Raw genomic sequence first — 57,113 nt, forward strand, 5'->3', positions numbered from 1 at the left:
GGGGTGTCGAGCATCGTCGCCGCCGCCACCAGGTAGGAGACGACCGACGGCTCGTCGGGGAGGTCGGCCGAGGTGGTCAGGGTCGCCTCGCGGGCCCCGGCCAGCCGCTTCTGGTACTGGCGGAACGCGCGCAGCACCCCCTCGGCGAGCGCACCCGCCTCGTCGCCCGGGTCCTCCTCCAGCCCCTCGAGCTCGGCCACCAGATAGGGGCCGCTCGCGTCCACGGACAGGAGCCTGACCCGCTTCGTACCGGTGGCGAGCACCTCGAAGCTGCCGTCCTCGCGTTCGCGGATGGTCGCCGCGTCCGCGACGCAGCCCACCCGGTGGAACGCCTGGATCGGGTCCTTGCCGAAGCCCGCCGAAGGACCGCGCTCGGACATCACCGTCGGGTCGTCGGGCATGCCGGTGGCGGTCCTGGCGGTCTCCCTGCCGTCGCGGATCGCGACGACGGCGAACCGGCGGGCCCCGTCGTCGTCGGACGCCCCGGCGCCGAGCGCGCCTGCGGAGCCGTCGTCGGGTCCCCCGGATCCGGGAGCCGACTTCAGCAGATCGCGCATCATGGCGCGATAACGCTCCTCGAAGACGTTCAGCGGCAGGACGAGGCCGGGGAACAGCACCGAGTTCAGCGGAAAGAGCGGAAGGCGAACGGTGGTCACAATGCTCAAGCGTAATGGCCGTTCGACCTGCTGCGGCCGGGAGACCACTTGCGGGCCCCCAGCGCCCCGGTGCGGCCCGTCGTGAGCGGCGGCCGGGAGTCCCCCAGGGAGCGGGCCCTCTCCCGCACCTCGTGGAAGCGGCCGAGCGGGTCCTCGGTCAGCGACGCCCACGGAAAGGACGTCGCGTACGGCCCGATCAGCTGGAACTGCTCCAGGGCCTGGGTCCAGCGCTCCCTGCTGACCAGCACGTATGCGAGGAGGTTGCGCACCTCGGCCGCCCACGGGTCGCCGCCGGCGTACTCCGCCGAGAGCGCGATCGCCAGATCGGCCGCTTTGTCGATCCGGGCGAGGAGGTCGTGGGTGGCGGCGGTGGGGGAGGCCGCGGCGGCGCCGAAGTCGTCGGAGAGCAGGAGGAACGCGGCCCGCACCGGCAGTGCCTGGATGAGGGAACCGGGCAGCGCGTCGTCGGCCGCCTGCTCGGCGAAGTCGAAGCACTCGCGGTACGTCGAGCCCTGTGCGGCCAGATACCGCAGGGCCGCCACATGGCAGCCGTAGTGGTGCGAGGAGCGGCGGATCGCCTGGCCCCACAGGGCCTCGAACGTGTCGTGCGCGGCCATGCTGCCGCGCGCGTGGTCCAGCGCGATGCGCCAGGGCACCGGATCGCAGGGCGCGCCCGCCGCCGCCGCGTCGATCAGCGCGCCCGCCGGCCGCAGCCGGTCGGCCGGTGCCGGGGACTCCAGAGCCCTGCGCACCTCCAGCTCCGCCTTGACCAGCAGCGCGTCCGGGTCGTGCGGGGCGGCGAGCAGCCAGTCGGTGAGCCAGTCCTGGCGGTGACGCGCGAACGCGGCCAGCCGCAGCGTGTAGCGGTCGCGGTCCTCCCACTCGGCCCGCTCACGGGTCGTCGCGAGGAGCTCGGCGGCCGGGGCGTAGCCGCCCTGGGCGGCGGCGACGAGGGCGGGTGCGACCTGTGGGTCGGGGGCGTCGAGCAGCAGATCGTCGTCCGTCGCGGGCCCGGCGGCGGTGCGCGGCGCGGGGCGGCGGACCAGACGGGCGGAGCTCAGCAGCGCGCGAAGGAATGACATGGTTCAACCATTGAAAACCGCAGGTGAGCGGGGTGCCAGGGGTGGGCTGTGAAGCTTTGGTGGCGGCCGGAAGGTTGTACTGACCACGGTCAAGGGACGGTAAAGAAAGCAGGCGGAGGCGGAGGGTGTGTGGTGCCCCTGAAACGGCCCGGTGAACGAGGGTGCGGGCAAGGCCGCCTCAGCCACGGCGGAGCAGCCGGGAGGCACCGGCGGCGACCGTGGTGGCCAGGACCCAGCCGACCAGGATCAGGCCCGCGGACGCCCACTGCCAGCCGCCCTCCAGCCGCCAGTGGCCGTCCTGGCCGAGGTCGATGACGGGGATGAGCAGGTCGAGGGCGAACAGCGGGGCACTCCACTGCGGGTGCTCCGTGGCCTTGATGGGGGCGGGGTCGTAGCGGGCGAAGGCGAAGGTGCCCGCCGCCCACAGGACCGCCATCCACAGGGCCGCGCGTCCCGGCCGGTAACCGTAGGCGACCACCCAGTCCTGGAGGTAGCCCCACAGCTTTCCGGCCAGCGGGAGGGTCTCCCTGCGGCGGCGCTGCTTGGCGAGGAGCACCTCGCGGGCCTCGGAGTCCTCGCCGCCCGCCCGCTTCACCGCGGCGAGCCGCTCATAGGGTTCCGGCGCGTACTCGGGGGTCGCCGCCGTCACCCACTCCAGTCGGCGGGCCAGCGGGAAGTGGCCGAGCGGCACCAGGTTCTCGTACACGAAGCCACCCATCGACAGCATGCCGGGGCCCGGCCAGCTGGTGGACTTGTCGACCAGGGTGATGATCCGCGCCCCGGACAGCACCACCCTGCCCCGCTCGGGCCGCTCCGGCAGGAAGCGCAGCTCCGGGGTCTGGATGCGGCGCAGCGACAGTTCCTGGTCGTTCTCCAGCGTGAAGCGGGCGTCCTGCAGGTCGACGGCGTCACCGAACCGCCCGTCGTCCAGCCGCAGCCCGCCCTCGCACTCGAAGCGCTGGGCGCGCTGGCCGCGCACCGGGGTGTGACCGAGGCCGCGGCCGATGCCGTACGGCGGGGTGGTGTTGCCGTACGTGGACGAGGACAGGCCCGCAGGTGTGAGATAGAGCGTTCGTTCCACCGTGAGCTGCGGGGCGTTCAGGGCCCGCTTGCCGTACGGGTTGCGCAGATGGCTGCCGCGCAGGCTCAGCGAGACGCCGATCTTCGCGCCGCGCAGGCTGATCTCCCCATACGACTCGATCAGCTCGGCCTGCAGGTCCTGGCCGACGGACAGGCCGTCGGCCGCGATGGAGCGGTTGTTGCGGTCGCGGTGCACGACGACCTGGTTGATCAGCAGATCGGTGCCGATCTGGGCGTCGGTCAGCCGCATCCCGTTCTCGATCCGGCAGCGGGGGAGGTGCAGATCACCCTCGGTGTGCAGCCGGGCCGCCTCCAGCCTCGGCACCGCGCAGCCGACCAGGCGCAGAGTGGTGAACCGGCACTCGGGGAGCAGGATCTCACTGTCGAAGCGGCACCCGGTCAGCTCGACGTAAGGGCCCACCGTCCCCCCGGACAGGTCGAGCACCCCGGTGACCTGGACCCCGCGCAGTTTGAGCGCCGCGACCCGCCCGGGCAGCGCCTCGGGCCCGCTGAGCAGCAGCAGCGCCACCACCCTCGCGCGCACGGTGCGCTCCACCACCCAGGGGCGGTCCACCATCGGGTCGTCGGCCAGCGGGTTGTGCACCCGCAGGTCGTAGGTGTTGCCCTTGCGGAACGCGTGCCACATCCCCAGCTCCGCCGCGGTGAGCCAGTCCGGCGCCTGCGGGTCCCGTCGCGCGTCGGACACGGTGACCTCCCCTTGGATCCGCTACGTAACGCAGTGCACGCTAGTGGTCACCGGTGGCGTACGGGACAGGTGCTTCCCGCTGTGGCCTGTATCAGCCATTGATACGGGCGACCGTTGGCCGGAAGCGGTCTGAGAGAATTGAGCACGTGATCTCACGAATCGATCTGCGCGGCGGTGCCCTCCCCCAGGGTGCGGGCCTGCGCGACCTGCTGCCCCGAGCCGACTTCGACGTGACGGCCGCCCTGGAGAAGGTGCGTCCGATCTGCGAGGACGTGCATCATCGCGGCGACGCGGCGCTGATCGAGTACGCGGAGAAGTTCGACGGCGTGCGCCTCGAGCACGTCCGGGTCCCCGCGGAGGCGATCACCGACGCGCTGAAGACGCTGGACCCGAAGGTGCGCGCCGCGCTGGAGGAGTCGATCCGGCGCGCCCGCATCGTGCACCGCGCCCAGCGCCGTACGACGGAGACGACCCAGGTGGTGCCGGGCGGCACGGTCACCGAGCGGTGGGTGCCGGTGGACCGGGTCGGGCTGTACGCGCCCGGCGGCCGCTCGGTGTACCCGTCGTCCGTGATCATGGACGTGGTGCCGGCGCAGGAGGCCGAGGTCCCGTCGATCGCGCTGGCCTCGCCCGCCCAGAAGGAGTTCGGCGGTCTGCCGCACCCCACGATCCTGGCCGCCTGCGCGCTGCTCGGCGTGGACGAGGTGTACGCGGCGGGCGGTGCCACGGCCGTGGCGATGTTCGCGTACGGCACCGAGTCCTGCCCGAGCGCGCCGATGGTGATGGGCCCGGGCAACATCTGGGTCGCCGCCGCCAAGCGCTACTTCACGGGCGTCATCGGCATCGACTCCGAGGCGGGCCCCACCGAGATCGCCGTCCTCGCCGACGGCACGGCCGACCCCGTGCACGTCGCCGCCGACCTGATCAGCCAGGCCGAGCACGACCCGCTCGCCGCGTCCGTCCTGGTCACCACCAGCGAGGAACTGGCCGACGGGGTGGCCGAGGAGCTCCGGAGCCAGGTCGCGGTGTCCAAGCACCGCGACGAGCGGATCGTCCCGGCGCTCGCCGGCAAGCAGTCCGCGATCGTCCTCGTCGACTCGATCGAGGACGGGCTCGCGGTCGTCAACGCGTACGGCGCCGAGCACCTGGAGATCCAGACCGCAGACGCCGCCCGGGTGGCCGAAAAGGTGCGCAACGCAGGGGCGGTGTTCGTCGGCCCGTGGTCCCCCGTCTCGCTGGGCGACTACGCGGCCGGGTCGAACCACGTCCTGCCCACCGGCGGCTGCGCCTGCCACTCCTCCGGCCTCAGCGTGCAGTCCTTCCTGCGCGGCATCCACGTCGTCGACTACACGCGCGACGCCCTCGCCGAGATCACCGCCCACGTGGTGACGCTCGCCGAGGCGGAGGACCTGCCGGCCCACGGAGCGGCGCTCAAGGCGCGTTTTGCCGAAGGCGAACTGGACGGACCCAGTGGCTGGAAGGTGCCGCAGCAATGACCCGCATCGACGACCTCCCGATCCGCGACGAGCTGCGCGGCAAGTCCCCCTACGGGGCGCCCCAGCTCGACGTCCCCGTACGCCTCAACACCAACGAGAACCCCTACCCGCTGCCCGAGGCACTCGTCGACCGCATCGCCGAGCGCGTCCGCGAGGCCGCCCGGCACCTCAACCGCTATCCCGACAGGGACGCGGTCGAGCTGCGCACGGAACTGGCCAGGTACCTGACGAAGACCGCGGGTCACGACGTCACCGTCAGGCATCTCTGGGCCGCCAACGGTTCCAACGAGATCCTCCAGCAGCTCCTGCAGACCTTCGGCGGCCCCGGCCGGAGAGCCCTCGGCTTCGAGCCCTCGTACTCGATGCACGCGCTCATCTCGCGCGGCACAGGTACGGGCTGGATCTCCGGACCCCGCAACGACGACTTCACCCTCGACGTCGAAGCCGCGCGGAAGGCCATCGCCGAGCACCGGCCCGACGTCGTCTTCATCACCACCCCCAACAACCCCACCGGCACCGCCGTCGCGGCCGACACCGTCCTCGCCCTGTACGAGGCCGCCCAGGAGGCGAAGCCCTCCCTGGTCGTCCTCGACGAGGCGTACGCCGAATTCAGCCACCACGCCTCCCTCCTCCCGCTGATCGAGGGCCGCCCGAATCTGGTGCTCTCGCGCACCATGTCGAAGGCCTTCGGCGCGGCGGGACTGAGGCTCGGCTACCTCGCCGCCGACCCCGCCGTCGTCGACGCCGTGCAGCTGGTGCGGCTGCCGTACCACCTGTCGTCGGTCACCCAGGCCACCGCGCTGGCCGCGCTGGAGCACACGGACACGCTGCTCGGATACGTGGAGCAGCTCAAGGCCGAGCGCGACCGGCTGGTGACGGAGCTGGGCGCGGCCGGCTACGAAGTGACCGCGTCCGACGCGAACTTCGTGCAGTTCGGGCGCTTCGACGACTCCCACGCCGTGTGGCAGCAGATCCTCGACCGGGGCGTCCTGGTCCGGGACAACGGCGTACCCGGCTGGCTGCGCGTGACGGCCGGCACCCCCGACGAGAACGACGCGTTCCTGACAGCGGTGCGCGACCTCAAGAAGGAGCAGAGCTCATGAGCCGCATCGGACGCGTGGAGCGCACCACCAAGGAGACCTCCGTCGTCGTCGAGATCGATCTCGACGGCACCGGCAAGGTCGACGTCGCGACGGGCGTGGGCTTCTACGACCACATGCTCGACCAGCTCGGCCGGCACGGCCTCTTCGACCTCACGGTCAAGACCGACGGCGACCTGCACATCGACACCCACCACACCATCGAGGACACCGCCCTCGCGCTGGGCGCCGCCTTCAAGCAGGCGCTCGGCGACAAGGTCGGCATCTACCGCTTCGGCAACTGCACCGTCCCCCTCGACGAGTCGCTCGCCCAGGTCACCGTCGACCTCTCGGGACGCCCGTACCTCGTGCACACCGAGCCGGAGAACATGGCGCCCATGATCGGGTCGTACGACACGACGATGACCCGGCACATCTTCGAGTCCTTCGTCGCGCAGGCCCAGATCGCGCTGCACATCCACGTGCCCTACGGGCGCAACGCGCACCACATCGTGGAGTGCCAGTTCAAGGCCCTGGCGCGGGCACTGCGCTACGCCGCCGAGCGCGACCCGCGCGCGGCCGGCATCCTCCCCTCGACCAAGGGCGCCCTGTAGACCCATGAACGGCCTCAACACCATCCTCATCGTCGTCGGGCTCTTCCTGCTCGGCGGGGTCATCTCCTTCTCCAAGCAGCAGATGCCCAAGGGCGTCATCGTGCTGCTCGGTCTCTCCTCGGCGATGTGCCTCGCCGCGGGCGTGCTGCGTATTCAGGGAATCTGGGAATGAGCGACGTGAAGAAAGTGGTCGTCTTCGACTACGGCTTCGGCAATGTCAGGTCCGCCGAGCGGGCCCTGGCCCGGGTCGGCGCGGACGTGGAGATCACCCGCGACTACGACACCGCGATGAACGCCGACGGGCTGCTGGTGCCCGGCGTCGGCGCGTTCTCGGCCTGCATGCAGGGGTTGCGCGAGGCGCGCGGCGACTGGATCGTGGGCCGCCGGCTCTCCGGCGGGCGCCCGGTGCTCGGCATCTGCGTCGGCATGCAGATCCTCTTCGAGCGCGGCATCGAGCACGGCGTGGAGACCGAGGGCCTGGACGAGTGGCCGGGCGAGGTCGCGCCGCTCAAGGCCGACGTCGTACCGCACATGGGCTGGAACACGGTCGACGCGGCCGAGGGCTCGGAGCTGTTCGCCGGCCTGGACGCCGGTGAGCGCTTCTACTTCGTGCACTCCTACGCGGTCCACGACTGGACGCTCGAAGTCACCAACCCCGCCATCCGCGCCCCGCGCGTCAGCTGGGCCACCCACGGCGAGCCCTTCGTCGCCGCCGTCGAGAACCGGGCGCTGTGGGCGACCCAGTTCCACCCCGAGAAGTCCGGCGACGCCGGAGCCCAGCTGCTCACCAACTGGATCGGAACCCTCTGATGTCCCAGCACAAGCTCGAACTACTGCCCGCCGTCGACGTCCGCGACGGCCAGGCCGTCCGCCTGGTGCACGGCGAGTCCGGTTCCGAGACCTCCTACGGGTCCCCGCTGGAGGCCGCACTCGCCTGGCAGCGCTCCGGCGCCGAGTGGCTCCACCTGGTCGACCTCGACGCGGCCTTCGGCACCGGTGACAACCGGAAGCTGATCGCCGAGGTCGCCGCCGCCATGGACATCAAGGTCGAGCTGTCCGGCGGCATCCGCGACGACGCCTCCCTGGAGGCCGCCCTCGCCACCGGCTGCAGGCGGGTCAACCTCGGCACCGCCGCCCTGGAGACCCCCGAGTGGGTCGCCAAGGTCATCTCCCAGTACGGCGACAAGGTCGCGGTCGGCCTGGACGTACGGGGAACCACCCTCCGGGGCCGCGGCTGGACCCGCGACGGTGGTGACCTCTACGAGACGCTGGCCCGCCTCGACGCCGAGGGCTGCGCCCGCTACGTCGTCACCGACATCGCCAAGGACGGCACCCTCCAGGGCCCCAACCTGGAGCTTCTGAAGAGTGTCTGCGCCGCCACCGACAAGCCCGTCGTGGCCTCCGGCGGCGTCTCCTCGCTCGACGACCTGCGGGCCATCGCCTCGCTGGTACCGGAGGGCGTCGAGGGCGCGATCGTCGGCAAGGCCCTGTACGCGAAGGCATTCACCCTGGAAGAGGCGCTGGAGGCGGTTTCCCGATGAGCGACTCCGTACGACGCGTGGCGACCGGTGCGCCCTGGGAGGACCAGTTCGGCTACTCCAGGGCCGTCGAACTGCCGAACGGCCTCGTCCTGGTGGCCGGTTGCACGTCGGTCGTCGACGGCGAAATCGCCGCCGGGACGCCGTACGAGCAGACGATGACCGCCTTCGGTGTCGCCGAGAAGGCCCTGAAGGAACTCGGCCTGACCCGCGCCGACATCGTCCGCACCCGGATGTACCTCACCCACGCCCGGGACGTCGAGGAGGTGGGCCGCGCCCACAAGGAGCTCTTCGACACGATCCGCCCGGTCGCCTCGATGCTGATCGTCTCCGGCTTCGTCGACCCCTCGCTGGTCGTCGAGGTCGAGATCGAGGCCTACCGGGGAGGTGCCGCGTGAGCCTGTCCGTACGCGTCATTCCCTGCCTGGACGTCACGGAAGGCCGCGTCGTCAAGGGCGTCAACTTCGAGAACCTGCGCGACGCCGGTGACCCCGTCGAGATGGCGAAGCTGTACGACGCCGAGGGCGCAGACGAGCTCACCTTCCTCGACATCACGGCCTCCTCCGGCGACCGGGAGACCACCTACGACGTGGTGCGCCGCACCGCCGAGCAGGTCTTCATCCCGCTCACCGTCGGCGGCGGCGTCCGCACGGCCGAGGACGTCGACAAGCTGCTGCGAGCCGGGGCCGACAAGGTGGGCGTCAACACCGCCGCGATCACCCGCCCCGAGCTGATCCGCGAGATCGCCGAACGCTTCGGGCGCCAGGTCCTCGTGCTGTCCGTCGACGCCCGGCGCACCGCATCCGGATCCTTCGAGGTGACCACCCACGGCGGGCGCCGCTCGGCCGGCATCGACGCCGTGGAATGGGCGCACCGGGCCGCCGAGCTCGGCGCGGGCGAGATCCTGCTCAACTCGATGGACGCCGACGGGACCAAGGACGGCTTCGACACGGAGATGATCGCCGCCGTCCGCAAGCACGTCACGGTGCCGGTCATCGCCTCGGGCGGCGCCGGCCGGCTGGAGCACTTCGCCCCCGCCGTCGGGGCGGGCGCGGACGCCGTGCTGGCCGCCTCCGTCTTCCACTTCGGGGATCTGCGGATCGCCGAGGTCAAGGCGGCCCTCGCGGAGGCCGGGCACCCGGTGCGCTGAGCATCCGGTGCGCTGGGCACCCGGTGCGCTGGGCAACTGGTGCGTTGAGGAGCATCCGGTGCGTTGGGCATCCGGCGCGCTGAGCACCACGCGCCACTCCAGTCTCGTACAACTGTCCCAAAACTGGCTGTGGTGGAAGATCGCGCATGGCTAGCGTTCCCCCTCGCGAGAACTCATCCGAGGGGGAACCGTCATGCCGTCACCCGTGCCCGGACCACCGCCCGTGCAACTGTCGGCACTGGGCGCCGACTTCGTCGCCGACCCCTACCCGGTCTACGCCCGGCTGCGCGAGCAGGGCCCGGTCCACCGGGTACTGACCCCGTACGGCGAGGACGTCTGGCTCGTCGTGGGCCACGAGGCGTGCCGTGCCGCGTACGTCGACTCCCGCTTCAGCCGCGACTGGCGCACCTACGGGCACCTCGCCCCGCAGCTTCCCGCGTACGCCCACGGCCCCGGCAACGCCCACGTCCTGCTGAGCGATCCGCCGGACCACACCCGGCTGCGCAGGCTGGTGGCCCGCGAATTCACGCCACGCCGCATCGAGGCGCTGGCGCCGCGCGTGCAGCAGATCACTGACGAACTGATCGACGCCATGGAAGCCGGCGGGGCGCGCGGCGCCGACGTCATCGACGCGCTCGCCTTCCCCCTGCCGATGACCGTCATCTGCGATCTCCTCGGCGTGCCCGACCTGGACCGGGACGCCTTCCGCGGCTGGTCCAACGAGGTGGTGGCGCGCACCAGCCCGGAGGCGGAGCAGGCGGCGTACGCGGCGGCCATGCCGTACCTCACCGGGCTCATCGAGGCCAAGCGCAAGGCACCGGGCGAGGACCTGCTGAGCGCGATGATCCACACCGCCGACGAGGACGGCGACCGGCTCAGCGCGGACGAACTCCTCTCCATGGCCTTCCTGCTGGTCGTCGCCGGGCACGAGACCACGGTGAACCTGATCGGCAACGGGCTGCGGGCCCTGTTCCACCACCCGGAGCAACTCGCCCTGCTGCGCGGCGACCTGCCCGGCCTCATCGACGGTGCCGTCGAGGAGATCCTGCGGTACGACGGTCCGGTGGAGGGTTCCACCCCGCGCATCGCCCGCGAGGACACCGAGTTCGGCGGTGCGCTCATCCCGGCGGGCTCCTCCGTGGTGATCGTGATGGCCGACGCCGACCGCGACGAGGCCCGCTTCGAGGACCCCGCGCGCTTCGACATCCGCCGCGACGCCCGCGGCCACATCGCCTTCGGGCACGGCATCCACTTCTGTCTGGGCGCCCCGCTGGCCCGGCTGGAGGGACGGATCGCCCTGCGGACGCTGCTGGAGCGCTTCCCGGAGCTCGCCGCCGACGGGTCCCCGGACGCGGGGCCCTGGATCCCCGGGGAACTGATCCGGGGCGTACGGAAGCTGGCCGTGCGCTGGTAACGGGCGCCGCGGGCCCGATCCGGCCGTGGGAGCACGGCTACTTCCGCTCCGTCCCCGAGAGGGCAGCACAACGATGACCGAACCACGCGGGGAGCCGACGGGCCCACCGGAGACAGCCGGGACCGGATGCCCGGGCAAGGCGGCCCACCGGGACAGCAACGTGCTGCGCTGGCTCGGCGCGTACGCCGCCTCGCTCGTCGGCGACACCGTGTACTTCCTCGCGCTCGGCTGGGCCGCCGCCCAGGCGGGCGGCCCCGCCCAGGTCGGCATGATCATGGCGGTCGGCGCGATACCCCGGGCCGTGCTGATGCTCGGCGGGGGAGTGGTGGCCGACCGGATCGGCCCGCGCCTGGTGGTGATCGGCTCGGACGCGGTGCGCTGCGTGGTGATCGTCGCCATCGCGGTGGCGCTGATGCTGAGCGGCCCCGAAGTGTGGCTGCTGCTGGTGGTGGCGCTGGTCTTCGGCGCGGTGGACGCGCTCTTCCTGCCCGCCGTGGGAGCCCTGCCACCCCGGATCACCGGCCCCGCGCAACTGGTGCGGGTGCAGGGCATGAAGGCCCTGACCGGCAGGTTCGGCGGCATCGCGGGCGCGCCGGTCGCCGGGTTCGCGATGGGCCTCGGCGGCCCCGCGGCGGCGTTCGCGGTGGCGGGCGCCCTGTTCACGGTGTCACTGGTGCTGCTGGTGGGACTGCGGGTGGCCCCACTGCCCCGGGAGACGGCGGACGGGGCCACCGGGAAGCCGCCCGGCGCGGGGGAGGCCACGGGGAAGGCGCCGGATGCCGTGGGGGCCACCGGGCAGGCGTCAGGCGCGGAGGAGTCCAGGGAGAAGGCACCCGATGCCGTGGGGGCCACCGGGCAGGCGTCAGGCGCGGGGGAGGCCACGGGGAAGCCGTCCGCCGGGAAGCAGGCCCCGCGCCGCTCCGTGTGGCGGGATCTGACCGACGGTCTCGGTTACATCCGCCGCCACCGCCTCATCGGCCCGCTCGTCCTGTCCAACGTCCTGTTCCAGTTGGGCGGCGTCCCCCTGATCAACGTCGGCCTCGTCCTGCTCGCCGCAGACCGCGGCTGGGGGGCGCCGGGCGTGGCCTGGATCGTCGGCGCCTTCAGCGCGGGTGCCGCGGCCACGGCGATGCTGCTGACGGTACGGGGGCGGATGGCGCGGGCGGGCCGGGTGCGGCTGCTGGCCCTCACCGGCGGATCGGCCCTGGTCGCCCTACTGGGATCGGCACCGGCACTCGGCTGGGCGGTGGCCGTCGCCGCGCCGATGGGCATGCTGGTCGCCCTCAGCGGGGGCCTCACCTCGGGCCTCGTCCAGACGGCCGCCGACCCCGCCTACCTGGGCCGGGTCACCTCGGTCACCTCGCTGGTCAGCCTGGGCGTCGCGCCCCTCGCCTACCCCCTGGTGGGCCTCGCGGTCGGCCTGTGGGGGGTGACGGCGGTCTTCCTGGGGTGCGCGGCGCTGTGCGTGTCGGCGGCCCTGATCGGGGTCACCTACAAGGAGGTGCGGGGAGCCGAACTCCCCACACCGTCGAAGTAGGCACGCGGCGCCAGGAGCCGCCGGCCGGGAGCGGGCAGGTCAGAGACCCAGCTTGGCCTCGTGGGCCCGGGCAACCGCCTCCTTGTCCCCCTCCAGGTCCACCCGCGCCGAGTCCTGCCGGCCGAAGCCGAAGAGGATCAGCTCGCCGGGCTCCCCGGTGACCGTCACCACCGGCGTCCCCCGGTGCGCCACCGCCGTCCGGCCGTCGGGACGCCGCAGCACCAGGCCGACGGGGGAGCGGCGCCCGAGGACCCGGGCCATCTTCTCCAGCCGCGACCACAGCGCGTCCGCGAACACCGGGTCCAGCTCGCGCGGCGTCCACTGCTCCTGGGCGCGGCGCACGTCCTCGGAGTGGATGTAGAACTCGACCGTGTTCGCCGCCTCGTCCACCGGCTTCAGCGAATAGGGGGAGCGGCGCGACGGCCCGGTGCGGATGAGCTGCACCAGCTCCTCGTACGGTTTGGCGGCGAATTCCGACTGCACGCGCTCCAGCCGGTTCTTCAGGGCGGAGAGCAGAAGTCCGGCCGCCGCGTCAGGGCGGCGCTCGCGCACCACCACATGGGCCGCGAGATCGCGGGTGCGCCACCCCTCGCACAGGGTCGGGGCGTCGGGTCCCGCGGCCTCCAACATATCGGCGAGCAGCAGCCGTTCACGCTTTGCATGGGTCGACATGTCGGCCAGCGTACGACCGTCGGGGGCCGTCCGCACAGTGGACGACCGGCCGTTTCCGTCGGCCGAAGCGGCACAATTGCCCTATGAGTACGCCCACGCCCCACCAAGCCCGCAGCAGCCTCGATCCGGCCGTCGCCGCCCGCCTCAAGCGCACCCCCGACGGGCTCGTCCCCGCCGTCGCCCAGCAGTACGACACCGGCGAGGTGCTGATGCTCGGCTGGATGGACGACGAGGCCCTGCACCGCACCCTCACCACGGGCCGCTGCACCTACTGGTCGCGCAGCCGCCAGGAGTACTGGGTCAAGGGCGACACCTCCGGCCACGTCCAGCGCGTGAAGTCCGTCGCGCTGGACTGCGACGGCGACACCCTGCTGGTCAGGGTCGACCAGGAGGGCGCCGCCTGCCACACGGGGGAGCGCACCTGCTTCGACGCCGATGTGCTTCCCGTCACGGGCGCCGAGTAGGGTCGGCGGGCATGGATCTGGAGACCTTCCGCAAGCTGGCGGCCGACCGCCGCGTCATCCCCGTCAGCCGCCGGCTCCTCGCGGACGGCGACACGCCCGTGGGGCTCTACCGCAAACTCGCGGCCGAACGGCCCGGCACCTTCCTCCTGGAGTCCGCCGAGAACGGCCGCTCCTGGTCCCGCTACTCCTTCGTCGGCGTCCGCAGCTCCGCCACCCTCACCGCCCGCGACGGCCGGGCCCACTGGCTGGGCACGCCCCCGGTCGGCGTCCCCACCGACGGCGACCCGCTCGACGCGCTGCGCGCCACCGTCGAGACCCTGCACACCCCGCGCGACCTCGCGGGCGACCTGCCGCCCTTCACCGGAGGGATGGTCGGCTACCTCGGCTACGACATCGTGCGCCGGCTGGAGAGGATCGGCGAGCACGGCACCGACGACCTGAAGCTCCCCGAGCTGACCATGTTGCTCACCTCCGACCTCGCCGTGCTCGACCACCGCTACGGCACCGTCCTGCTGATCGCCAACGCGATCAACCACAACGACCTCGCCACCGGGATCGACGAGGCCTACGCGGACGCCACCGCCCGCCTCGACGCCATGGAGGCCGACCTCTCCCGGGCCGTGCCCACGGCGCCCGCGCTGCTGCCGCCCTCCGAGGTCCCCGTGTACACCGAGGGCTGGGGCGGTGAGCGGTACCAGGCCGCCGTGGAGGACATCAAGGAGCGCATCCGGGCCGGCGAGGCCTTCCAGGTCGTCCCCTCGCAGCGCTTCGAAACCCCCTGCCGGGCAAGCGCGTTGGACGTCTACCGGGTGCTGCGTGCCACCAACCCCTCGCCGTACATGTACCTCTTCCGCTTCGACGGGTTCGACGTCGTCGGCTCCAGCCCGGAGGCCCTCGTCAAGGTCGAGGACGGGCACGCCATGGTCCACCCCATCGCCGGCACCCGGCACCGCGGCGCCACCCCCCAGGAGGACCAGGCGCTCGCCGAGGAACTGATGGCCGACCCCAAGGAACGCGCCGAACACCTGATGCTCGTCGATCTCGGCCGCAACGACCTGGGCAGGGTCTGCGAGCCGGGCTCCGTCGAGGTCGTCGACTTCATGTCCGTCGAGCGCTACTCGCACGTCATGCACATCGTCTCGACGGTGACCGGCAGGGTCGCCGCGGGACGCACCGCCTTCGACGTCCTCACCGCCTGCTTCCCGGCGGGCACCCTCTCCGGCGCCCCCAAACCGCGCGCGATGCAGATCATCGAGGAGCTCGAACCGAGCAGGCGCGGCCTCTACGGCGGATGTGTCGGTTATCTCGACTTCGCCGGGGACTCCGACACGGCCATCGCCATCCGCACCGCCCTGCTGCGTGACGGCACCGCATACGTGCAGGCCGGAGCGGGTGTCGTCGCCGACTCCGACCCCGTCGCCGAGGACACCGAGTGCCGCAACAAGGCCGCCGCGGTGCTTCGCGCGGTCCACACGGCCAACCGGCTCGGGGCGCGCCGCGAGGGGTGAGGGATAGTGGGGGTGTGAGCGCCGTACCCCCCGCACCCCAGACCTCCGCAGAGCCCGCCCCGAGCCGGGGCGGCGGCAGGCGAAGTCTTGCCGCCGCCCTGCTGCTCGGCGCGCTCGGCGCGACCGTCGTCCTGATCTCCTCCGGGCAGATCTGGACCTCGGGCACCGCCACCGTCCCCGGCATCGGGGCCAAGAACCTCGACGCGGACGGCCAGGCCATCACCGGGGCCCCCGCCGCCCTCGCGATCGTCGCCCTGGCCGCCCTCGTCGCTGTCTTCGCCGTCCGCAGGGCCGGCCGGGTCCTGGTCTCCGCACTGCTGGCCCTGAGCGGCGCGGGCACCGTCGCCGCGGCCCTTCTCGGGGCGGGCGACCACAAGGCGCTCGACGAGCAGGCCGCCACCCTCTCCGGCGATCTCGCCGCCACGGTCGAGTCCGTCACCCGAACGGGCTGGCCCTACGTCACCGCCGCCGGCGGACTGCTGCTCCTGCTGGCCGGGCTGCTGGCACTGCGCTTCGGGGGGAAGTGGCCGGGCATGGGCGGGCGGTACGAGCGCGAGGGCGGACCCCGTACCCGTCACCAGGCCCGCAGGCCCGCCGACCCGGAACGCCCCGAGGAACTCTGGAAGGCGCTGGACCGCGGCGAGGACCCGACGGACCGGGACGATCCGGCCCCCCGCGAGGAGCCGGCGACCCGCTCGGGCACGCGCGCGCCGACGCGCGAAGGGTGACCCCGGGTCACGCCTGGTGCCCCGGTGGGGAACAATGAGCCCGAGCATCTCGTAGCTGAAGAGTTGAAGACACCAAGGAGCACCTCATGCCCAGCCGCGGACACCACGGACACACCCCGGCCGCCTGGACCGGCGTAGTCATCGCGTTCATCGGCATCTGCGTCTCCAGCGCCTACATGGTGATGGCCAACTCGGTCGGCTTCTGGATCGGCATCGGGATCTCGCTGGTCGGCGGCCTGGTGGGGCTTGCCATGCGGATGGCGGGCATGGGCATGCCCAAGGAGCCGGCGGCGCTCGTCGAGGCGCGGGCCGCGGCCGGACGGGCCCAGCTCCAGTAGTCCTGCCCCACGGATGACGGAAAGGCGCAGCCCCCGGGGGCGGCGCCTTTCCGTGTCCCCCGGGCCGGATGCCGACGCGCCCGCCCGTCACCGTGCCGTCAACCGGTCCCGGGGCCGGATGCCGACGCGCCCACCGGTTACCGTGCCGTCAACCGGTCCCCGGGCCGGCCGCCGGCACGCCCCCGCCCGCCCGTCACCCCGCTCCCGCGTCGCCGCGGGGCGCGCCCGGGGGGAGTGCGGGATACTCGCCGGGTGGATGCCACCTCGCCGCCCCGCCCCGCCTTCGCCCCGCCGCCCCCGCGCCCGCTGGGGCGGCGGCTGGCCGCGCCCGTCGCCACCCTCGCCGGAGTACTCGCCGCCTTCGCCTACGTCGGTGCGGTCGACCCCAACGAGGCCGGGCACTATCCCACCTGTCCGCTGCTGGCCATGACGGGGATCTTCTGCCCGGGGTGCGGCGGGCTGCGCAGTGCGCACGCCGTGGCGCACGGGGACCTGGCCGGGGCGCTGGGCGCCAACGCGATGGCCGTCGCCGGGTACGGGATCTTCGCCGTGCTGATGGCGATCTGGCTCACCCGGGCCGTCCGGGGCCGGGAGATGCGCTTCGCGCCGACCCCGCTCCAGTGGTGGCTACTGGGCGGCTCCTTCGCGGTCTTCAGCGTTGTCCGGAACCTGCCGTTCGGCGCAGCGCTGGCACCCTGAATTGCCCAGGTAGTGGGATGTCTGTCAACTGGATGCGGGCCTTGAGCCCTCCTGCGGATACCATCGCTCATGGCCGATCCTGGCCCTCCATCACCGTCCCGGAAGGGGGCAGCTCGCGTGAGTGTGCTCGACGAGATCATCGAAGGCGTACGCATCGACCTCGCGGAGCGGCAGGCACGTGTCAGCCTGGAGGAGCTCAAGGAGCGGGCTGCCAAGGCGCCCGTCGCCAAGGACGGTGTCGCGGCCCTGCGCGGCGACAGCGTCAAGGTCATCTGCGAGGTCAAGCGCTCCAGCCCCTCCAAGGGCGCGCTCGCGGCCATCGCTGACCCGGCCGCCCTCGCCGCCGACTACGAGGCGGGCGGCGCCGCCGTCATCTCCGTGCTCACCGAGGAGCGCCGCTTCGGCGGTTCGCTGGCCGACCTGGAGGCCGTCCGCGCCAAGGTGGACATCCCGGTGCTGCGCAAGGACTTCATCGTCACCGCGTACCAGCTGTGGGAGGCCCGTGCGTACGGTGCCGACCTGGTGCTGCTGATCGTCGCCGCGCTGGAGCAGGACGCGCTGGTCTCCCTCATCGAGCGTGCCGAGTCCATCGGCCTCACCCCGCTGGTCGAGGTGCACGACGAGGACGAGGTGGACCGGGCCGTCGAGGCGGGCGCGAAGATCATCGGGGTCAACGCGCGCAACCTGAAGACCCTCAAGGTCGACCGCGGCACCTTCGAGCGCGTCGCCCCGGAGATCCCGGACCACATCATCAAGATCGCCGAGTCCGGCGTGCGCGGACCGCACGACCTGATCGCGTACGCCAACGCGGGCGCGGACGCCGTGCTCGTCGGCGAGTCGCTGGTCACCGGCCGCGACCCCAAGTCCGCCGTGTCCGACCTGGTCGCCGCGGGCGCCCACCCGGCGCTGCGCCACGGGCGGGGCTGACCCCCGCCGCCATGACCCCTCACCCCCGCCTCGCCCCCGGCTGCCGCCCGCGCGGCTGCCGTGCGCCCGCGCGCCGGGTGCGGGGCCGCCGGGTCAGGTACCACATCGGCTCCGAGCCGGGGCAGATCAACGGCATGCGATGGCGTCGCTGAAGCGTCGTACCCGACGCTTCACCCAGTGACACCATTTCCGGGTGATCCCCGGCAATTCCCCTCGATTCACGCCTTATGTCACGAGGAGTTTCGGCATGCCCAGCGAGTTCTTCATTCCCGACCCCCAGGGTCACGTCCCCACCGCCGAGGGCTACTTCGGCGAGTTCGGCGGCAAGTTCATCCCCGAGGCGCTGGTCGCCGCGGTCGACGAGGTCGCCGTCGAGTACGAGAAGGCGAAGGCGGACCCGGCGTTCGCGGCCGAGCTCGACGATCTGATGGTCCACTACACCGGCCGTCCCAGCTCCCTGACCGAGGTGCCCCGGTTCGCCGGACACGCGGGCGGCGCCCGGGTGTTCCTCAAGCGCGAGGACCTCAACCACACCGGCTCGCACAAGATCAACAACGTGCTCGGCCAGGCGCTGCTCACCCGGCGCATGGGCAAGACCCGTGTGATCGCCGAGACCGGGGCGGGCCAGCACGGGGTGGCCACCGCCACCGCGTGCGCGCTCTTCGGCCTCGACTGCACCATCTACATGGGCGAGATCGACACCGAGCGCCAGGCCCTCAACGTGGCCCGGATGCGCATGCTCGGCGCCGAGGTCGTGGCCGTGAAGTCCGGCAGCCGCACCCTCAAGGACGCCATCAACGAGGCGTTCCGCGACTGGGTCGCCAACGTCGACCGCACCCACTACCTCTTCGGCACCGTCGCGGGCCCGCACCCCTTCCCCGCCATGGTCCGCGACTTCCACCGCGTGATCGGCGTCGAGGCGCGCCGCCAGATCCTGGAGCGGACCGGCCGGCTGCCGGACGCCGCGGTGGCCTGTGTCGGCGGCGGTTCCAACGCCATCGGCCTCTTCCACGCCTTCATCCCGGACGCGGACGTACGCCTGGTCGGCTGCGAGCCCGCGGGACACGGCATCGAGACGGGCGAGCACGCGGCCACCCTGAGCGCCGGCGAGCCCGGCATCCTGCACGGCTCGCGCAGTTACGTCCTGCAGGACGAGGAGGGCCAGATCACCGAGCCCTACTCGATCTCGGCGGGCCTGGACTACCCGGGCATCGGCCCCGAGCACTCCTACCTCAAGGACATCGGCCGCGGCGAGTACCGCGCGGTCACCGACGACGCGGCCATGCAGGCACTGCGGCTCCTGTCCCGCACCGAGGGCATCATCCCGGCCATCGAGAGCGCCCACGCGCTCGCGGGCGCGCTGGAGCTCGGCAGGGAACTGGGCAAGGACGGTCTGATCCTGGTCAACCTGTCCGGCCGCGGCGACAAGGACATGGACACGGCGGCCCGTTACTTCGGGCTGTACGACACGGACGCGGCCGTCGCGGCCGACGAGGCAGCGGTCGCGGAGATCACGGGGGACGCCAAGTGAGCGGGAACGTACAGCTGTTGAGCGACACCCTCGCCGCCGCCAAGGCCGAGGACAGGGCCGCGCTGATCGCCTACCTGCCGGCCGGGTTCCCCACCGTCGACGGCGGCATCGAGGCCGTCAAGGCGGTCGTCGCGGGCGGCGCGGACGTCGTCGAGATCGGGCTGCCGCACAGCGACCCGGTGCTGGACGGGCCGGTCATCCAGACCGCCGACGACATCGCCCTGCGCGGCGGGGTCAAGATCGCCGACGTGATGCGCACGGTGCGCGAGGCACACGCGGCGACCGGCGTGCCGGTCCTGGTCATGACGTACTGGAACCCCATCGACCGGTACGGCGTCGAGCGGTTCACGGCCGAACTCGCCGAGGCCGGCGGCGCGGGCTGCATTTTGCCCGACCTGCCGGTCCAGGAGTCCGCGCTGTGGCGCGAGCACGCCGGGAAGCACGGCCTGGCCACAGTGTTCGTGGTCGCGCCGAGCAGCCGCGACGAGCGGCTCGCGACGATCACGGCGGCCGGTTCGGGCTTCGTGTACGCGGCGTCGCTCATGGGCGTCACAGGGACGCGCGAGTCCGTGGGCGAGCAGGCCCAGGACCTCGTACGGCGGACCAGGGCCACCACCGACCTGCCGGTGTGCGTCGGCCTCGGCGTCTCGAACGCCGTACAGGCCAAGGAGGTCGCGGTCTTCGCGGACGGCGTCATCGTCGGCTCGGCGTTCGTCAAGCGGATGCTGGACGCCGAGGACGAGGCCGCCGGACTGCGCGCGGTGCGCGAACTGGCGTCGGATCTGGCGGCGGGCGTGCGACGGAACTGACCACCCATCGGACGCGTAACTTTATGGTTCCGTAGTCCGTACGAGTGGAAATGTGACCGGGGTGGCGCATCGGTGCCGCCCCGGTTCGTTGCTGCGGGTGTGAGCGAGAAGAACTCTGCAGGCAAGCGAACCGCGCGAGAGCGGCTCATCCAGGAGCGCGAAGCACAGAAGGCGCGCGACAAACGACGGCGGTTGCTGATCGTCTCCGCGGCGGTGGTCGGAGTCCTCGGCCTGGCCGCCGTGGCAGGTGTGGTCGCCTCGAGCAGCGGTGACAAGGACAAGGACGACGGGGCCAGTGACAGGCCGGTCTCGGCACCGGCCGGAGCCGTCGGCGAGGGAAAGGTCGCCCTCCCGGTGGGCAAGCCGGACGCCCCGTCCGTGCTGACGGTCTACGAGGACATGCGCTGCCCCGCGTGCGGGGCCTTCGAGAACAGCATGCGCGCGACCGTCAACAAGCTGGAGCAGGAAGGAAAGATCAGGGCCGAGTACCACGTGGTGTCGTTCATCGACAACGCGATGAGGGGCAACGGCTCCAAGTACGCGGCCAACGCGCTGGGCTGCGCGCAGGACGCGGGCAGGTTCCACGCCTACCACGACGTGCTCTTCCAGAACCAGCCCCAGGAGCAGGACGACGCCTTCGGCAACAAGGGCCGCCTGCTGGAACTGGCCGGGAAGGTGCCGGGGCTGCGGGGCGAGGCCTTCGACGCGTGCGTGCAGAAGGAGAGTTACGCACCGTGGGTGACCAAGGTGCAGGAATCCTTCAGCGCGTCCGAGTACAAGGCGACACCGACGGTGCTGCTCAACGGCGAGCCGGTGTTCCCGCAGAAGGGGAGCGAGCAGATCTCCCCGGCGAATCTGATCAAGTGGGTCGACGCGGCGAACAAGGGCAAGCCGGTGGGGACGAAGGCACCCACCCCGGCGGCATCGTCCCCGGCCGCCCCCTCGCGCGCGACGCCGACGGCATCCGTCACCGGAGCGCCCGCGGCGCCGGGCGCGGGCAGCGCGCCGACGGCGGGCAGCGCGCCGACCGGGGGCGCGGGCACGAGGTAGGCACGGCAGCGGGCGGCGGCCACACCACCGGGCCGCCGCACCGGGCCGCGCGGTCTCAGGGGCCGCCCCGGGGCCGAGCGGTTCCCCGGACGGTCGCGCCGGGGCCGGGCGATGTGCTTCCCCAGCCGCCGCACCCGGGGCCGGGCGATGCGCTCCCCGGGCCGCGGGACCCGGGGCCGGGCGATGCGCTCTCCGGGCCGCGGGGCCCCGGGCCGCGCGGTTCTCTGCACCGCCGCACCCGGGGCCACCCGACTCCCTCCACCGCCGCTCCGGATCAGGGCCGGGCACAAGGGGGGCCCGTTATGCAGACGTTGCCGGGTGGGTTGCCACCGGTACAGCCCGGCAGGGTAGCGTCGACCCCGCCATGAACCTTGCCTACATTCCCAGCCCGGCGGCCGGTGAGATCCACCTCGGACCCCTCCCGCTGCGCGGCTACGCCCTCTGCATCATCATCGGCGTCTTCGTAGCCGTCTGGTACGGCAACAAGCGCTGGATCGCCCGTGGCGGCAAGCCGGGGACGGTCGCCGACATCGCCGTCTGGGCAGTGCCCTTCGGCCTGGTCGGCGGACGGCTCTACCACGTGATCACCGACTACCAGCTCTACTTCTCCGAAGGCAAGAACTGGGTCAACGCGTTCAAGATCTGGGAGGGCGGCCTCGGCATCTGGGGTGCCGTCGCCCTCGGTGCGGTCGGTGCCTGGATCGGCTGCCGCAGCCGCGGCATCCCGCTGCCCGCCTGGGCCGACGCCATGGCGCCCGCCCTCGTCATCGCGCAGGCCATCGGCCGCTGGGGCAACTGGTTCAACCAGGAGCTGTACGGCCGCGAGACCGACCTCCCCTGGGCGTTGGAAATCACCAAGGGCGAGAACCCGGGCTTCTACCACCCGACTTTCCTCTACGAGTCGCTGTGGTGCCTCGGTGTCGCCGCGCTGATCGTCTGGGCGGACCGCCGCTTCAAGCTCGGCCACGGGCGGGTCTTCGCGCTGTACGTCGCGGCGTACTGCGCGGGCCGCGCCTGGATCGAGTACATGCGCGTCGACGACGCCCACCACATCCTGGGCCTGCGGCTCAACGTATGGACCGCGCTCATCGTCTTCGTCCTGGCCGTGGTCTACCTGGTGCTGTCGGCGCGGCTGCGCCCCGGCCGCGAGGAGATCGTCGAGCCGGACCGCGACGGAGCCGGCGACCCGGCCGCCGCGACCACGGACGAAGGCAAGGACCAGGACCAGGACCAGGACCAGGACGAGGACGAGGACAGCGGCAGCGGCAGCGGCGGCGCGACCCTGGACGACGGGAGCGTCGCCCACGACGTGAAGGCCACGAAGCTCACGAAGACCGCGAAGCTCACGAAGACCGAGGTGCGGGGCGAGGCCGAGAAGGGCTGAGGTCCCGCCTCGCGTACGCGAGGGCACAAGGATGGCAGGGGGCCGTCCGGCCGAGTGGGCCGGGCGGCCCTCGTCGTCGGTCCGTGCCCCGGGCCCCGCGGGAGTGCTCGGCCCGCCGCGGCCCCGGGCCCCGCAGGGCAGGACGGTCCCGCCCCTGGTGCCCCGCACGCGTGCTCAGCGCGCCGCGCCACGGGCCTGTGCGCAGGCGTCGATCTCCTGGCGGTACGGCATCGACGTCGACGCCCCGCGCCGCTCGACGGACAGTGCCGCGGCGGCCGAGGCCCACGCCAGCGCCCCTGGCATCGCTCTGCCCTCGCCGAGCGCGACGGCCAGCGCCCCGACGAAGGTGTCCCCGGCGCCCGTGGTGTCCACCGGCTCGGCGGGGAAGGCCGGGACGAACACCGGGTCCGGGGCGTCCCGGCTGACGTACGCGCTGCCCGCCGCCCCGAGCGTGACGACGACCTCCGGAACCTGGTCGAGGAGGGCGCGGGCGGCCAGCAGCGGGTCGTGCAGGCCGGTGAGGGCAGCGGCCTCGTGCTCGTTGGGCACCAACACGTCGGTGGCGGCCAGCAGTTCCTCCGGCATGGCGGTGGCGGGGGCCGGCGTGAGGAGGGTGCGCACGCCGTGCCGGCGGGCGGCCAGGGCGCCCGCGAGGACGGTGGGCAGCGGCAACTCCAGCTGGAGGAGCAGTGCGTACGCGCCCGCGATCACGGTCTCGTCACCGGGGCCGAGGCCGGTGACGGTGCCGTTCGCGCCGGGAATGATCACGATGGAGTTGGCGCCGTGGTCGTCGACGACGACGTGGGCGGTGCCGGAGGGGCCTTCGGCGGTGCGCAGAAAGTCGGTGCCGACGCCCGAGTGTTCGAGCGCGGCGCGCAGCCGGGGGCCGAAGTCGTCGGTGCCGACCGCCCCGACCATCGTCACGTCGCCGCCTGCCCGGGCCGCGGCGACGGCCTGGTTGGCGCCCTTGCCGCCGGGAACGGTGCGAAAGGCCCGCCCGGTGACGGTCTCGCCGACGGCCGGTGCCTTCGCGGCGTACACGACGAGGTCCATGTTGGCGCTGCCGAGGACGGCGAGGGGGATCGGTTGCATGAGGGATGTGTGCCACGTGCGCAGCGGCCCGACCCGCGCGCGCACGGGAGTCACCCGGAGGAAGGCAAGGCTTCGATTAGTTGGCGCAGGGCGCTCTGTGGCGAGTAAGTATGGCCTTCCTTGCTGGCGAAGCCTTCGAATCGTGCGTACTTTCGAGGGTGTCGGGGCGCTCCCCGGCGGCACGTGGCACGAGGGGTACGGGGATTCGCATGGCCATCATCGAGACCGGGGCGACGCTCCACGAGGCGCACCGCGACAACCACACCCACCGGGACGTGAACGGCGGCTGGCTGCGGCCTGCCGTGTTCGGCGCGATGGACGGGCTGGTGTCGAACCTGGCGCTGATGACCGGTGTGGCGGGCGGCTCGGTGTCCCAGCAGACCCTCGTCATCACGGGGCTGGCCGGCCTCGCCGCCGGTGCCTTCTCGATGGCGGCCGGCGAGTACACCTCGGTGGCCTCCCAGCGTGAGCTCGTCGAGGCAGAACTCGCCGTGGAGCGGCGCGAGTTGAAGAAGCATCCGCAGGACGAGATGGCGGAGCTGGCCGCGCTCTACGTGTCGCGCGGAGTCGACCCGCTGCTCGCCGGGCAGGTCGCCGAGCAGCTCTCGCGCGACCCCGAGCAGGCGCTGGAGATCCACGCGAGGGAGGAACTCGGGATCGACCCCGACGACCTGCCCTCCCCGCTGCTGGCCGCCGTCTCCTCGTTCGGGGCGTTCGCGCTGGGCGCGCTGCTGCCCGTACTGCCGTATCTGCTCGGGGCCACCTCGCTGCTGCCCGCCGTCCTGCTCGCGCTGCTCGGGCTGTTCGGCTGCGGTGCCGTGGTGGCCCGGGTGACCGCGCGCACCTGGTGGTTCAGCGGACTGCGGCAGCTCGCCCTCGGCGGAGCCGCGGCGGCGCTGACGTACGGCCTCGGCACGCTCTTCGGAGCGGCACTCTGACCTGTCCGCCGCCACCGCCCCCCCTCATGACGGAGGCCAAATCCCCGGCTGCCGGAATGCCGGCGCGCCGGGGATTTCGCGCATCCGGCACCGAGTCCCGGCAGGTCCCGCCGAGTCCCGCCCGGTACCTGGCGGGAGTGTGACGTACGCCCCGGCGCAGATCGGGGACACTCGCCGTAGGATGTGGCTCTATGCAAGGTGGCGCATAAGTAGTCGTTACCCATCGGTTTCGTCCAGTTGACGACCGGGCATGAGCCGTAAGCGCCGCAGGCAACGATGCTTGCTCCGCCACGGTCCGGTGGGCATCGGTCTGTCCACCCCTGCACCACATCTACCGCTGTGCGCGGTGTCCGCATGATGGAACGAACTATCCGCTTCCCGAGAAGCGAGCCATCATGTAACCTGCACGAAATTTCGCGGAGGGCCAATGTCGTCCCTCGGTATTTTGCATATGCCACGACGACGACGGGAGTGCCGATGCGTACCCACGCCTGGTCGCCCATGGACGGTCGCCCCGCCCAGCAGGGGATGTACGACCCCCGTAACGAGCACGACGCCTGTGGCGTCGGCTTTGTGGCCACCCTCACCGGTGTGGCCAGCCATGACATGGTCGAGCAGGCGCTGACGGTACTGCGCAACCTCGAACACCGCGGTGCCACCGGCTCCGAGCCCGACTCCGGCGACGGCGCCGGCATCCTGCTCCAGGTCCCGGACGCCTTCTTCCGCGACGTCACGGAATTCGAGCTTCCGGCGGCGGGAGAATACGCCGTCGGCATCGCCTTCCTGCCCGCCGACGCGACCGCGGGCGCCGACGCCGTCTCGCACATCGAGACGATCGCCGGCGAGGAGGGCCTCACCGTCCTCGGCTGGCGCGACGTGCCCGTCACCCCGGGCCTGCTGGGCAACGGCGCACGCGCCACCATGCCCGCCTTCCGCCAGCTGTTCGTCGGCGACGGCGGAACCAGCACCGGCATCGCCCTGGACCGCAAGGCCTTCGTCCTGCGCAAGCGCGCCGAGCGCGAGGCCGGTGTCTACTTCCCGTCGCTCTCCGCGCGCACCCTGGTCTACAAGGGCATGCTCACCACCGGGCAGCTGGAGCCGTTCTTCCCCGACCTCTCCGACCGGCGCCTCGCCACGGCCGTCGCGCTGGTGCACTCCCGGTTCTCCACCAACACCTTCCCGTCCTGGCCACTGGCCCACCCGTACCGGTTCGTCGCGCACAACGGTGAGATCAACACCGTCAAGGGCAACCGGAACTGGATGAAGGCGCGCGAGTCGCAGCTCGCCTCCGACCTCTTCGGTGCGGACAAGCTGGAGCGGATCTTCCCGGTCTGCACGCCCGACGCCTCCGACTCCGCGTCCTTCGACGAGGTGCTCGAACTCCTGCACCTGGGCGGCCGCTCGCTGCCGCACTCGGTGCTGATGATGGTCCCCGAGGCGTGGGAGAACCACACCTCCATGGACCCGGCCCGCCGCGCGTTCTACCAGTACCACGCCACCCAGATGGAGCCCTGGGACGGCCCGGCCTGCGTCACCTTCACCGACGGCACCCAGGTGGGCGCGGTCCTCGACCGCAACGGCCTGCGCCCGGGACGCTACTGGGTCACCGACGACGGCCTCGTCGTCCTCTCCTCCGAGGTCGGCGTCCTGGACATCGACCCCGCGAAGATCGTCCGCAAGGGCCGTCTGCAGCCCGGCCGGATGTTCCTCGTCGACACCGCCGAGCACCGCATCGTCGAGGACGACGAGATCAAGGCGTCCCTCGCCGCGGAGAACCCGTACGAGCAGTGGCTGGAGACCGGCGAGATCGAGCTGGAGGACCTCCCCGAGCGCGAGCACATCGTGCACACCCACGCCTCGGTCACCCGCCGCCAGCAGACCTTCGGCTACACCGAGGAAGAGCTGCGGATCATCCTCGCGCCGATGGCACGCACCGGTGGCGAGCCGCTCGGCTCGATGGGCACGGACTCGCCGATCGCCGCGCTCTCCGAGCGCCCCCGGCTGCTCTTCGACTACTTCACCCAGCTGTTCGCCCAGGTCACCAACCCGCCCCTGGACGCCATCCGCGAGGAGCTCGTCACCTCGCTGCGCTCCTCGCTGGGCCCGCAGGGCAACCTCCTGGAGCCCACCGCCGCGTCCTGCCGCAGCGTCACGCTGCCCTTCCCGGTGATCGACAACGACGAGCTGGCCAAGCTCATCCACATCAACGCCGACGGCGACATGCCGGGCATGAAGGCGGCGACGCTCTCCGGCCTGTACCGGGTCTCCGGCAGCGGCGAGTCGCTGGCCGCCCGCATCGAGGAGATCTGCACCGAGGTCGACGCCGCCATAGAGGCCGGCGCCCGGCTGATCGTGCTCTCCGACCGGCACTCCGACGCCGAGCACGCGCCGATCCCCTCGCTGCTGCTGACCTCCGCCGTGCACCACCACCTCATCCGCACCAAGCAGCGCACCCAGGTGGGTCTGCTGGTCGAGGCCGGTGACGTCCGCGAGGTGCACCACGTCGCGCTGCTGATCGGTTACGGGGCCGCGGCCGTCAACCCGTACCTCGCGATGGAATCGGTCGAGGACCTGGTCCGTGCCGGGACGTTCCTGGAGACGGACGACGCCGAGCAGGCCATCCGGAACCTCATCTACGCCCTCGGCAAGGGCGTCCTGAAGGTCATGTCCAAGATGGGCATCTCCACCGTCGCCTCCTACCGGGGTGCCCAGGTCTTCGAGGCCGTCGGCCTCAACGAGGACTTCGTCGCCACGTACTTCAACGGCACCCCCAGCAAGATCGGCGGCGCGGGACTCGACGTCGTCGCCCAGGAGGTCGCCGCCCGGCACGCCAAGGCCTACCCGGCCTCCGGCATCGCCGCCTCGCACCGCCGCCTGGAGATCGGCGGCGAGTACCAGTGGCGCCGCGAGGGCGAGCCGCACCTGTTCGACCCGGAGACGGTCTTCCGCCTCCAGCACGCCACCCGCAACAACCGGTACGACATCTTCAAGAAGTACACGGACCGGGTGAACGAGCAGTCCGAGCGGCTGATGACGCTGCGCGGCCTGTTCGGCTTCAAGTCCCAGGAGAGGGCGCCGATCCCGCTCGACCAGGTCGAGTCCGTCGAGGACATCGTCAAGCGGTTCTCCACCGGCGCCATGTCGTACGGCTCCATCTCCCAGGAGGCGCACGAGACCCTCGCCATCGCCATGAACCAGCTGGGCGGCAAGTCCAACACCGGCGAGGGCGGCGAGGACCCGGAGCGGCTGTACGACCCGGCCCGCAGGTCCAGCATCAAGCAGGTCGCCTCCGGCCGCTTCGGTGTCACCAGCGAGTACCTGGTCAACGCGGACGACATCCAGATCAAGATGGCGCAGGGCGCCAAGCCCGGCGAGGGCGGCCAGCTGCCCGGACACAAGGTGTACCCGTGGGTCGCCAGGACACGGCACTCCACCCCGGGCGTCGGCCTCATCTCGCCGCCGCCGCACCACGACATCTACTCCATCGAGGACCTCGCCCAGCTGATCCACGACCTCAAGAACGCCAACCCGGCGGCCCGCATCCACGTGAAGCTGGTCTCCGAGGTCGGCGTCGGCACGGTCGCGGCCGGTGTCTCCAAGGCCCACGCGGACGTGGTGCTCATCTCAGGACACGACGGCGGAACCGGTGCCTCCCCGCTGACCTCGCTGAAGCACGCGGGCGGCCCCTGGGAGCTCGGCCTCGCCGAGACCCAGCAGACGCTGCTCCTCAACGGCCTGCGCGACCGCATCGTCGTGCAGACCGACGGCCAGCTCAAGACCGGCCGCGACGTCGTCATCGCCGCACTCCTGGGCGCCGAGGAGTTCGGTTTCGCGACCGCGCCGCTCGTCGTCTCCGGCTGCGTCATGATGCGCGTCTGCCACCTGGACACCTGCCCGGTCGGCATCGCCACCCAGAACCCGGTCCTGCGCGACCGGTTCACCGGCAAGGCCGAGTACATCGTCAACTTCTTCCGCTTCATCGCCGAAGAGGTCCGCGAGATCCTCGCCGAGCTGGGCTTCCGCACGATCGAGGAGGCCGTCGGCCACGCCGAACTCCTCGACACCGAGCGGGCGGTCACCCACTGGAAGGCGCAGGGCCTGGACCTGGAGCCGCTCTTCTACGTCCCCGAGCTGCCCGAGGGCGCGGTCCGCCACCAGATCACCACCCAGGACCACGCCCTGGAGAAGGCGCTCGACAACGAGCTGATCAAGCTCTCCGCCGACGCCCTCACCGCCGACAGCGCCGAGGCCGCCCGACCGGTCCGCGCACAGGTGCCCATCCGCAACATCAACCGCACCGTCGGCACGATGCTCGGCCACGAGGTGACGAAGAAGTTCGGCGGGGCAGGCCTGCCCGACGACACCATCGACATCACCTTCACCGGCTCGGCGGGCCAGTCCTTCGGCGCCTTCGTGCCCAGCGGCGTGACCCTGCGCCTGGAGGGCGACGCCAACGACTACGTCGGCAAGGGCCTCTCCGGCGGCCGCGTCATCGTCCGCCCGGACCGGGGCGCCGACCACCTCGCCGAGTACTCGACCATCGCCGGCAACACCATCGGCTACGGCGCGACCGGCGGCGAGATCTTCCTCCGCGGCCGCACCGGCGAGCGCTTCTGCGTCCGCAACTCGGGCGCCACCGTCGTGTCCGAGGGCGTGGGCGACCACGGCTGCGAGTACATGACCGGCGGCCACGCCGTCGTCCTCGGCGAGACGGGACGCAACTTCGCGGCCGGCATGTCCGGCGGCATCGCGTACGTCATCGACCTCGACCGGGACAACGTCAACCCCGGCAACCTGGACGCCGTCGAGTCCCTGTCCACCTCCGAACAGCAGTGGCTGCACGACGTGGTGCGCCGCCACCAGGAGGAGACCGGATCGACCGTCGCGGCGAAGCTGCTGGCCGACTGGCCGGCCGCCGCCGCCCGCTTCAGCAAGATCATCCCGACCACGTACAAGGCAGTGCTCGCCGCCAAGGACGCCGCTGAGCTGGCCGGGCTCTCCGAGCAGGAGACCACCGAGAAGATGATGGAGGCGGCGACCCATGGCTGACCCCAAGGGCTTTCTGACCACCGGGCGCGAAATCGCCAGGACCCGCCCGGTCGAGGAGCGCGTGAAGGACTGGAACGAGGTCTACGTTCCCAAGTCCCTCCTGCCGATCATCAGCAAGCAGGCCGGCCGCTGCATGGACTGCGGCATCCCGTTCTGCCACAACGGCTGCCCGCTCGGAAACCTCATCCCCGAGTGGAACGACTACGCCTACCGCGAGGACTGGACGGCCGCGTCCGAGCGGCTGCACGCCACCAACAACTTCCCGGAGTTCACCGGGCGGCTGTGCCCGGCGCCCTGCGAGTCCGCGTGCGTGCTGGGCATCAACCAGCCCGCCGTCACCATCAAGAACGTCGAAGTCACCATCATCGACAAGGCGTGGGACAGCGGTGACGTCACCCCGCAGCCGCCCGAGCGCCTCTCCGGCAAGACCGTCGCGGTCATCGGCTCCGGCCCGGCGGGCCTGGCCGCCGCCCAGCAGCTCACCCGGGCGGGCCACACGGTCGCCGTGTACGAGCGCGCCGACCGCATCGGCGGGCTGCTGCGCTACGGCATCCCCGAGTTCAAGATGGAGAAGTCCCACATCAACCGGCGCATCGAGCAGATGCGGGCCGAGGGCACCAAGTTCCGTACCGAGGTGGAGATCGGCCGCGACGTCGACGCGGCCAAGCTGCGCCGCCGGTACGACGCGGTGGTCGTCGCGGCGGGCGCGACCGTCTCCCGCGACCTCCCGGTCCCGGGCCGCGACCTCAAGGGCATCCACTTCGCCATGGAGTACCTGCCGCTGGCCAACAAGGTCCAGGAGGGCGACCTGACCGTCGCCCCGATCACCGCCGAGGGCAAGCACGTCGTGGTCATCGGCGGCGGCGACACCGGCGCGGACTGCGTGGGCACCGCCCACCGCCAGGGCGCGGCCTCCGTCACCCAGCTGGAGATCATGCCCAAGCCGGGCGAGGAGCGGAACCCGGGCCAGCCCTGGCCGACCTTCCCCATGCTCTACAAGGTCACCTCCGCGCACGAGGAGGGCGGCGAGCGGGTCTACTCCGTCTCCACCACCCACTTCGAGGGCGACGAAAACGGCAACGTCCAGTCGCTCCACCTCATCGAGGTCGAGTTCAAGGACGGCAAGCTGGAGCAGAAGCCGGGCACCGAGCGTGTCCTGCCCGCCCAGCTGGTCACCCTCGCGATGGGCTTCACCGGCACCGACCAGGCCAACGGCCTGGTCCAGCAGTTCGGCCTGGACCTCGACGAGCGCGGCAACATCGCCCGCGACAAGGACTACGCGACCAACGTCGACGGCGTCTTCGTCGCCGGTGACGCGGGCCGCGGCCAGTCCCTGATCGTCTGGGCCATCGCCGAGGGCCGTTCCGCCGCCCGCGGCGTGGACCACTACCTCACCGGGGTCAGCGCGCTCCCGGCCCCGGTAAGGCCGACCGACCGTGCGCTGACCGTCTGACCTGGCGTACGGTGGCACTTGTGGTTGTTCCACACGCTTGGTGAACAACCCCCACAGATGTCCCGTACAGCGTCGTACGGAACTGAACGCGGCGCCTGCCCCACCTCGTCCCCGACCGGACACGGGGCAGGCGCCGCGGCGCGTTCCCCCGGCCGGCACCCCGCACCCTGGCGGCCCCGCCCGCGCTTCCCTACGATCGGGTAAGCACGGGGGAGGTGCGCTCATGACGGTGCCTGCGAGGCGGCTGGAGAGAGCTGTCGGCTGGGCGTTCAAGAACATCGACGTGGTCGTCGCGGCCGCGATCGCGCTGACCATCGGTCTGCTCGACATCTTCGGCGACGTCCTCGACGACGACGTCGTGTCCGGTGCGACGCTGCTCGTGCTCGGTGCGCTCGCCATCGGGTCGATCGTCGAGCGGGTGCGCCAGCCCGCCAGCATCCAGGAGGCGCTCGCCGGGACCCGGCGGGCCCTGGACGACCAGGCAATGGTCAGTTCGCTGATCGGGGCCGAGGTGGGGGAGGCCCTGCGCGAGGCCCGGCAGCGCACCCACCTCTGGTACTTCAAAGGCGGCACCGGCACCTACCTGAGGGCTGTCACGCTGCCCAGCTGCGTGAACACCGCCAAGGTCCAGCGCTCCCAGCTCAACATCAAGATCGACATCGTCAATCCCGGCGACACGCAGGCGTGCGCCGCGTACGCCCGGTTCCGGCAGATGTTCGCCGGGCAGCACAACGCCGCCGAGGCCGCCCAGTGGACCACGGACCGGGTCCGCAAGGAGGCGTACGCAACCGTCCTGGCGGCCTGCTGCTACCGCCAGCAGCTCGCCACCCTGGAGATCGCCGTACACCTCTCCTCCGTGGTCTCCACCCTGCGCTTCGACCTCTCCGAAACCTGCCTGGTCATCACCCAGGACGACAGGTCCCGGATGAACCTCCTGGTCCGCCGCGGGCAGCCGCTGTACGACTACTACGTCACCGAACTCCACCAGAGCCGCGAACAGGCAGACGAACTCGACCTGCGCCTTGCGCCGCCGCTCGCCCCCGAACCCACCGTCGACGAAGTGCGCACGCTCTTCGAGGAGCTGCGGCTCCCGCTCCCGCGCACCTTCACCGACAGCGACATCGGCGAGATCACCACGAAGGCCCTGCACGCCGAGGACCCCTACCGGAGGTGAGGCGCCCGGCCCGGGCGCAACCCATGGACGACGACCTGGACCGCACCCCGCAGCCCCCGCCGGACGGCGGCGCACCGCGCACCCCGCAGCCCCTGCCGGACGGCGGCGCACCGCGCACACCGCAGCCCCCGTCGGACGGCGGCGCACCGCGCACCCCGCAGCCCCTGCCGGACGGCGGCGCACCGCGCACACCGCAGCCCCCGTCGGACGGCGGCGTACCGCGCACCTCGCAGTCCCCGTCGGACGGCGGCGTGCCCGGCCCCGGCCAGGTGCTCGACTACGACGAACTTCTCCAGGCGCTGAACACGGACCGGACCTCCCTGCTCAGGCAGCGGGCCCGTGCCGCCCTGTCCCGCATCGCCTCGGGGCGCCGCGAGCTGCCCGCGGTCCGCCATCCGCTCGGCTTCCTCTGCCTGCCGCTGCTCCGCGACGGCGACCGGGGCATCTGCGTGCACCTCTTCGAGGGGGGCCTCGACCCCGAACCGGACGCCGCGCCCGTGCACGCCCACAGCTGGGACCTGAGCAGCCACGTGCTCTACGGGCAGGTCGTCAACGTCCGCGTCCGCACCACCGACGGCGGCGCCCGCCCCACCCACCGCGTCTTCGAGATCCGCAGCGACCCCGACGGCATCGACGAGATCCGCCCCACCTCCCTGCTCGTCCGCAGCAGCCCGGCAGCGCGCCTGACCAGCTCGGGCGGCGAGAGCTACACCCTGCCCGCCGGGGAGTTCCACACCACCCTGGTCCCCGCGCACCGTCCGACCGCCACCCTCGTCCTCGGCCTGGCCAGGCCCGGAGGCATGGACCTCTCGCTCGGGCCGCTGGACGGGCGGGCCGGCCGCACCGTGCGACGGCTGTACGACCGGGGGCAGACGGTCAAGACCGTTCGGACGGCACTCGGAAGGATGGCCGATGGCTGAGCGGCCCGCACCGTACGAGAGCGAGCGCAGGGTCGCGGTGACCGCCGCCGAGGAGGCGGGCGACCTGCTGCGCAGTTTCGGCGACGTACGCGGCGTCCGCCCGAAGGGGACCGCGGGCGATGTGGTGACCGACCTCGACCTCGCCTCGGAGAAGATCGTCCTGCGCCGTCTGCAACAGCACTTCCCCGACGACCGGATCTTCTCGGAGGAGGCCGGAATCCTCGCCGGCAAGGGCGAACGCACCTGGCTGGTCGACCCGCTGGACGGCAGCAACAACATCGCCATCGGGCTGAACGTGTACGTCGTCGGAGTCGGGCTGTGCCTGGGGGAGCGGCCCGTTCTCGGGGTCGTGCACGAGCCCACCAGCCGCACCACCTGGTACGCCGTCACCGGACAGGGCGCGCACGGTCCGCAAGGACCACTGCCGGGCCCGGCCGCCGCGCTGCCCGCCCGCGGCCCCCTCGTCGCCTGGACCCAGGGGTACGGGGTGGACCGTGCGGACCCCGGGGCGGCTGCCCTGCGCGGCATGCTCGAGCAGCGCTGCCGGCGGGTGCTCCAGCTGTGGGCGCCGCTGGTCGGCTGGAGCCTGCTCGCGCGCGGGTTCATCGACGCCTTCGTGGGATACCGGGCCGAGGGCGTCGACCTGCCCGCAGGGGCCCTGCTGGCCGCCGAGGCGGGGGTGGAGCTGCGCACCCTGGCGGGGGAGCCCTTCCGCCCCGGGTTCAGCGGACCGGCGAGCGGGCGGAGCTTCGTGGCGGCGAGGGGCGGGACCCTGGCCCACGTACTGGAGGAGGTCGCGCGGGTCACCAGGCAGTGAGCGGGGCCACGGCCGGCGGAACCGCCCGTCCCCGCCCTCAGGCCGTCCCCGCCCTCAGACCGTCGCCGCCAGCGCCAGCGTGGCCGCCAGCGTCGCCGACACCGCAAGCACCAGACCCGTCCACAGGAACCGGCCGAGCGCGATCTGCGTGCCGTGCCAGCGGCAGCGCTCGAACCACAGCAGGGTGGCCAGCGACGCCCACGGAGTCACCACCGGACCGACGTTGACGCCGACGAGCAGGCCCAGCAGCTGGTGGTGGTTCCCGTCGGGGACGGCCGCCTCACCCGCCACGTACGCGGGCAGGTTGTTCAGTACGTTGGACACGCCCGCGCCGACGCCCGCCGCGCGCAGCATCCCCACCGGCCCGTCGTCGGAGCCCAGCGCGGCGGCCAGCAGGTGGTGCAGGCCGTTGGAGTTGACGGTCTCCACCACCAGGAACATGCCGGGCACCAGGATCAGCAGCCGCCACGGCACCAGCGACCACTTCAGCTCCCCCCGGCGACGCACCGCGAACACCGCCACCACCACCAGTGCCGCCGCCCCCGAGGCGGACCACAGCGGCACGTCCCACACCAGAATGGCCAGCAGGAACCCCCCGCAGGCCACCGCGCTCACCCGGAACAGCACCGGGTCGGCGGGCACCGGCGCGGTCGGCGGGGTGTAGCGGTCGGCGCCCCGCCTGCCGCGCCGCCAGTAGAAGCCCCACAGACAGGCCATGGTCACCGCGATCGACGCGAGCTGGGCCGCCCACAGCGTCGCCGCCAGGCCGGAGGCGGAGAGCGCGATCCGGTCGGCGGCCAGCAGATTGGTGAGGTTGGAGGCCGGAAGCAGCAGACTCGCCGTGTTGGCGAGCCACACCGTCGTCATCGCCATCGGCAGCGCGGCGATCCCCACCCGCGCCGCGAGCGCCAGCATCACGGGGGTGAGCAGCACCGCGGTGGTGTCCAGGTTCAGGGCGATGGTGGTGACGGACGCGAACGCCACGCACAGGCAGAACAGAGCCAGGTAGTTGCCGCGGGCGGTCCGTGCCACCCACGCGGCGATCACGTCGAACACCCCGGCCTTCCCGGTGAGCTCACCGAGCACGATCACCGAGCCGAGGAAGGCGAGCAGCGGAACGATCCGCGCCATCACGTCCGAGGCGTTACCGGTCGGCAGCAGACCGCTCGCCACGGCGAGCAGCCCGAGCGCGAGCAGGGCACAGGCCACCCAGTCCAGCGGATGCAGACGGCCGAGGCGGCGCAGGAGAAGCATCGGACCATGCTAACCAGGGCCGTGATGTCCATGACCGTGCTCACCGCAGGCCCCTCGCCCTACCATGAGGCGCATGGCGACCAGTGCTGAAGTCGGCGGCGGAGCAGGCGAGTTGGATTTCTTCATCAGTTACTCCCCGGCGGACGAGAAATGGGCCGCCTGGATCGCGCGGACCCTGGAGGACGCCGGGTACAGCACCCTCGTCCAGGCGTGGGACTTCGTCGCGGGAACCAACTTCATCGACTTCATGGACCGGGGCGTCAGCCAGTCCGCCGCCGTCGTCGCCATCCTCTCCCGCCACTACGCCCGCTCCACCTACGGGCGCATGGAGTGGCAGGCCGCCCTGCGCGCCTCGCCCGAGTCACCGGAGCGCAAACTGCTCACCGTACGGGTGGAGGACACCCCCATCGAGGGGCTGCTCGCCACCCTCACGTACGTCGACCTGGTCGGGGTCACCGACCCGCAGACCGCGCGCGGCATGCTGCTGACCCGCATCGAGCAGGCCCTCGAAGGCAACGCCAGGCCCGCCCGCCGCCCCGGCTTCCCCGGCAGCGGCCCCCGCCCCGCCACCGGCCTGCCCGACCTCCCTGGCCTCCCGGGCCCCAGCAGGCTCGGCGGCCCTGGCTGGGCGGGCCGAAGGCGCCCCGCCAAGGCACCCGCCTACCCGCTGTCCGACGGGGGGAGCGGCGGCCAGGGCGAGGTGAACGTCCTGCACCTGGCAGGACCCGACTTCGGTCGCGGCCGAGAACCCGAGACACTGGCCCGCGAGGTCCGCGGCGACCTCATCGAACTGCGCGACGCCGGTGCCCCCGACCCCGACCTCCTCGTGGTCACCGGAGACCTGACCGCATCCGGCAGCCCCCGCGAGTGCGACCAGGCACTCGGCTTCCTCACCGCCCTGCGCTCCCACCTCGAACTGCCGCCCCAGCGCGTCGTGGTGGTGCCCGGCGCACAGGACGTCAGCCTGGCCGCCTGCCTCGGCTACTTCCACACCTGCGAGGCCGACGAGGTGGCCCCGCTGCCCCCGTACTGGCCGAAGTGGCGGCACTACACCCGGCTGTTCCGCAGCCTCTACCAGGGCCTGGACACCGTCTTCGACAGCGACCAGCCCTGGACCCTCTTCCCGGTCCCCGAACTGCACACCGTCGTCGCCGGGTTCAACTCCTCCTTCGCCTACAGCCACCGGCCCGAGGAGCAGTACGGGCTGATCGGCCGCGACCAGGCCGCCTGGTTCGCGGAGGCGCTGCGCAGGTACGAGGCCGAGGGCTGGCTCCGGATCGGCGCCCTGAGGCACCCGCTCACCGCCGCGTCCCGCCCCGGCGACGCCTCCGGCGGACCGGGCGCCCTGCGCGACGCCGACACCTTCGCCCGGCTCGCCGCCCCCCGGCTCAACCTGCTGCTGCACGGCCCGACCGGCGGACCCCGCACCACCACGGGCACCCCCAGCAGGGCCGAGCTCGCCGTACCGGGGGAACGCAAGGGCGGTGTCCCGCTCCAGACCTTCGGGGCCGCCGCTCCCGCCCGCTTCCAGCTGCTGCGGATCACCGCGGAGGGGGCCGCCCGCTGGACGGACCGGCCCGCCGCCGAACCGCTGACGTTCGCCGCCGACTGGCAGCACACCGCCCGCGTCTTCCCCGTACCCGACCTCCCCGACGTCGACTTCCCGCAGCCGCCCGCCCGCCCCGGCGACGGCTCCCAGGACTCCGCTCACCCGGTGGACTCCCTGGTGGAACGGGTCAAGGAGATCTGCCGGGTCCGCCGCGAAGGCGTCAGCCTGCGCGACGCAGCCCGCCCCACGCCCGCCGACATGGCACAGATCCTGGCGACCTGGCAGGAGGAGGGCGTCGTGCGCCAGCAGCGCATCGCCGTCCACCCCGGCACCCCCACCGAGGCGGAACTCGACCGGTTCACCACCCAGGTGCACGCGAGCGGCACCGACGGCGAAGCGGTCCTCGTCCACGCCGGCCAGGCTCCGCCGCAGGGCCTGCGCGAGCGGGCCGCCCGGCACGGGGTACGGGTGCGGGTGCGCAGCTTCCTGGAGTTCCAGGGGCTGCTCGACCTGCGCGGGCACGTCGCGGCACAGACCGCGGCCCTGCACGAGGGCGGCCAGTACGCCCCCGACCTCTACCTCCCGCAGCGCTACCGCGACACCTCCCGCCAGGACGAGCGCACCGGCGAGGAACGCGAAGGGCTCCTCGACGCGCTGCTGGAACTCCTCGACTCCGACCACGGCCGCTTCGTCCTGCTCCTCGGCGACTTCGGCCACGGCAAGACCTTCGCCCTGCGCGAGCTGGCCCGGCGCATCCCCGAACAGCTCCCGCACCTGATCCCCCTGCTGATCCCGCTCAACACCCTCGACCGGGCCCAGAGCCTGGAAGGCCTGGTCGCCGCCCACCTGGCGAGCCACCACGTCGACCACATCGACCTGCGCGCGCTGCGCTACATGCTCGCCCAGGGCCGCGTCGTGCTCCTCTTCGACGGCTTCGACGAGCTGGTCAACCGGGTCAGCTACGACAGCGCCGCCGAACACCTGGGCGTCCTCATCGACGCCTGCGTCGGCAACACCAAGATCGTGGTCAGCAGCCGCACCCAGCACTTCAAGAACCAGCAGCAGGTCCTCACCGCGCTCGGCGAGCAGGTCGGCCTCCTCCCGCAGCGCCGGGTGCTCACCGTCGCCGGGTTCACCCCGCACCAGATCCACGCCTACCTCCGCAACACCTACGGCGACGTGCACACCGCCGAGCAGCGCTTCCACCTCCTGCAGGGCATCCCCGACCTGCTCGCCCTGTGCCGCAACCCGCGCCTGCTGTCCTTCGTCGCCGACCTCTCCGCGGACCAGCTGCGCACCGTCGCGGGGGCGGGCCGCGCCCTGAGCCCGGCCCGCCTCTACGAGGACGTCTTCACCTCCTGGCTGCGGTACGAGGAACAGCGCGGCCAGGGCGGCCCGGGAGCGCCCCCCGGGCTCGGCATCGACGCCCTGTGGAAGGCCGTCACCGCGCTCGCCCTGCGCCTGTGGGAGTCCGGCCGCACCGCCCTGCGGCTCGACGAACTCACCGACATCTCCGCCCGCACCCTCACCGGACTCACCGAATCCCCCATGACCGTCGACGAATCCGCGCAGGCGCTGGGCGCCGGCACGCTGCTGGTGCGCAGCGACGACGGAGTGTTCCAGTTCATCCACGGCTCGGTCGTGGAATGGCTGGTGGCCAGGGAGGCGGCGGCCCGGCTCGGCCGCGGGCAGCACGGACTGCTGTCCACCGGGCTGCTCTCCCAGCTGTCGGTGGAGTTCCTCTGCGACCTCGCCGACCACGAGAAGTGCGCCACCTGGGTCCGCAACGTCCTCGACTCACCGGGCCACGGCGTCAGCGACGCGGCCCGCGCCAACGCCGTCCGCATCAGCAACCGGCTGAAGGTCCCCTCGCACGCAGACCTGCGCGGCGCCAGGCTGGCCGCCGAGGACCTCTCCCACCGCGACTTCTCCGGCGTCGACCTCACCGGGGCCGACCTCACCGACACCCTCCTCGTCGGCGCCAACCTCACCCGGGCCGACCTCACCGACGCCGACCTGACCGGCGCCCGCCTCGACCGGGCCGACCTCACCGGGGCGAACCTCACCCGCGCCGACTTCACCAGGGCCCGCCTCACCCGGGCCGACCTGCGCGGCGTCGAACTCACCGGCAGCCGCTGGCCGCGCGCCGCCCTCATCGACGTACACCTGGACGACGCCACGCGCGGGGCCCCCGAGCTGAGCCGGGCCTCACTGGCCCCCGGAATGCCGGTGGAAGCCGGGTTCCGGCCGTCGGCCGTGGGAGTGCCGTACGGCTTCGACATGCGCACCAGCCGGCTGCCCGAGCCCATCGCGTACAGCCCGGACGGCGAACTCCTCGCGGTCGGCAGCGAGGACGGCGGCGTCCTGCTCTGCGGCACCGACAACGGGCTCGCCCTGCGCACCCTCCAGGGGCACACCGGCCGGGTGTACGCGGTGAAGTGCCGGCCCGACGTCATCGCCACCGGCGGCTCCGACGGCACCGTGCGCCTGTGGGACCCGGTGTCCGGGCAGTGCAGGCACCGGCTCGACATCCACCCCGACGGGGTGTGGCCCCTCTCGCTCGACACCGCGGGCGGCAGGCTGGCCACCGGCGACCGGGAGGGCCTGGTCACCGTGTGGGACACCGCGTCGGGACGCGCCCTGCACCGGCTGCCAGGGCACACCGCCCCCGTCTACACCACCGTCTTCAGCCCCGACGGACGCCTCCTGGTCACCGGCGACGCCGCCGCCCGGGTCCGGATCTGGGACCTGGCCACCGGCAGCTGCACCCACGAGGCCGAAGGCCACCGGGGAGCCGTCTACCGGGCCCGCTTCAGCCCCGACGGAAGCCTCTTCGCCACCGCCGACATGGGCGAGGGCGAACACGGCACCGTCCGCGTCTGGCGCACCTCCGGCATCCGCCTCCTGCACGAACTCACCGGCCACACCGGCCGCGTGTACACCCTCGACTTCCACCCCTCGGGAACCCTCCTGGCCAGCGGCGACACCGAGGGCCGGGTCCGGCTCTGGGACCCCGTCGGCGGCACCCCCGCGGGCACCCTGGAGACCTTCACCGGAGCCGTCTACCAGGTCCTCTTCGGCGACGAGGGACGACTGCTCGCCGCCTGCGACAGCGACGGCGCGGTCCGCGTCTGGGCCGTCACCGAACGGCGCACCGGCGGCCACACCGTCACCCTGCGCCCCCGTCAGCCCTCCGAACACCGCGGCTCCGCCTGGGCGTGCGCCTTCCGGCCCGGCGACACCCAGCTCCTCACTGTCGGCAACGACGGCGGCGCCCGCATCTGGGACGCGGCCACCGGCCAGGGCAGGCGCATCCTGCGCGGCCACGGCCGCCGGATCTCCGCGGTCGGCTTCAGCGCGGACGGCGGCCAGCTCGCCGCGGCGGGCAACGACGGGACGGTCCGCCTCTGGGACACCCGCACCGGCCAGCGCACCCACGAACTCACCGGCCGCGGCGACCGGCTGGTGTCCGCCGTCTTCAGCCCCGCCGAATCCGTCCTGGCCACCGCGAGCAACGACGGCGACATCTACCTGTGGAACCCCTCGGGCGGCGAGTACCTGCGCGAGTTCGACGCCGAGACCGAACACATCTGGGCCGCCGCCTTCAGCAGCGACGGCGTCCTGCTCGCCACCGCCAACGACGACGACTCGGTACGCCTGTGGTACCGCTCCACCGGCGCCTACGTCTGCGAGCTCCACGAGCACCGGGGCCGGGTCCGCTCCATCGCCTTCCGCCCGGGCGAGGACGTCCTGGCCACCGGCTGCGACGACAGCCACGTACGGATCTGCGACGCCCGCAGCGGCGAACTCCTCGCCGATCTCGCGGGCGAGGACGGTCACTCCGACCGGGTGTACGGGGTGGCCTTCGGCACCGGCCCCGAAGGGCGGTGGCTGGCGAGCGCCGGCTGGGACGGCACGGTGATCCTCTGGCGGCACGGGACCGCGGCCCGCCGGCTGCGCGGTCCCGGCGGCAGGCTGTGGACGGTGGCCGCGCACCCGGCGCGCCCGCTCGTGGCGGCGGCCGGCGACGACCGCCGCATCCTGCTCTGGGACAGCGGCACCGGCACCCTGCTGGCCGACCTGGCCGGGCACACCGGCCGCATCCTCTCCCTCGCCTTCTCGCCCGACGGCACCACCCTGGCCAGCGGCGGCGAGGACGGCACCGTCCGGCTGTGGACCCTGCCGCCCGACGGGCCCCCGGTGCTGCGGGCCACGCTGATCGGCGTACCGGACGGGTGGGCGGCGCTCACCCCGGGCGGCGGGTACAAGAGCGACGGCGACGTCGACGGCGAGTTCTGGCACGTCGTGGGGATGTCCCGGTTCACCCCCGGGGAGCTGGACGAGTTCCTGCCGGGCGTGCACCGGCTGCCGTTGGGGGAGGAGCTGTAGCGCCGCCCCGGATCCCGTAACCTCGGCGGCCCGGACAGCCGGACGGGACAGGTACGACGGAAGCGGGTCCGCGCATGCCCATCGACCTCCGCGAGGTGGAGGAGAGCGCACCCGCGCCCGTCAGCCTCTACAAGCGCGCGGGCGTCTCGCCGGCGAGGGACAAGGGGATCGTCCGGTGAGGCTGCTGCGTGCGGCGGACCGCGCCGTCGTCCCCTGGAAGAACGGCGGAGGCGTCACCCGCGAAATAGCCGGGGGGCCGCCGGGTTCGGACGCGGCCGGCTTCGACTGGCGGGTGAGTCTGGCCGATGTGGCGGCGGACGGCCCGTTCTCGGAGTTCCCCGGCGTCGACCGCATCCTGACCATGGTGGAGGGCGGGGGCATGGCCCTCACCCTGGAGGGCGGCGGTGCGCCGGGAGGCGGTGGAGCACCGTCCGGTGAGGGGCCCCTGCTGGTCGACGCGCCGTGTGTCCCGCAGCGCTTCCCGGGCGACGTGGCGACCCACTGCGCGCTGCTGGCCGGCCCGGTGGTCAACCTCAACGTCATGTACCGCAGGGGTGGGGGTACCTCGGCGGAGGTCGTGGTCGCGGAGGGGGACGTGGACCTCGGACCGGTCGCGCACGGCACGCTGATCGCCGTGGTGCTCGGCCCGTCGGCCGTCCTCCGCAGTCCGCGGCCCACTTCCCACGGCCCCCGGGACCTGGTCCTGAGCCGGTACGACGCCGCGGTGTGCGAGGGGCCCGGCCCGGGAGCCGGCACCGGGGGAACGCTGCGGACGGCCGGCCGTACGGCGCTGATCACCGTACGGAAGGCCGGCTGAGGCGGGACGGACACGGCGATGTCCCGCCCCCCGGTTGACGGAGAACGGCGGTGCCCCGCCCCCCCCCGGTTGACGGGAAGGGCGGGGCACCGGCTGTTTCTCCCGCTGCTACTTCCCGGCGCTCGCGGCCTGCGCCGCCTGGACGGCGCTGGTCGTCACGGCCTCGGTGGCGGAGTCGGTCACCTCGTCGAGCAGCTCGCCCGACACGGGAAGCGAACCGAGCTGGTCCGTGGGCTCGGCGGCGTGGGCACCGGGGGTGGGGGAGACCAGAGCGGCCAGGAATCCGGCGGCGAGGGAGGCAGCGGCAGCCATGCTTCGTTTCTTCATGCCCTGCCCAACGCGCGTGCCGCGGATGGGTCACGGGGTGGGGCGCAAGCTACGCCGTCACGGTGACCTGGTCGCCAGAGCCCGGGAGCGGCACTGGGCGGGGGTGCCCCAGGCGTCGCGCAGCGGGCGGGCCTTGCGGAGCCAGAGGGACAGGTCCAGTTCCTGGGTGTAGCCGATCGCGCCGTGCAGCTGGAGCGCCGTCCTGGCAGCCGCGTACGCCGCCTCGCCCGCCGTGACCTTGGCCGCCGCGATGTCCCCCGGGGCCATGCTCAGGGCGGCCCCGTACAGCAGCGGGCGGGCGAACTCCAGGCCGGTCAGGGTGTCGGCCAGGCGGTGCTTGACCGCCTGGAAGGAGCCGATCGGCACGCCGAACTGGGTGCGCTGCCTGGCGTGGGCGACCGTCTGTTCGAGCAGGGCCTCCCCGACGCCGAGCGCCTGGGCGGCGGTGAGGAAGCACGCCAGGTCCCTCGCCGAGGCGACCCGCTGGGCGGACACGGGGAAGGGCTCCCCCGCTCGCGGCCGGTACAGGCGGCGCGCCGGGTCCGAGGAGGCGTACGGCTCGCCGCCCGGCGGGGCGAGTGCGGCGGCCGGGGTGAGCGCGAAGGCGGCTTCGGCGGCGTCCGCGTCCAGCGCGTACCCGCCGTCGGACAGCGTCACCACCGCCTCGCCCGCCGCGATCCTCGGCAGCCACTCCTGCGCGAGCGGGCCGCCCGCCAGCAGCACCGCCACCGCTGCCGTCTCCACATAGGGACCCGGTACCGCATGGCGTCCCAACTCGGTGAAGGCAACGGCCAGTTCGACCGGCCGGACGCCCAGCCCGCCGTGCTCGTCGGGGACCGCGAGGGCGAGGACGCCGGCCTGTGCCAGCCGCGTCCACTGGGCCAGCCCGGGGGCGTGGTCACCGGACTCCCAGGCCCGTACCACCGCGGGAGTTCCCGCGGCGCGCAGCATAGAGCGCAGCGAGCGGGCGAACTCCCGCTGCTCCTCCGTGAGCAGGAAGCGCATCAGCGGCGGCCCTTCGGGAGGCCGAGCAGGCGCTCGGCGATGATGTCGCGCTGGATCTCGTTGGTGCCCGCGTACAGGGGGCCCGCGAGGGCGAAGAGGTACCCCTGCGCCCACGCGCCGTCCGCCAGCTCACCCTCCTCGCCGAGGAGTTCGAGCGCCGTCTCGTGCAGGGCGATGTCGTACTCGGACCAGAAGACCTTGTTGAGGCTGGACTCGGCGCCGATGGTTTCCCCGGCCGCGAAACGCGAGGCGTTCGCCCAGGTGAAGAGCTGGTAGGCGCGAGCGCCGATCACCGCGTCCGCGACCCGGTTGCGCAGCGCGGTGTCGGCGGGGTCGCCGTGGGCGCGCCAGTCGTCGGCCAGCCGGCCCGCGGCGGCCAGGAAGCGGCCGGGGGAGCGGAGCATCAGCCCCCGCTCGTTGCCGGTGGTGGACATGGCGATCCGCCAGCCCTGGCCCGGCTCGCCGATCACGTCGTCGTCCGGGACGAAGACCTCGTCGAGGAAGAGTTCCGCGAAGGCGGGCTTCCCGTCGAGGCGGCCGATCGGGCGGACCGTGACGCCGGGCGCCCGCAGGTCGAACATCAGGTACGTCAGCCCGCGGTGCGGCCGGTCCGCGTGCGGGTCGGTGCGGAAGATGCCGAAGGCGCGGTCCGCGAAGGCGGCCCGGGACGACCAGGTCTTCTGGCCGGAGAGCAGCCAGCCGCCCCCTGTCCGTACGGCCGTGGAGCGCAGGGACGCCAGGTCCGAGCCCGCCTCGGGCTCGGACCAGGCCTGCGCCCAGACCTTCTCCCCGTTCGCCATCGACGGCAGCACGCGCGCCCGCTGCTCCTCGGTGGCGTGGTCGAAGAGGGTGGGGGCGAGCAGGTGGATGCCGTTCTGCGAGACCCGGCCCGGCGCGCCCGCCGCGAAGTACTCCTCCTCGAAGATCAGCCACTGCACGAGGTCCGCGCCCCGGCCGCCGTACTCCTCGGGCCAGGAGACCACCGACCAGCGCTCGGCGGCCAGCTGTGCCTCCCACGCGCGGTGGGCGGCGAAGCCCTCTTCGGTTTCGAGGGAGGGGAGGGGGGTGGCGGGCACGTGCGCGGCGAGCCAGGCACGGGCCTCGGCCCGGAAGGTCTCCTGTACGGGGCTGAAGTCGAGGTCCACGGGCTTCAGTTCCCCGCCTTCTTCTTCATGGCGGCCACGTCCATGCCGCCCAGCGAGTCCTCCGCGGTCTCCGCGTTGTGCGCGTGCGCCAGGTGGTGCAGGCCGAAGACGGAGTCCAGGCCGGCGTGCAGGCCCTGGAGGTCCTCGGCCTGGTTGACGGCCCGTTTGGCCAGGGCGAGTCCCAGGCGCGGCATCTCGGCGATGCGCTCCGCCAACTGCTGTGTACAGGACTCCAGTTCTGCGCGTGCCACCACCCGGTTGACCATCCCCACCTCGTACGCCCGCCGCGCACTCATCCGGTCGCCGGTGAACAGGAACTCTCTTGCGATCCGTGGCGGCATCACCCACGGGTGCGCGAAGTACTCCACCCCCGGAATGCCCATCCGCACCACCGGATCCGCGAAGAACGCGTCCTCGGCCGCCACGATCACGTCGCAGACCCACGCCAGCATCAGCCCGCCCGCCACACAGGCCCCCTGCACCGACGCCACCACCGGTTTCGGCAGCTCGCGCCAGCGCCGGCACATCCCCAGGTACACCTCGGACTCGCGGGCGAGCCGGCTCTCCGCGCCCGCCTTGTCCGAGTGGTCCCACCACAGGCCCGCCCGCCGCGCGAAGGGGAGGTGGGCGTCACGGCCGGGGGAGCCGATGTCGTGCCCGGCGGAGAAGTGCTCGCCCGCCCCGGCCAGCACGACCACCCGCACCTCGCTGTCCTCGGCCGCCCGGTAGAAGGCGGTGTCCAGGGCGTACGTCATCGCGGAGTTCTGGGCGTTGCGGTAACGCGGCCGGTTCAGGGTGACGTACGCGACCGGGCCCCGGCGCTCGTACAGCACGGGCTCGGGCTCCGGGGCGGGGGCGCCCTGCGGGGCGGATGCGTCGGGAGTGCTGGGCGGGGCGGGGGTTTCGGGCGTGCCGGGCGTGCGGGGCGTGCGGGGGGTGCCGGGTGTGACGGGGGATTCGGGCGTGCCGGGCGGCTCGGTGGCCATGGCGGGACCATCCTTCCCTAACAAGTGTTTGGTAGGTTAACGTACGGCCATGAGCAGCGTCGAGGACTTCCGCACAGGCACGGACGCACCCGCCTATGTGCGGGGACACGGGCTGCTGGCCGGCCGCAGCGCCGTGATCACCGCCGCGGCCGGAGCCGGCATCGGTGGAGCCACCGCACGCCGCTTCCTCGAAGAGGGCGCCAGGATCGTCATCGGCGACGCGCACGCACGACGGCTGAAAGAGGCCGAGCAGACGCTCGCGGAGGAGTTCGGCGCCGACCGCGTCACCGCCCTGCCCTGTGACGTCACCGACGAGGCCCAGGTCCAGTCCCTCTTCGCCCGCGCGCAGGAGGTGCACGGCGGCCTGGACGTCGTCGTCAACAACGCCGGGCTCGGCGGCACCGCCGAACTCGTCGACATGAGCGACGAGCAGTGGGCCCGCGTCCTGGACGTCACCCTGAACGGCACCTTCCGCTGCACCCGGGCCGCTCTGCGCGCCATGAAGTCCGCCGGCCGCGGCACGGGCGTCGTCGTCAACAACGCCTCCGTCGTCGGCTGGCGCGCCCAGCGGGGCCAGGCCCACTACGCCGCCGCCAAGGCCGGGGTCATGGCCCTCACGCGGTGCGCCGCCGTCGAGGCCGCCGCGTTCGGCGTGCGTGTCAACGCCGTCGCCCCCAGCCTCGCCATGCACCCGCACCTCGTGAAGGTCACCACCCCCGGGCTGCTGGCCGAACTCACCGAGCGGGAAGCCTTCGGGCGGTACGCCGAGCCGTGGGAGGTCGCCAACGTCATCGTCTTCCTGGCCAGCGGCTACTCGTCGTACATGACGGGGGAGACGGTCGCGGTCAGCAGTCAGCGTGCCTGAGTCCTGCCCGAGAATGGGCGGGTGCCTCCTACCAAGAAGAAGCCCCAGGTGACCGCGTCCCCCCAGCGCCGTCGCGAGCTCCTCGACACCGCCGCCGAGGTGTTCGCCGCGCAGGGTTACAACGCCACCACCGTCCGGAGAATCGCGGACGAGGCCGGCCTGCTCGCCGGCAGCCTCTACTACCACTTCGATTCCAAGGAATCGATGCTCGACGAGATCCTCTCCACCTTCCTGACCGAGCTGTGGGAGGGGTACGACGCCGTACTCGCGGCCGCCCTCGGGCCCAGGGAGACCATCGAGGCCCTCGTCACCGAGTCCTTCCGGGAGATCGACCGGCACCGCGCGGCCGTCGCCATCTACCAGAAGGAGTCCAGGCACCTGTCCGCACAACCGCGCTTCCACTACCTCGCCGACTCGCAGACCAAGTTCGAGAAGGCCTGGCTCGGCACGCTGGAGCGCGGGGTGGCCGACGGGGTCTTCCGGGACGACCTGGACGTCCGGCTGACCTACCGCTTCGTACGCGACACCGTGTGGGTCGCGGCGTCCTGGTACCGGCCGGGCGGGCACCACAGCCCCGAGGAGATCGCCCGCCAGTACCTGTCGATGGTGCTGGACGGGATCGCCGTACGCACCGAGTGACCTCATGGAATGGGAGTCGTCGTCATGGCAGAGGCCTACATCGTCGAAGCGGTACGCACCCCCGTCGGACGGCGCGGGGGCGGCCTCGGCGCCGTCCACCCCGCCGACCTTGGCGCGCACGTCCTGAAGGCCCTCGTCGCACGCTCCGGGATCGACCCGTCCGCCGTCGAGGACGTCGTCTTCGGCTGCCTGGACGCGGTCGGCCCGCAGGCCGGCGACATCGCCCGTACGTCCTGGCTGGCGGCCGGACTCCCCGAGGAGGTGCCCGGCGTGACCATCGACCGCCAGTGCGGCTCCTCCCAGCAGGCGGTCCACTTCGCCGCCCAGGGCGTACTTTCCGGCACCCAGGACCTCGTCGTCGCGGGCGGCACCCAGAACATGACCCAGATCCCCATCGCCTTCGCGTCCCGCCGGGCGGCCGAGCCGCTCGGCCTGACCGAGGGCCCCTTCCTCGGCTCGGCGGGGTGGCGCGCACGCTACGGCGACGCCCCCGTCAACCAGTTCCACGGCGCCCAGCTCATCGCCGACAAGTGGGGCATCTCGCGGCGGGACATGGAGGAGTTCGCCCTCAGCTCGCACCGGCGGGCGCTGCGGGCGATCGACGAGGGCCGCTTCGCCCGCGAAACGGTGGCCCACGGCGACGTCGCGGTGGACGAGGGGCCGCGCCGCGACACCTCCCTGGAGAAGATGGCCGCGCTCACGCCGCTGCTGGAGGGCGGCACCCTCACCGCCGCCTGCTCCTCCCAGGTCTCCGACGGCGCGGCGGCCCTGCTGATCGCCTCCGAGCGGGCGGTGCGGGACCACGGCCTGACGCCGCGAGCCCGTATCCACCACCTCTCGGTGCGCGGCGAGGACCCCATCCGGATGCTGTCCGCGCCGATACCGGCGACGGCGTACGCGCTGAAGAAGACCGGAATGTCGATCGAGGACATCGACCTGGCCGAGATCAACGAGGCGTTCGCGCCGGTCGTGCTGGCATGGCTGAAGGAGACCGGGGCCGACCCCGGGCGGGTGAACGTCAACGGCGGAGCCCTCGCCCTCGGCCACCCGCTGGGCGCGACCGGCGTCAAGCTGATGACGACCCTGCTGCACGAGCTGGAGCGGACCGGCGGGCGCTTCGGCCTCCAGACGATGTGCGAGGGCGGCGGTCAGGCCAACGTGACCATCATCGAGCGCCTGTAGCGCCTGTAGCGCCTGTAGCGCCTGTAGCGCCTGTAGTCCCTGTAGCGCTCATGCTGTCTGTGACCCTTGTGGTGGCTGTGGCGCGTGTGACTCCTGCGCGCCGGTAACCCCTGTGGCGCGTGTGACGCGTTCCACCGCGCGCCTCCCACGAGGGCGTGCTACGGTAGCCGTGTTGCAGTTTTGGTACCCATGAACTTTATGTGCGCCTGACGAGAACTTCGGCAGGCGCACATTTGTTTTTTCCGGTCATTGCCGGTTCCCGGCTCTCCGGATGGGGTCATTGCGGCGACGAGGAATTCGTAAAGTGCGAATTTCCGGCTCTGCCCCTGTTTTAGGAGATAAAAATGGCTACTGGCACCGTGAAGTGGTTCAACTCGGAAAAGGGCTTCGGCTTCATTGAGCAGGACGGCGGCGGCGCCGACGTCTTCGCCCACTACTCCAACATCGCCACCTCGGGCTTCCGCGAGCTCCAGGAAGGCCAGAAGGTTTCCTTCGACGTCACGCAGGGCCAGAAGGGCCCGCAGGCGGAGAACATCGTCCCGGCCTAATCGCCCGGACGCGAACCTCCTAGCCGGGGCCCGCACCGTGAAGGTGCGGGCCCCGGCTTGCGTTGTGTTCGCGAAGTTCCGTGAGTGCGGTCGCAATTCCCGGCCGGCTCCCACACCCCCCGGGTGTCCCAGGAAGAAGGCAATTACTGCATGACCCGTTTCGAACGATCCTCCTCCGAGCGCACCGGCCGTCCGGCGCGCAACCGACCGTCGAGTGCCGCCCCGTCCAGGGGCCGCGGCAAGGCTTCGACGAAGAATTCCGGCAAGGGCCCCGCCCGCCGGTCCACGCCGCTCCAGGGTGAATTCGCACTGCCGGAGTCCCTCACCCCCGCGCTGCCGTCGGTCGAGGCTTTCGAAGCGCTGGACATGCCTGCCGCACTTCTCAAGACGCTCACCGCGCAGGGGGTGACGGAGCCGTTCCCGATCCAGGGCGCGACGCTGCCGAACTCGCTCGCCGGCCGGGACATCCTGGGTCGCGGACGTACGGGTTCCGGCAAGACGCTGGCCTTCGGGCTCGCGCTGCTCGCCCGCACGGCGGGACGCAGGGCCGAGCCGCACGCGCCGCTCGCCCTGGTCCTCGTGCCCACGCGCGAACTCGCGCAGCAGGTCACCGACGCCCTGACGCCGTACGCCACCGCGGTCAACCTGCGCCTCACCACGGTCGTCGGCGGCATGTCGCTCAGCAAGCAGGCCAACGCGCTGCGCCGCGGCGCCGAGGTCCTGGTGGCCACCCCCGGCCGCCTCAAGGACCTCATCGAGCGGGGCGACGCCCGGCTCGATGAGGTCGCCATCACCGTCCTCGACGAGGCCGACCAGATGGCCGACATGGGCTTCATGCCGCAGGTCGTCGCCCTGCTCAAGCAGGTCGAGCCCGACGGACAGCGGATGCTGTTCTCGGCGACGCTGGACAAGAACATCGACAAGCTCGTGAAGATGTTCCTGACCGACCCGGTCGTGCACTCGGTGGACCCGTCCGCCGGTGCCGTCACGACGATGGAGCACCACGTGCTCTACGTCATGGACGAGACCGAGAAGAAGGCCGTCGCCGCGCGCATCGCCGCCCGCGAAGGCCGCGTGATCATGTTCGTGGACACCAAGCGCGCCGCCGACCGCTTCGCCAAGCGGCTGCTCTCCGCCGGTGTGTACGCGGCGGCGCTGCACGGCGGGCGTTCCCAGCCGCAGCGCAACCGCACCCTCGAGCAGTTCAAGACCGGGCAGGTCACGGCGCTCGTCGCGACCAACGTCGCGGCGCGCGGCATCCACGTCGACGACCTCGACCTGGTCGTCAACGTGGACCCGCCGACCGACCACAAGGACTACCTGCACCGGGGCGGCCGTACCGCGCGCGCCGGTGAGTCCGGCAGCGTCGTCACGCTCGTACTCCCCGAAGAGAAGCGGGAGATGACCCGGCTGATGAGCGACGCCGGCATCGCGCCGCGCACCGCCCGGGTCAAGTCGACCGACGAGGAACTGGCGAGCATCACCGGCGCCCGCGAGCCCTCCGGGGTCGCCGTCGTCGTCGAGGTGCCGCTGCCCGTGCAGCAGCAGCCCGCGAAGCGCCGTCCCGCCAGTGGCAGCCGGGCCGGCTCTGCTGACGGCCGCAGCAGGACGCGCGGCCGACGCGGCGGCAGCGGCGGTGCCGGTGGTGGCGCTCCCGCCGCCGGTTCCGGTACGGGCACGGGCGGACGCCCTTCGCGTCCCGCGCGTGCCGGTGGTGGCGCCGGGACCGGTGGCGGTCAGGGCCAGTCCCGTGGCGGCGGCCAGTCCCGCGCCGGTGGTGGCGGCCAGGCCCGTGCAGGCCAGGGGCAGTCGCAGCGGCGCCAGGGCGGTGGCCAGGGAGGCCGCCGTACCGCCGCCTGAGCGGTAGCACACGGCGATACGAAGCGCAGCGGCCGGACCCGAGCAGATCGGGTCCGGCCGCTGCGCCGTGTGCGGAGGGCAGCTCCTTGCGGGCGGCTCCCTGCGCTGTGCGCCCTGCGCGGTCACTGGGCGCGGCTCCCCGCGCTGGGCGCCGCGGGAGCCTCCTGTGGGCGAGCTCTTCCCCGCGCGGTGCACCGTCGGTGCCTCAGTCGACCAGGCGGTCCCGGAGCCCGGCCAGGGTGCGGAGGTCCAGGCCCAGCCCCTTGGTCAGGTAGCCGTAGAGGCTGCCGTAGCGGGACTCGGCCTCCGCGAGCGCGGTGTCGAGGTAGTCGTCGCGCACCTCCTGGAGAGGGATCAGCAGGTCCGGGTTCTGCATCAGGCCCGACTGCTTCAGTCCCGCGCGGACCTTGGCGTCGTGCGCGGCCCTGAACCCGTTCGAGGCCAGGTAGTCGCCCCTGGCGGCCCGCTCCGGAACGCCGAGCGCGCGCAGCAGCACATAACTCGTCCAGCCGGTGCGGTCCTTGCCTGCCGTGCAGTGGAACAGCACCGGGGAGCGGGAGGAACCGCTCGCCAGGTCGCGGAACGTGGCGGCGAACGCGGCGCTGTTCGCCGGGTCGCTCACCAGCGTGCGGTACACCTGCCGCATCAGGGCGACGCCCCTGCCGCCGCCGAGCGCGGCCTCCTGCTGCACCGGGTCACCGGTGACGACGGCCGCCATCATCCGCTCGAACAGACCACTGTCGTCGATCGGCCGCGGAGTCACGGCGAGACCCGCGGGGAGGCGGTCGGGGCCGTCGAAGCGGATCTCGGCCGGGACCCGGTAGTCGATCACCTTGCCCAGTCCCAGCCCCGCCAGTTTCGTTACGTCGGCGTCGGTCAGCTTGGACAGCGCGTCCCCGCGGTAGGCGACGCCGTAGCGGACCGCGTCACCGCCCCAGGTGCGGTAGCCGCCCAGATCACGGACGTTGAGGGCGCCCTGGAGCACGATCCGGCGCATCCCGCTCCGGTGCGGCTGGGAGCCGTGGTGCTGCTCGGTGTACGCGGCGCCGTGCGCCGGGGGAGCGGCGACGGCCGCGGCGGGCAGCGCGCCGAGGGCCAGCGCGGCGACGGCCGCCCCCGTGACCAGCCGGACCCGGTGACCGTTCGGGGTGAACCCCATGGTGAACTCCTCGAGAGGAAAGGGAGCCCCCGGCCGGGCGGGCTCCGGGAAACGGCACTCAGCCTGCGCCCGACAGGCCGGTGTGGAGCCCGCGCAGGTCCCTCAGCGCCGTGTCCGCCTCGGACATGACACGTGCGACCAGTTCGGCACAGCTCGGCAGGTCCTCGATCAGGCCCGCCACCTGCCCCGACGCCATGACACCGAGGTCGGTGCGCCCGTCGACCATCGAAGCCTTCAGCAGCATGGGGGCGTTGGCGGCCAGCAGCATCTGACTCCACGACAGACTCCTGCCGTGCCGCATCGCGAGACCGTCGCGCACCATCTGCGGCCAGCTCAGCCCGGAGATCTTCCGGAAGGCCGCCGCCCGCACCACCGCCCGTGCGAGCGTCCTCGCCCGCCCGGACCTCTCCAGAGCCTCCACCAGCTCCGAGCGGAGCATCCGGTGGGGCAGGCCGTCGACGGCGGTGGTGACGGTGACGTCCTTCACCGTCGCCGCCAGGTACGCCGCCTTCACCGCGTCCGGCACCGTCGAGTCGGAGGTCAGCAGGAACCGGGTGCCCATGGCGACCCCCGCGGCCCCGAACGCCAGCGCGGCGACCAGCCCCCGCCCGTCGTGGAAGCCCCCCGCGGCGACCACCGGGATGTCCACCGCGTCCACGACCTGCGGCAGCAGCACGCTCGTCGCGACGTCACCGGTGTGCCCGCCACCCTCACCGCCCTGCACGACGACGGCGTCCGCACCCCACGCGGCGACCTTCTCCGCGTGCCGCCGCGCCCCGACGGACGGAACGACGACCACGCCCGCGTCCTTCAGCTCGGCGATCAGCTCGCGGGAGGGGGCCAGCGCGAACGAGGCCACCTTCACCCCCTCGTCGATGACGATCCGTACCCGCTCCCGCGCGTCCCCGGCGTCCGCCCGCAGATTGACGCCGAAGGGCGCACCGGTACGGGACTTGACCTCGCGCACCGCGTGCCGCAGCTGCTCCACGGTCATCGTCGCGGAGGCGAGGATGCCGAGCGCACCCGCCTCGGCGGTCGCGGAGACCAGGCGGGGGCCCGCCACCCAGCCCATCCCGGTCTGCACGAGGGGGTGGCGGACCCCGACGAGACGGGTGAGCGCGGTCTCCATCGGGGGCCCGCCGGCCGCGGTCCCCGAAGGGGGGCCTTCGGCCCCGGTCTCCGGGGGCGCGTCGGCCCCGGTGTCCGGCCGGGGTACCGCGGCCCCGGTCTCCGTCACGGCCGCACCTCGCGGTCGCGGGTGTTCCCCGGGTCCACGACCTCGCGGATCAGCCGCAGCTCCTCGGCGGTGGGTTCACGTGTGTACGGCACGTCGTCGGCGATCTCCAGCGCGAAGCCGGTCGCCGCGCGGACCTCGTCGACGGTGACTCCCGGATGCAGGGAGGCGAGACGCATCGAGTGGTCCCGCGTCCGGAAGTCGAAGACCCCGAGGTCGCTGACCACACGCGGCAGCCGGTGGAACCGGGTCGCGGCCGGGCCCGCCGCGGCGGCGCTGTCGTGACCGACGCCGCAGACCATGTCGACCTCGGGGACGAAGACCCGGGCCGAATGCTTCGGCACCCAGTAACTGGTCGGATTGTTCAGGGTGTTGACGGGCGCGCCGCGCACACCGAGCAGCTGGCGGGCCGGCCGGTGCCAGTCGCCGATGCAGGAGATGTTCTGGTTGCCGAACCGGTCGAGCTGGCTCGCGCCCATCATCACGTGCCGCTTGCCGCCCGTCACCAGCGTCAGATGCCTGCGGTACGGCAGCCAGCCCTCCGTCGTCCCGTCGAGGCCGACGACCAGGGCCTCGCCGTCGGTCAGCAGCAGGTCGGGGGCGAAGGTGCGCTTGGCCAGGCGGGCGCCGATACCGGGGATCAGGCCCATCGGGGCGGCGAGCACCTCGCCGTTGCCGCGCCAGGCCTCGGCACAGGCGACGACGCAGTACTCGGCGCGGGTGACCGTGTCCGGCCCCTTCTCGGCAGTGCTCACTTCTGCTCCTCGTGCCAGGTACGGACGGCGCTCTGGTACGCCGCCTCGCCGTCACCGGCCAGGAACCGTGCGGCGAACTCGGGCCAGGGGGTGGTCGCGTACAGCTTCTGGAAGGCCTCGTCGCGCCCGTAGTCCGGGGCGCAGGTGGTGAAGTGCGCGCCGTTCGGGGTCTCGGCCACGCCGGTCACGGAGGTCCGCCCGAGGAGCAGGGACTGCGGCGGGGCCTCCTTCGTCAGCTCGGCGGTGTCCACGATCCGCTCGCAGGAGACATAGGCATCGTCGGCGGCCTCGCAGAACAGGTCGTCGAAGTACGGGTCGGGCCCCAGGTACTGGCCGTTGCCGAGCCGGTCGGCCCGGTTCATGTGGACGAGGGCGGCGTCCAGCCTCAGTGCGGGCATCGCGACGAAGGTCTCGCCGTCCTCGTACGGTGAAGTAACCGTGCGCAGCTGGGGGTTGACCCGCATGACGCCGGAGCCGAGGCCGGCCCTGACGGGCAGGAAGGGAAGCCGGTTCGCGGCGGCGTGCAGGCCCCACATGAACATCGCCTCGTCGATCTCGGTCAGCTCGAAGGCGCCGCTCTGGCGGGCGGTGCGGAAGTGCGGCTCCAGGGCGATCGAGTCGAGCGTGACGAACGCCGTGACCACCTTGCGGAGCCTGCCGGCCGCGGCGAGGAGACCGATGTCGGGGCCGCCGTACGAGACGACGGTCAGATCGCTGAGGTCGCTCCGCAGGATCGCCCTGACGAGAGCCATCGGCTTGCGGCGCGAGCCCCAGCCGCCGATGCCCAGCGTCATGCCGGGGCGCAGGCGGGAGACGACCTCTTCGGGTGTCATCGTCTTGTCGGTCACCGGCCCCGCTCCTTGCTGCCCTGGGTGTCCTGGGTGTCCTGGGCGTCCTTGACGTCCGTGCTGCCCGCACTGTCCGCACCGCCCCTGCCGTCCCTGCCGAACGCGGCGCGGACCCGGTCCGCGGTGCCGCTGAGGTTGGCCTCGAAGGTGAAGCCCTGCTCGAAGCGGTAGCTGCGGCGGACGTCCACGGGGTCGATGCCGTTGATGGCGGCCTTCGCGAGCCGGATGAGGTGCCCGTCCTTCCGGGCGATCTCCCGGGCCAGATCCACTGCCGCCACGTCGAGTTGCTCGCGCGGGACGACCTTCCACACGGACCCGTGGTGGTGCAGCTCCTGTGCGGTGGCGGTGCGGGAGGTGTAGTAGAGCGCGCGCATCAGGTGCTGCGGGACCAGCCGGGAGAGGTGTGTGGCGGCGCCGAGGGCACCGCGGTCCAGCTCGGGCAGGCCGAAGGTGGCGTCCTCGGAGGCGACGATCGCATCGGCGTTGCCGACCAGTCCGATGCCGCCGCCGAGACAGAAACCGCCGACCGCGGCGACGACCGGGACCTCGCACTCGTACACGGCGGCGAAGGCCTCCGCGCAGCCGCCGTTGGCGCCGAGCAGAACCCGGTGGCCGCCTCCTCCACCGGTTTCGCGCTGCATCTCCTTGATGTCGACGCCCGCGTTGAAGCCGCGCGCGCCGGCCGGTGCGGTGAGGACGACGCAGCGCACGTCCGGGTCGCGTCCCGCGGCGCGGACCGCGTCGGCCAGGTCGTACCACCCCCGCACGGGAAGCGCGTTGACCGGCGGGAAGTCGACGGTGACGACGGCGATGCCCTTTTCGGGGCCCGAGGTGGAGACACCCATGAGCGGATCAGCTACCTTTCCACCAAACGTTTGTTAGGTGCATGTGGTGTCAGGAAGGTAGCAGCGAATGGAACTGGACGGGAGGGTCGCCGTCGTCACGGGCGGCACCCGAGGGGTCGGTGCGGGGATCGCGCAGGCCTTCCTGGAGGCGGGCGCGCGGGTGGTGATCTGCGCGCGGCGGCCACCGGAGCAGCCCGTCGCGGCGGCGGGCCGCCGCGCCGACTTCCACCCGGTCGACCTGCGGGCCACGGACGCGTTGGGGGCCTTCTTCGCGGGCGTGGTCGAGAGGTACGGACGACTGGACGTGCTGGTCAACAACGCGGGCGGCACCCCGTACCGGCTGCTGGGGGAGGGCACGGCGCAGCGGCACGCACGGGTCGTCGAGCTGAACCTGATCGCACCGATGGCGGCCTCGCTCGCCGCGTACGCACACCTGCGCGCGGCGCGCGGATCGGTGGTGATGATCGGCAGCGTGAGCGGCACCCGCCCCTCCCCGGGCACCGCCGCGTACGGCGCGGCGAAGGCGGGGCTGGACGGCCTGGCGCGTTCGATGGCCGTGGAATGGGCCCCCGAGGTACGCGTGAACACCCTGACCCCCGGAATGGTGCGGACCGAACTGTCGCACCTCCACTACGGCGACGCGGACGGCCTCGCGGCGGTCGCGCGGACCGTCCCGGCGGGCCGGCTGGCCGAGCCCTCGGACATCGGGCACGCGGCGGTCTTCCTGGCCTCGCCGCGGGCGGCGTACGTCAACGGCGCATCACTGCTGGTGCACGGCGGCGGGGAGCGCCCCGCCTTTCTGGACGCGGCAACCGCGAACAAGGAGGCTTGAGATGGGCATCGCAGCGGGACGGGTCGTGGCCGTCACGGGCGCGGGACGGGGGCTGGGCCGGGCCCACGCCCTGGCCTTCGCCGCCGAGGGAGCGAAGGTCGTCGTCAACGACCTCGGGGTGGGCGCGGACGGAGCCGGTGCGTCCGGCGGACCCGCGCAGGAGGTGGCCGAGGAGATCGGGGCACGGGGCGGCGAGGCGGTCGCACACACCGGCGACATCGCGACGGGCGAGGGTGCGGCGTCGCTCCTCGCCACCGCGGCCGACACCTTCGGCGGCCTCGACACCCTCGTCAGCAACGCAGGCTTCCTGCGCGACCGGATGCTGGTCAACCTCGCCGAGGACGACTGGGACGCGGTACTGCGCGTCCACCTCAAGGGCCACTTCCTGCCCCTGAAGCACGCGGCAGCGTACTGGCGCGCCGAGGCCAGGGCCGGCCGCCCCCGGGCCGCCCGGGTCGTCCACACCAGCTCAGGTGCGGGCCTGCTGGGAAGCGTCGGCCAGGGCAACTACTCGGCCGCGAAGGCGGGCATCGTGGGCCTCACCCTGGTCGCATCGGCGGAGCTGGGCCGCTACGGCGTCCAGGTCAACGCCCTGGCCCCGGCGGCGCGCACCCGCATGACGGAGACCACCTTCGCGGACACGATGGCAGCGCCCGCGAACGGGGCATGGGACGCGATGGCTCCCGGGAACGTCTCGCCCCTGGTGGTCTGGCTGGGCTCGGCGGCGTCCCAGGGCGTGACGGGCCGCGTCTTCGAGGCGGAGGCCGGACGGATCACGGTCATGGAGGGCTGGCGCCCGGGTCCGACCGCGGACAAGGGGGCCCGGTGGACTCCGGCGGAGGCGGGGGAGGCGGCGCTGAAACTCCTGGCGGAGACGGAGGCGCCGCAGCCCGTGTACGGCGCGCGGTAGAGCCCCGGCGCCGGGGCGGCGCGGGTTACGCCCGGTGGCGCACCCGCCGGCCTGCCGGA

General features: G+C 72.6%; 51 protein-coding genes (1 of these 51 running past the window's edge). 36 read left to right on the forward strand and 15 right to left on the reverse strand.

Going from position 1 to position 57,113, the window contains the following annotated elements:
• From ACFWVV_RS18550 to ACFWVV_RS18560, 3 genes are all read right to left on the reverse strand, one after another.
• Positions 1-704: the 5' portion of an LON peptidase substrate-binding domain-containing protein gene (locus ACFWVV_RS18550; RefSeq protein ID WP_384346960.1), read on the reverse strand. Its footprint begins 148 nt before the window's first position; the window shows 704 of its 852 coding nt (coding positions 1-704); the start codon lies at positions 702-704; the stop codon falls past the left edge of the window.
• Positions 662-1,738 (reverse strand): hypothetical protein, encoded by a 1,077-nt coding sequence (locus ACFWVV_RS18555; protein WP_384346963.1) that lies wholly within the window; start codon positions 1,736-1,738, stop codon positions 662-664. The genes ACFWVV_RS18550 and ACFWVV_RS18555 overlap by 43 nt, the downstream gene beginning before the upstream one ends.
• A 178-nt stretch (positions 1,739-1,916) precedes the next feature.
• Positions 1,917-3,464, reverse strand: a complete 1,548-nt coding sequence (locus ACFWVV_RS18560; protein WP_384347197.1) for an oxidoreductase — start codon at positions 3,462-3,464, stop codon at positions 1,917-1,919.
• Between the two features lie 206 nt (positions 3,465-3,670).
• Between ACFWVV_RS18560 and hisD the strand changes: the two genes are divergently transcribed.
• The 10 genes from hisD to ACFWVV_RS18610 all read left to right on the forward strand — a co-directional run bounded on the left by hisD (position 3,671) and on the right by ACFWVV_RS18610 (position 12,352).
• Positions 3,671-5,020, forward strand: a complete 1,350-nt coding sequence (hisD, locus tag ACFWVV_RS18565; RefSeq protein ID WP_384346966.1) for a histidinol dehydrogenase — start codon at positions 3,671-3,673, stop codon at positions 5,018-5,020.
• Complete coding sequence (locus ACFWVV_RS18570; protein ID WP_384346969.1) at positions 5,017-6,123, forward strand: histidinol-phosphate transaminase; 1,107 nt, start codon at positions 5,017-5,019, stop codon at positions 6,121-6,123. Before hisD ends, ACFWVV_RS18570 begins: the two co-directional genes overlap by 4 nt.
• Positions 6,120-6,713, forward strand: coding sequence for an imidazoleglycerol-phosphate dehydratase HisB (gene hisB / locus ACFWVV_RS18575; protein ID WP_384346972.1), 594 nt, complete (start codon positions 6,120-6,122; stop codon positions 6,711-6,713). The genes ACFWVV_RS18570 and hisB overlap by 4 nt, the downstream gene beginning before the upstream one ends.
• A 4-nt stretch (positions 6,714-6,717) precedes the next feature.
• Positions 6,718-6,885, forward strand: a complete 168-nt coding sequence (locus ACFWVV_RS18580) for a hypothetical protein (RefSeq protein WP_384346974.1) — start codon at positions 6,718-6,720, stop codon at positions 6,883-6,885.
• Positions 6,882-7,523: an imidazole glycerol phosphate synthase subunit HisH gene (gene hisH, locus ACFWVV_RS18585; protein ID WP_384346977.1), complete on the forward strand. Its 642-nt coding sequence runs from the start codon at positions 6,882-6,884 to the stop codon at positions 7,521-7,523. The genes ACFWVV_RS18580 and hisH overlap by 4 nt, the downstream gene beginning before the upstream one ends.
• Positions 7,523-8,254 (forward strand): bifunctional 1-(5-phosphoribosyl)-5-((5-phosphoribosylamino)methylideneamino)imidazole-4-carboxamide isomerase/phosphoribosylanthranilate isomerase PriA, encoded by a 732-nt coding sequence (priA, locus tag ACFWVV_RS18590; protein WP_384346979.1) that lies wholly within the window; start codon positions 7,523-7,525, stop codon positions 8,252-8,254. The genes hisH and priA overlap by 1 nt, the downstream gene beginning before the upstream one ends.
• Positions 8,251-8,649 (forward strand): RidA family protein, encoded by a 399-nt coding sequence (locus ACFWVV_RS18595; protein ID WP_384346981.1) that lies wholly within the window; start codon positions 8,251-8,253, stop codon positions 8,647-8,649. The genes priA and ACFWVV_RS18595 overlap by 4 nt, the downstream gene beginning before the upstream one ends.
• Complete coding sequence (hisF, locus tag ACFWVV_RS18600; protein WP_384346984.1) at positions 8,646-9,401, forward strand: imidazole glycerol phosphate synthase subunit HisF; 756 nt, start codon at positions 8,646-8,648, stop codon at positions 9,399-9,401. Before ACFWVV_RS18595 ends, hisF begins: the two co-directional genes overlap by 4 nt.
• A 193-nt stretch (positions 9,402-9,594) precedes the next feature.
• Entirely contained in the window at positions 9,595-10,815 is a 1,221-nt protein-coding gene (locus ACFWVV_RS18605) for a cytochrome P450 (RefSeq protein WP_384346987.1), read from the forward strand.
• A gap of 73 nt (positions 10,816-10,888) precedes the next feature.
• Positions 10,889-12,352 carry an MFS transporter gene (locus tag ACFWVV_RS18610; protein WP_384346988.1) on the forward strand — a complete coding sequence of 488 codons (1,464 nt, stop codon included), beginning with the start codon at positions 10,889-10,891 and terminating at the stop codon, positions 12,350-12,352.
• Between the two features lie 39 nt (positions 12,353-12,391).
• Here the strand turns inward: ACFWVV_RS18610 and ACFWVV_RS18615 are convergent, their stop codons facing one another.
• Entirely contained in the window at positions 12,392-13,024 is a 633-nt protein-coding gene (locus tag ACFWVV_RS18615) for a TIGR03085 family metal-binding protein (protein ID WP_384346991.1), read from the reverse strand.
• Positions 13,025-13,107: 83 nt separating this feature from the next.
• Between ACFWVV_RS18615 and hisI the strand changes: the two genes are divergently transcribed.
• The 11 genes from hisI (at position 13,108) to lgt (ending at position 22,462) form a co-directional block, all read left to right on the forward strand.
• On the forward strand, positions 13,108-13,488 hold the full coding sequence (hisI, locus tag ACFWVV_RS18620) for a phosphoribosyl-AMP cyclohydrolase (protein WP_384346994.1): 381 nt from the start codon (positions 13,108-13,110) through the stop codon (positions 13,486-13,488).
• 11 nt (positions 13,489-13,499) lie between these two features.
• On the forward strand, positions 13,500-14,996 hold the full coding sequence (locus ACFWVV_RS18625; protein WP_384346997.1) for an anthranilate synthase component I: 1,497 nt from the start codon (positions 13,500-13,502) through the stop codon (positions 14,994-14,996).
• 14 nt (positions 14,997-15,010) lie between these two features.
• Positions 15,011-15,724, forward strand: coding sequence for a TIGR02234 family membrane protein (locus ACFWVV_RS18630; protein WP_384347000.1), 714 nt, complete (start codon positions 15,011-15,013; stop codon positions 15,722-15,724).
• Between the two features lie 86 nt (positions 15,725-15,810).
• Positions 15,811-16,062 carry an HGxxPAAW family protein gene (locus ACFWVV_RS18635; protein WP_384347003.1) on the forward strand — a complete coding sequence of 84 codons (252 nt, stop codon included), beginning with the start codon at positions 15,811-15,813 and terminating at the stop codon, positions 16,060-16,062.
• Positions 16,063-16,314: 252 nt separating this feature from the next.
• Positions 16,315-16,761: a DUF2752 domain-containing protein gene (locus ACFWVV_RS18640; RefSeq protein ID WP_384347006.1), complete on the forward strand. Its 447-nt coding sequence runs from the start codon at positions 16,315-16,317 to the stop codon at positions 16,759-16,761.
• 117 nt (positions 16,762-16,878) lie between these two features.
• Positions 16,879-17,688, forward strand: a complete 810-nt coding sequence (gene trpC / locus ACFWVV_RS18645; RefSeq protein ID WP_384347008.1) for an indole-3-glycerol phosphate synthase TrpC — start codon at positions 16,879-16,881, stop codon at positions 17,686-17,688.
• An 11-nt stretch (positions 17,689-17,699) separates the two neighbouring features.
• Positions 17,700-17,840: a tryptophan biosynthesis modulator TrpM gene (gene trpM / locus ACFWVV_RS18650; protein WP_384347011.1), complete on the forward strand. Its 141-nt coding sequence runs from the start codon at positions 17,700-17,702 to the stop codon at positions 17,838-17,840.
• Between the two features lie 95 nt (positions 17,841-17,935).
• A complete protein-coding gene (gene trpB / locus ACFWVV_RS18655; protein ID WP_384347014.1) occupies positions 17,936-19,219 on the forward strand; it encodes a tryptophan synthase subunit beta in 1,284 nt (427 codons plus the stop codon).
• Complete coding sequence (gene trpA, locus ACFWVV_RS18660; protein ID WP_384347016.1) at positions 19,216-20,028, forward strand: tryptophan synthase subunit alpha; 813 nt, start codon at positions 19,216-19,218, stop codon at positions 20,026-20,028. The genes trpB and trpA overlap by 4 nt, the downstream gene beginning before the upstream one ends.
• A 99-nt stretch (positions 20,029-20,127) precedes the next feature.
• Positions 20,128-21,078 carry a DsbA family protein gene (locus ACFWVV_RS18665; protein WP_384347019.1) on the forward strand — a complete coding sequence of 317 codons (951 nt, stop codon included), beginning with the start codon at positions 20,128-20,130 and terminating at the stop codon, positions 21,076-21,078.
• A gap of 364 nt (positions 21,079-21,442) precedes the next feature.
• On the forward strand, positions 21,443-22,462 hold the full coding sequence (gene lgt / locus ACFWVV_RS18670; RefSeq protein ID WP_384347022.1) for a prolipoprotein diacylglyceryl transferase: 1,020 nt from the start codon (positions 21,443-21,445) through the stop codon (positions 22,460-22,462).
• A gap of 174 nt (positions 22,463-22,636) precedes the next feature.
• On the opposite strand, the gene ACFWVV_RS18675 is transcribed toward lgt, so the two are convergent.
• The gene (locus tag ACFWVV_RS18675) at positions 22,637-23,554 is read right to left on the reverse strand and encodes a ribokinase (RefSeq protein WP_384347024.1); all 918 of its coding nucleotides are present in this window, start codon (positions 23,552-23,554) and stop codon (positions 22,637-22,639) included.
• Between the two features lie 209 nt (positions 23,555-23,763).
• Between ACFWVV_RS18675 and ACFWVV_RS18680 the strand changes: the two genes are divergently transcribed.
• From ACFWVV_RS18680 to ACFWVV_RS18705, 6 genes are all read left to right on the forward strand, one after another.
• Positions 23,764-24,492, forward strand: a complete 729-nt coding sequence (locus tag ACFWVV_RS18680; protein ID WP_384347027.1) for a VIT1/CCC1 transporter family protein — start codon at positions 23,764-23,766, stop codon at positions 24,490-24,492.
• 477 nt (positions 24,493-24,969) lie between these two features.
• Complete coding sequence (gene gltB, locus ACFWVV_RS18685) at positions 24,970-29,541, forward strand: glutamate synthase large subunit (RefSeq protein ID WP_384347028.1); 4,572 nt, start codon at positions 24,970-24,972, stop codon at positions 29,539-29,541.
• Positions 29,534-30,994, forward strand: coding sequence for a glutamate synthase subunit beta (locus tag ACFWVV_RS18690; protein WP_384347031.1), 1,461 nt, complete (start codon positions 29,534-29,536; stop codon positions 30,992-30,994). Before gltB ends, ACFWVV_RS18690 begins: the two co-directional genes overlap by 8 nt.
• A 223-nt stretch (positions 30,995-31,217) precedes the next feature.
• Positions 31,218-32,168: a hypothetical protein gene (locus tag ACFWVV_RS18695; protein WP_384347034.1), complete on the forward strand. Its 951-nt coding sequence runs from the start codon at positions 31,218-31,220 to the stop codon at positions 32,166-32,168.
• A 23-nt stretch (positions 32,169-32,191) separates the two neighbouring features.
• Positions 32,192-33,088, forward strand: a complete 897-nt coding sequence (locus ACFWVV_RS18700) for a hypothetical protein (protein ID WP_384347037.1) — start codon at positions 32,192-32,194, stop codon at positions 33,086-33,088.
• Positions 33,081-33,905 (forward strand): inositol monophosphatase family protein, encoded by an 825-nt coding sequence (locus tag ACFWVV_RS18705; RefSeq protein ID WP_384347040.1) that lies wholly within the window; start codon positions 33,081-33,083, stop codon positions 33,903-33,905. Before ACFWVV_RS18700 ends, ACFWVV_RS18705 begins: the two co-directional genes overlap by 8 nt.
• 54 nt (positions 33,906-33,959) lie before the next feature.
• Here ACFWVV_RS18705 and ACFWVV_RS18710 read toward each other — a convergent pair whose 3' ends face one another.
• Positions 33,960-35,159: an SLC13 family permease gene (locus ACFWVV_RS18710; protein WP_384347043.1), complete on the reverse strand. Its 1,200-nt coding sequence runs from the start codon at positions 35,157-35,159 to the stop codon at positions 33,960-33,962.
• A gap of 73 nt (positions 35,160-35,232) precedes the next feature.
• Between ACFWVV_RS18710 and ACFWVV_RS18715 the strand changes: the two genes are divergently transcribed.
• Complete coding sequence (locus tag ACFWVV_RS18715; protein WP_384347046.1) at positions 35,233-41,097, forward strand: TIR domain-containing protein; 5,865 nt, start codon at positions 35,233-35,235, stop codon at positions 41,095-41,097.
• A 175-nt stretch (positions 41,098-41,272) separates the two neighbouring features.
• Positions 41,273-41,914, forward strand: coding sequence for a HutD family protein (locus tag ACFWVV_RS18720; protein ID WP_384347049.1), 642 nt, complete (start codon positions 41,273-41,275; stop codon positions 41,912-41,914).
• A gap of 108 nt (positions 41,915-42,022) precedes the next feature.
• On the opposite strand, the gene ACFWVV_RS18725 is transcribed toward ACFWVV_RS18720, so the two are convergent.
• The 4 genes from ACFWVV_RS18725 to ACFWVV_RS18740 form a co-directional block, all read right to left on the reverse strand.
• A complete protein-coding gene (locus tag ACFWVV_RS18725; RefSeq protein WP_384347052.1) occupies positions 42,023-42,226 on the reverse strand; it encodes a hypothetical protein in 204 nt (67 codons plus the stop codon).
• A 72-nt stretch (positions 42,227-42,298) separates the two neighbouring features.
• On the reverse strand, positions 42,299-43,246 hold the full coding sequence (locus ACFWVV_RS18730; RefSeq protein WP_384347054.1) for an acyl-CoA dehydrogenase family protein: 948 nt from the start codon (positions 43,244-43,246) through the stop codon (positions 42,299-42,301).
• Positions 43,246-44,391, reverse strand: a complete 1,146-nt coding sequence (locus ACFWVV_RS18735) for an acyl-CoA dehydrogenase family protein (protein WP_384347057.1) — start codon at positions 44,389-44,391, stop codon at positions 43,246-43,248. The genes ACFWVV_RS18730 and ACFWVV_RS18735 overlap by 1 nt, the downstream gene beginning before the upstream one ends.
• A gap of 5 nt (positions 44,392-44,396) precedes the next feature.
• Positions 44,397-45,377 (reverse strand): enoyl-CoA hydratase, encoded by a 981-nt coding sequence (locus ACFWVV_RS18740; protein ID WP_384347059.1) that lies wholly within the window; start codon positions 45,375-45,377, stop codon positions 44,397-44,399.
• Positions 45,378-45,426: 49 nt separating this feature from the next.
• On the opposite strand from ACFWVV_RS18740, the gene ACFWVV_RS18745 reads away from it, so the two are divergent.
• The 5 genes from ACFWVV_RS18745 to ACFWVV_RS18765 all read left to right on the forward strand — a co-directional run bounded on the left by ACFWVV_RS18745 (position 45,427) and on the right by ACFWVV_RS18765 (position 50,471).
• Entirely contained in the window at positions 45,427-46,242 is an 816-nt protein-coding gene (locus ACFWVV_RS18745) for an SDR family oxidoreductase (RefSeq protein ID WP_384347061.1), read from the forward strand.
• Positions 46,243-46,263: 21 nt separating this feature from the next.
• Positions 46,264-46,881 carry a TetR/AcrR family transcriptional regulator gene (locus ACFWVV_RS18750; protein WP_384347064.1) on the forward strand — a complete coding sequence of 206 codons (618 nt, stop codon included), beginning with the start codon at positions 46,264-46,266 and terminating at the stop codon, positions 46,879-46,881.
• A gap of 24 nt (positions 46,882-46,905) precedes the next feature.
• Complete coding sequence (locus tag ACFWVV_RS18755; RefSeq protein WP_384347066.1) at positions 46,906-48,063, forward strand: acetyl-CoA C-acetyltransferase; 1,158 nt, start codon at positions 46,906-46,908, stop codon at positions 48,061-48,063.
• A gap of 344 nt (positions 48,064-48,407) precedes the next feature.
• Positions 48,408-48,611 (forward strand): cold-shock protein, encoded by a 204-nt coding sequence (locus ACFWVV_RS18760; RefSeq protein WP_003969786.1) that lies wholly within the window; start codon positions 48,408-48,410, stop codon positions 48,609-48,611.
• Positions 48,612-48,761: 150 nt separating this feature from the next.
• Entirely contained in the window at positions 48,762-50,471 is a 1,710-nt protein-coding gene (locus tag ACFWVV_RS18765; RefSeq protein ID WP_384347069.1) for a DEAD/DEAH box helicase, read from the forward strand.
• Positions 50,472-50,676: 205 nt separating this feature from the next.
• Here the strand turns inward: ACFWVV_RS18765 and ACFWVV_RS18770 are convergent, their stop codons facing one another.
• The 5 genes from ACFWVV_RS18770 to ACFWVV_RS18790 form a co-directional block, all read right to left on the reverse strand.
• A complete protein-coding gene (locus tag ACFWVV_RS18770) occupies positions 50,677-51,630 on the reverse strand; it encodes a tyrosine-protein phosphatase (protein WP_384347071.1) in 954 nt (317 codons plus the stop codon).
• Positions 51,631-51,688: 58 nt separating this feature from the next.
• Complete coding sequence (locus ACFWVV_RS18775; RefSeq protein WP_384347199.1) at positions 51,689-52,759, reverse strand: NAD(P)H-dependent flavin oxidoreductase; 1,071 nt, start codon at positions 52,757-52,759, stop codon at positions 51,689-51,691.
• A 104-nt stretch (positions 52,760-52,863) separates the two neighbouring features.
• Positions 52,864-53,619, reverse strand: coding sequence for a CoA-transferase subunit beta (locus ACFWVV_RS18780; protein ID WP_384347073.1), 756 nt, complete (start codon positions 53,617-53,619; stop codon positions 52,864-52,866).
• A complete protein-coding gene (locus ACFWVV_RS18785) occupies positions 53,616-54,467 on the reverse strand; it encodes a CoA transferase subunit A (protein ID WP_384347076.1) in 852 nt (283 codons plus the stop codon). Before ACFWVV_RS18785 ends, ACFWVV_RS18780 begins: the two co-directional genes overlap by 4 nt.
• On the reverse strand, positions 54,464-55,312 hold the full coding sequence (locus ACFWVV_RS18790) for an enoyl-CoA hydratase family protein (protein ID WP_384347079.1): 849 nt from the start codon (positions 55,310-55,312) through the stop codon (positions 54,464-54,466). Before ACFWVV_RS18790 ends, ACFWVV_RS18785 begins: the two co-directional genes overlap by 4 nt.
• A 67-nt stretch (positions 55,313-55,379) precedes the next feature.
• Between ACFWVV_RS18790 and ACFWVV_RS18795 the strand changes: the two genes are divergently transcribed.
• Positions 55,380-56,144 carry an SDR family oxidoreductase gene (locus ACFWVV_RS18795; protein WP_384347082.1) on the forward strand — a complete coding sequence of 255 codons (765 nt, stop codon included), beginning with the start codon at positions 55,380-55,382 and terminating at the stop codon, positions 56,142-56,144.
• 1 nt (position 56,145) lies between these two features.
• Positions 56,146-57,054 (forward strand): SDR family oxidoreductase, encoded by a 909-nt coding sequence (locus tag ACFWVV_RS18800; protein ID WP_384347084.1) that lies wholly within the window; start codon positions 56,146-56,148, stop codon positions 57,052-57,054.
• The last annotated feature ends 59 nt before the right edge of the window (positions 57,055-57,113 follow it).

Origin of the sequence: Streptomyces sp. NPDC058663 (genome assembly GCF_042716745.1) — a bacterium.
GTDB lineage: Bacteria > Actinomycetota > Actinomycetes > Streptomycetales > Streptomycetaceae > Streptomyces.

Bases quoted from the DNA above. Each gene is read 5' to 3' on its own strand.
- ACFWVV_RS18555 (WP_384346963.1), bottom strand. From the start codon at position 1,738: ATGTCATTCCTTCGCGCGCTGCTGAGCTCCGCCCGTCTGGTCCGCCGC.
- ACFWVV_RS18560 (WP_384347197.1), bottom strand. From the start codon at position 3,464: ATGTGGCACGCGTTCCGCAAGGGCAACACCTACGACCTGCGGGTGCAC.
- ACFWVV_RS18570 (WP_384346969.1), top strand. From the start codon at position 5,017: ATGACCCGCATCGACGACCTCCCGATCCGCGACGAGCTGCGCGGCAAG.
- hisB (WP_384346972.1), top strand. From the start codon at position 6,120: ATGAGCCGCATCGGACGCGTGGAGCGCACCACCAAGGAGACCTCCGTC.
- ACFWVV_RS18580 (WP_384346974.1), top strand. From the start codon at position 6,718: ATGAACGGCCTCAACACCATCCTCATCGTCGTCGGGCTCTTCCTGCTC.
- hisH (WP_384346977.1), top strand. From the start codon at position 6,882: ATGAGCGACGTGAAGAAAGTGGTCGTCTTCGACTACGGCTTCGGCAAT.
- priA (WP_384346979.1), top strand. From the start codon at position 7,523: ATGTCCCAGCACAAGCTCGAACTACTGCCCGCCGTCGACGTCCGCGAC.
- ACFWVV_RS18595 (WP_384346981.1), top strand. From the start codon at position 8,251: ATGAGCGACTCCGTACGACGCGTGGCGACCGGTGCGCCCTGGGAGGAC.
- ACFWVV_RS18605 (WP_384346987.1), top strand. From the start codon at position 9,595: ATGCCGTCACCCGTGCCCGGACCACCGCCCGTGCAACTGTCGGCACTG.
- ACFWVV_RS18610 (WP_384346988.1), top strand. From the start codon at position 10,889: ATGACCGAACCACGCGGGGAGCCGACGGGCCCACCGGAGACAGCCGGG.
- ACFWVV_RS18615 (WP_384346991.1), bottom strand. From the start codon at position 13,024: ATGTCGACCCATGCAAAGCGTGAACGGCTGCTGCTCGCCGATATGTTG.
- hisI (WP_384346994.1), top strand. From the start codon at position 13,108: ATGAGTACGCCCACGCCCCACCAAGCCCGCAGCAGCCTCGATCCGGCC.
- ACFWVV_RS18625 (WP_384346997.1), top strand. From the start codon at position 13,500: ATGGATCTGGAGACCTTCCGCAAGCTGGCGGCCGACCGCCGCGTCATC.
- ACFWVV_RS18635 (WP_384347003.1), top strand. From the start codon at position 15,811: ATGCCCAGCCGCGGACACCACGGACACACCCCGGCCGCCTGGACCGGC.
- trpM (WP_384347011.1), top strand. From the start codon at position 17,700: ATGACCCCTCACCCCCGCCTCGCCCCCGGCTGCCGCCCGCGCGGCTGC.
- trpB (WP_384347014.1), top strand. From the start codon at position 17,936: ATGCCCAGCGAGTTCTTCATTCCCGACCCCCAGGGTCACGTCCCCACC.
- lgt (WP_384347022.1), top strand. From the start codon at position 21,443: ATGAACCTTGCCTACATTCCCAGCCCGGCGGCCGGTGAGATCCACCTC.
- ACFWVV_RS18675 (WP_384347024.1), bottom strand. From the start codon at position 23,554: ATGCAACCGATCCCCCTCGCCGTCCTCGGCAGCGCCAACATGGACCTC.
- ACFWVV_RS18680 (WP_384347027.1), top strand. From the start codon at position 23,764: ATGGCCATCATCGAGACCGGGGCGACGCTCCACGAGGCGCACCGCGAC.
- gltB (WP_384347028.1), top strand. From the start codon at position 24,970: ATGCGTACCCACGCCTGGTCGCCCATGGACGGTCGCCCCGCCCAGCAG.
- ACFWVV_RS18690 (WP_384347031.1), top strand. From the start codon at position 29,534: ATGGCTGACCCCAAGGGCTTTCTGACCACCGGGCGCGAAATCGCCAGG.
- ACFWVV_RS18695 (WP_384347034.1), top strand. From the start codon at position 31,218: ATGACGGTGCCTGCGAGGCGGCTGGAGAGAGCTGTCGGCTGGGCGTTC.
- ACFWVV_RS18700 (WP_384347037.1), top strand. From the start codon at position 32,192: ATGGACGACGACCTGGACCGCACCCCGCAGCCCCCGCCGGACGGCGGC.
- ACFWVV_RS18705 (WP_384347040.1), top strand. From the start codon at position 33,081: ATGGCTGAGCGGCCCGCACCGTACGAGAGCGAGCGCAGGGTCGCGGTG.
- ACFWVV_RS18710 (WP_384347043.1), bottom strand. From the start codon at position 35,159: ATGCTTCTCCTGCGCCGCCTCGGCCGTCTGCATCCGCTGGACTGGGTG.
- ACFWVV_RS18715 (WP_384347046.1), top strand. From the start codon at position 35,233: ATGGCGACCAGTGCTGAAGTCGGCGGCGGAGCAGGCGAGTTGGATTTC.
- ACFWVV_RS18725 (WP_384347052.1), bottom strand. From the start codon at position 42,226: ATGGCTGCCGCTGCCTCCCTCGCCGCCGGATTCCTGGCCGCTCTGGTC.
- ACFWVV_RS18730 (WP_384347054.1), bottom strand. From the start codon at position 43,246: ATGCGCTTCCTGCTCACGGAGGAGCAGCGGGAGTTCGCCCGCTCGCTG.
- ACFWVV_RS18740 (WP_384347059.1), bottom strand. From the start codon at position 45,377: ATGGCCACCGAGCCGCCCGGCACGCCCGAATCCCCCGTCACACCCGGC.
- ACFWVV_RS18745 (WP_384347061.1), top strand. From the start codon at position 45,427: ATGAGCAGCGTCGAGGACTTCCGCACAGGCACGGACGCACCCGCCTAT.
- ACFWVV_RS18755 (WP_384347066.1), top strand. From the start codon at position 46,906: ATGGCAGAGGCCTACATCGTCGAAGCGGTACGCACCCCCGTCGGACGG.
- ACFWVV_RS18760 (WP_003969786.1), top strand. From the start codon at position 48,408: ATGGCTACTGGCACCGTGAAGTGGTTCAACTCGGAAAAGGGCTTCGGC.
- ACFWVV_RS18765 (WP_384347069.1), top strand. From the start codon at position 48,762: ATGACCCGTTTCGAACGATCCTCCTCCGAGCGCACCGGCCGTCCGGCG.
- ACFWVV_RS18770 (WP_384347071.1), bottom strand. From the start codon at position 51,630: ATGGGGTTCACCCCGAACGGTCACCGGGTCCGGCTGGTCACGGGGGCG.
- ACFWVV_RS18775 (WP_384347199.1), bottom strand. From the start codon at position 52,759: ATGGAGACCGCGCTCACCCGTCTCGTCGGGGTCCGCCACCCCCTCGTG.
- ACFWVV_RS18790 (WP_384347079.1), bottom strand. From the start codon at position 55,312: ATGGGTGTCTCCACCTCGGGCCCCGAAAAGGGCATCGCCGTCGTCACC.
- ACFWVV_RS18795 (WP_384347082.1), top strand. From the start codon at position 55,380: ATGGAACTGGACGGGAGGGTCGCCGTCGTCACGGGCGGCACCCGAGGG.
- ACFWVV_RS18800 (WP_384347084.1), top strand. From the start codon at position 56,146: ATGGGCATCGCAGCGGGACGGGTCGTGGCCGTCACGGGCGCGGGACGG.